Here is a 56,064-nt window from a genome sequence, read left to right on the forward strand (position 1 = left end):
AGATGAGGATCTGGCGAGCCTTGGCGAGCATGCGCTTCTCGCCCGCCGAGAGGCCACGATCCTGGTCGCGGCGCCACAGGTCGCGGACGACCTCGCTCACCTTGATGACGTCGCCGGAGGCGAGCTTCTCGAGGTTGGCCTTGTACCGGCGGGACCAGTTGGTGGGCTCCTCCGTGAACGGAGCGCGCAGCACCTCGAACACCTTGTCGAGGCCCTCCTTGCCGATGACGTCGCGCACGCCGACCAGGTCGACGTTGTCTGCCGGGACCTCGATCGTCAGGTCGCCCTGCGTGACGCGCAGCTTGAGGTAGATCTTCTCCTCGCCCTTGATCACTCGGGTCTTCACCTCGGAGATGGTGGCAGCTCCGTGGTGGGGGTAGACGACGGTTTCACCGACTTCGAAAAGCATGTAGGACGTCCTTCCAGCGGCGTCTAGTCTACCACAGCGGCCCCCAGGTAAGGGTCACCTAACAAGCTGGTCGGCACCCGGACGGTATGCTGAACGCACAGCGCCCTCACCCTGAAGGAGTCCTTGTGCGAAGCCGGTTCGCGTCCATCGCCGTGGTCGCCACGCTCGTCACCTTCGGCACCGCCGGATGCGCGTTCATCACGCCGCAGGCGACCGTCTACGAGGTCGAGACGTCCGATGGGGTGAACGCCAACGTCGGCGACATCTCCATCCGCAACGCCACCCTCATCAGCGACGACGAGGGGGAGCTGGCGAGCATGCTGGTCTCCTTCGTGAGCACCTCGCAGTCCGACGAGCTGCTGACCGTGCAGTACGAGGACGCGGCGACCGGGGAGCGCGTCTCGCAGAAGGTGTCGGTGGCCGGCAACCAGGCCATCTCGAGCTACGGCGGCAAGGGCGGCGACCAGATCCTCCTCGAGAACGTCTCCAAGCCCGGATCGCTGTTCCCCGTCTTCTTCCAGTACGGCAGCGAGGAGGGCCAGCAGGTCCTCGTGCCCGTGCTGAACGACTCCCTGCCGGAGTACTCGGGCCTGGCTCCGACCCCGAGCCCGACGCCGACCCCTCGCCCGACGGCTCCCGCCACGACGGTGCCCACCCCCGTTCCGACGAACCCCGACACCGACTCGAACTCGGGCGAGAGCGACTCGGGCGACTCGGCCGGCACCGAGGGCGGCTCGAGCTCCGGCAAGTGACGCTCGGCCCACGCTGACGACGAAGGCCCCGCATCCGAGTGATGCGGGGCCTTCGTCGTTCCCAGCTCGGACGTCGGTCCTCAGGCCTCGAAGCGGTAGCCCAATCCGCGCACGGTGACGAGCAGCTCCGGCTCCGACGGCGTCTTCTCGATCTTCGAGCGGATGCGCTTGATGTGCACGTCCAGGGTCTTGGTGTCGCCGAAGTAATCCGAGCCCCAGACCCGGTCGATGAGCTGCCCCCTGGTGAGCACGCGGCCGGCGTTGCGCAGCAGCAGCTCCAGGAGCTCGAACTCCTTCAGGGGCATGGCCACCTCGGTGCCGTTGACCGCGACGGTGTGGCGCTCCACGTCCATCGAGACCGGGCCCGCCGTGAGCAGCTGCTCCCCCTCGTCCTGCGCGTCGACCTGACGACGCAGCACGGCGCGGATGCGCGCGAGCAGCTCGCGGGTCGAGTAGGGCTTCGTCACGTAGTCGTCGGCGCCGAGCTCGAGGCCCACGACGATGTCGATCTCGGAGTCCTTCGCCGTCAGCATGATGATCGGCACCGACGACCTCGTGCGGATCTCCCGGCAGACCTCCGTGCCGGAGATGCCCGGGATCATCAGGTCGAGCAGGATGATGTCGACACCGCCGCGGTCGAACTCGCTGAGCGCGCTGGGACCGTCGGGTGCCACGGTGACCCCGTAGCCCTCCCGCCGCAGCAGATAGCTCAGCGGCTCGCTGAGGGCCGCCTCGTCCTCGACGAGAAGGATGTGCGTCATGCTTTGTCTCCTTGCGCTGCCGAGGCGTCGGTGTCCGCCTCGGGAAGTCTGATGGTGAAGGTCGAGCCCTTGCCGGGCTGGGACCAGGCCCGGATGTCGCCGCCGTGGTTCTGCACCACGTGCTTGACGATGCTCAGCCCGAGCCCGGTGCCGCCGGTGTTGCGGGACCGCGCCTGATCGACACGGAAGAAGCGCTCGAACACCCGCGGGAGATCGTCCTCGCCGATGCCGATCCCCTGGTCGGTGACGGCGATCTCGGCGACCCCCGCCTCGAGCCTCACCCCGATGCCGATGCGGCTGCCGTCGGGCGAGTACTGCACGGCGTTGGCGATCAGGTTGTGCACCGCGAGGGTGAGCAGGGCCTCGTCGCCGCGCACCGTGACCTTCTTCTTGCCGCCCACGGCGAGCTCCATCCCCCTCGCGTTCGCCGCCACGTGGTTCTGGTCGACCGCGGAGGAGATGACGTGGTCGAGCCGGACGTCCTCGGCGGTCGCGAGCGTGTCGACCGCCTGGAGCCGGGACAGCTCGATGATCTCGAGGGTGAGCCGAGACAGGCGGCCCGCCTCGCTCTCCATGCGCTCGGCGAAGCGCCGCACCTGGTCGGGGTCGTCCGCCGCCATCTCGAGCGCCTCCGACAGCAGGGTGATGGCCCCGATCGGCGTCTTGAGCTCGTGGCTGATGTTCGCGATGAAGTCGCGGCGCACCTCCTCGAGCCGGTGCGCCTCGGTACGGTCGTCGGCGAGCACGAGGATGAACCGCGTGCCGAGACGGGCGACCCTGACGTGCATCCAGATCTGGGCCTCGCTGAACGGCCCGCGCGCCAGCGCGAGGTCGTCGGTGATCGGCTCGCCCTCTTTGACGACCTGCACGAGGTGCGCCGCGATCTCCTCGTGGACGAGGCGGCCCTGGCGGATCAGGCCGTACTGGTCGGCCTTCGGCGTCGCCATGAGCACGTTGCCGGAGGGGTCGAGCACGATGCCGGCCGACTCGATCGCGTCGAGCGCCTGCTCCACCCCGTCGGGCACGGCCGCTGAGGTGATCGACGCCGCGAGCTCGCCCTTGCGTCTGGCCCACTCGACCACGAGCACGAAGCCCGAGCCGACCACGAGCCCCAATACCAAGGACGACAGCACCAACCAGCCTGTCTCCATGACGATTACACTAATTCGTCTGGCGAGGGCGCTTCCGCGCCTTTGCCTCGCCGGAGCCGTCCATTCGAAGAGTGTTCACCATAACCACACCCTTCGTTCACATGGCGTGGCGAGGATTGCCTGGCCGGCGCCCTGTGCGGCGCCTTCACCGTGCGCGCTGGGCGTGCGGTCGGACAGAAAGGTCCACACGCATGCGTGAGGTATTCCAGCAGGAGCTCCGAGAGGTCCAGGAGCGCCTGATCGAGATCTCGAAGCTCGTCGAGGTGGCCATCCAGAAGGCCACGAAGGCGTTCAACGACTCCGATGTCAGCATGGCGGAGTCGGTCATCGCCGACGACGCCAAGATCGACGCGCTCGCCGCCGGGCTCGACGAGCTCGCCATCGGCATCCTGGCGCTCCAGCAGCCGGTCGCCCGCGATCTGCGTGTCGTCGTGACCGCCCTCCGGGTCAGCGCCTCCCTCGAGCGCATGGGCGACATCGCGGAGCACATCGCGCAGCTCGCCCGCTACCGCTACCCCGACAAGGTCGTGAAGAAGGTCCTCCGGGCCACGTTCGCCGAGATGGGCGAGCTCGACGTCACCGTGGCGGCGAAGCTCACCGAGCTGCTCGCCACCGAGAACCTCGAGATCCTCGAGCAGATGCGCGACATCGACGACCGCATCGACGAGCTGCACGTGTCGGTCTTCGACGCCGTGCTCGGCGCCGCGTGGCAGGGCGAGGCCGTCGACACGGTCGACGTGACCCTGGCGAGCCGCTACCACGAGCGCTTCGCCGACCACGCGATCTCCATCGCGAAGAAGGTGCAGTACCTCGTCAACGGCGACTGGCCCGCACCCGGCGAGGGCTGACCGCTCCCCCGCCTCGAACAGCGAGAAGGCGCCCTTCCGGATCGACCGGGAGGGCGCCTTCTCGCTGTTCGGCGGGGTCTGCCGCGAGCGGACCCTACTTCGAGCCGGAGCCCTGCGCCGCGACGGCGGCGGCGCCGGCGGCGGCCGCCTCGGGGTCGAGGTACTCCCCGGGGGCGATGGGCGAGAAGGACTCGTCGAGCCGGTACACCAGCGGGATGCCGGTCGGGATGTTGAGCTCGGCGATGTCGTCGTCGGAGATGCCGTCGAGGTGCTTCACCAGGGCGCGGAGCGAGTTGCCGTGGGCGGTGACGAGGACCGTGCGGCCTGCCGCGAGGTCGCCGGTGATGTCGGAGTGCCAGTACGGCAGCATGCGCTCGATGACGTCCTTCAGGCACTCGGTGCGGGGCAGGTCGTCGCCGAGGTCGGCGTAGCGCGGGTCGCCGAACTGCGACCACTGGTCGTCGTCGGCGATGGGGGGCGGCGGCACGTCGAAGGAGCGGCGCCACACCTTGAACTGCTCGGGGCCGTACTCCTCGAGCGTCTGCGCCTTGTCCTTGCCCTGGAGCGCGCCGTAGTGGCGCTCGTTGAGCCTCCAGGAGCGCTTGACGTCGATCCACAGGCGGTCGGCCTCCGCGAGCGCGAGGTCCGCGGTCTGGATGGCCCTGGTGAGCCGGGACGTGTACAGCACGTCGGGCAGGAGGCCCGACTCGGCCAGCAGCTGACCGGCGCGCTTGGCCTCCCCGACGCCCTGCTCGCTGAGTCGCACGTCGACCCAGCCGGTGAACAGGTTCTTCTGGTTCCACTCGCTGTTGCCGTGGCGCAGGAGGATGAGGGTGTACGGCTCAGTAGGCATGCTCCAATCCTACGGTTCGGGGCGTGCTTGGATGGGGTCATGCCGATCGGCGAGATCACCCGGGGGACGACCGGCACGAACCGGCTGCGACGGGTCGACCGGTGGATCGCGCAGCTCGACGTCCTGCGCCGGACCGACGATCCGCTCGTGGTCGACCTCGGCTACGGCGCGAGCGGAGTCACCGCATTCGAGCTCCACGCCCGTCTGGCCCGCGTGCGGCAGGACGTGTCCGTGCTCGGGCTCGAGATCTCCCCCGAGCGTGTGGCCCGTGCCACGTCCCAGCTCGCCGACGTCCGCGACGGACGCAGCACCTTCGCCCGCGACGCGGCGGTGTCGTTCGCCGTGGGCGGGTTCGAGGTGCCGACGCCGGAGGGCCGGCGGCCCGCGGTGATCCGCGCCTTCAACGTGCTCCGTCAGTACGCCGAGGCGGACGTCGCCCCGGCGTGGGAGCGGATGACGTCGAGGCTGCAGCCGGAGGGCGTGCTCGTGGAGGGCACCTGCAACGAGGTCGGGAGGGTGTGCAGCTGGGTCTCCGTGACAGCGGACGGCCCTCGAACCTTCTCGCTGTCGCTGCGGCTGACGGATCTCGATCGACCCTCGGTCGTGGCCGAGCGGCTCCCCAAGGCGCTCATTCACCGCAACGTCCCGGGAGAGCGGATCCACGAGCTCCTCGTCGACCTCGACAGCGCCTGGCAGCACAACGCCGCCCTCGGCACCTACGGCCCCGTGCAGCGGTGGATCGCGAGCGCCGACGCGCTGCGAGCCGCCGGGTGGCCCGTGCTCAGCACGCGGCGACGCCTGCGTCTCGGCGAGCTCACCGTACCGTGGGAGGCGGTCGCACCCCGCTGACCGGGTGGGGCGGGCTCAGCGCCGGCGGCGCCCCAGCTTCGGAAGCGGGATCCGGCCCACGGCGGCACCGGCTTCCGGCGGGACGATGGTCTGCTGCACCGCAGCCACCTCGCCCTCGCCGGTGCGCACCACCAGGGGTGCGTCGACCGGGGTCGACCGGCGGAGCACCGCGAGCGCGATGGGTCCCCACTCGAAGTGCGTCGCGACGCTCGTGATGCGACCCACGGCGTCCGCGTCGGGCTCGGGAGGAGCCACCTCGTCGCCGGGTGCGGGGAGCACCGCATCGGCCCCGTCGAGGTGCAGCATGACGAGCCGGCGCGGCGGGTGGCCGAGGTTGTGGACCTTCGCCACGGTCTCCTGACCCCGGTAGCAGCCCTTGTCGAGGTGGACGGCCGACCGCATCCAGTCGAGCTCGTGCGGGATGGTGCGCTCGTCGACCTCGGTGGACCACCGGGGGCGCCAGGCGGCGACCCGCAGCGCCTCCGTCGCGAGGACGCCGGAGGCGTCGAGCCGACCGTCGGCGACCGCGGCCGCCAGCTCCGGCAGCCGCTCGCGCGCCACGAGGGTCTCCCGCCACGTCCAGGTCGCCGCCGGATGCTCGTCGGCCTGGGCGTACTGCACCCCTCCGGCGACGAGCTCCGACCACGGGTCGCGCCAGCTCAGGAGCAGGTCGCCCGTCGTCTCCGCGACGGCGGCGAGCTCGGCCGGGAGGTCGCCGTCCTGCGTCATCGACCCGATCGTCGCGAGGTCGGACGAGCGGTCGGACACCTCGACCCGCAGCATGAACCGCATCCGGTCGAGCCAGGCGGCGAGAGGCGCCGTCTCCGCGGTCTCGACCAGGAGCCACGCGGTGGCACCGTCGTCGATCAGCCGGATCGCGTGCTCGACGTGCCCCTGCGCATCCAGCAGCAGCGTCTCGGCGGACTCGCCGGGGGCCAGATCGCGGATGCTCTGGCTGGTCATCGAGTCGAGCCAGCTGAGCCGGTCGGGACCGGTCACCGACACGACCCCCCGGGTCGACAGGTCGACGATCGCACCCCGGTCGCTCGACAGACGGCGCTGCTCGATCAGCGGGTTGCCGTAGTGGGCCGGGACGCCCTCGTCGGCACCCTCGGAGCGCACCGCGCCGGGGAGGCCGAGGAACGGCGAGGTCACGTCAGTCGACCTTGGCCAGCCGGGCGGAGGCGTGCGTGCGGATGCTCTGCCCGAGGGCGGCGATGTCCCACGCCCAGAGCAGATGCCCCTCGACGAGCCCGTACATCCGCGTCGCGGCGGAGTACTCCTTCGCGGTCGCCGAGCGCAGCACGGCGTCGGTGGCGAGATCGATGCGCGGACCGGCGACGCGGCCCAGGTAGAGCTCGCTCACGCCCGTGGGATGGATGATCGAGGCCTCGACCTCGAAGTCGCCGCCCGACGTGCGGAGCGCCTCGACCGACTGCGCGGTCGTGAAGGGCCGGGCCCCGACCCCGGGGAGCATGCCCGGACCGGGGTCACCCTCCAGGGCGGTCCGGCTCAGCCGCCAGTAGCCCGACTCCGCCGTGAGGGGGGTCGTCTCGAGCGAGGCGGCGGCCTCGGAGGTGTCGCCCTCGGCGTCGCCGGCGTCGTCCGCCTTCGGCTGCGTGGGCAGCAGCCAGGCGAACGAGCTGTAGTTGAGGTAGGGGAGGCCGTCGTGGCTGAAGCTCACGCGCTGGCCGAACTCGTGGGTGACGTGCTCCTCACCGACGACGTAGTCGATGACTCCGGTGCCCTCCCAGACGCCGATGAGCCACGACAGCGGCACCAGCTCGGCGGGCAGCCCTGTGGGGATCTCGATCACGTGACGATCCCCTCGCGTCAGCGCTGGCCGCGGAAGAGCTTGTAGACGACCGTGCCGGAGACCCAGGCGATCGCGAGGCTCGCGAGTCCGAGGAGACCGACGAACAGGAGTTCGAGAGCGACGTACATGCCTCGATCCTATCCGCTGCGCCCCGGGGTCAGGCCGCGGGAAGGAGGAGGGCGATCGCGGTGGCCAGCAGGAGGAGCACCACCGCTCCCCCGACGCTCGCCGAGACGCGGTCGACGAACCCGCGCCGGACGGGGATGAGCAGCTGGACGGCGAACGTCACGACCAGCACCGCACCCAGGACGATCGGCATGAAGACGAGGTGATCCGCGCGCGGGACGAACACCAGGACGGCCGCTGCGCCGAGGAGCGTGACGGCCCACACGGGGAGGGCGCTCCTCAGCAGCAGATTCACGCTCCCATTCTGCCCGATAGGATGGGCGACAGTCTCATCGGGAGGATCGTTCGTGGCGCAGCTGTTGATCCTGACCTCGACGGTCGATCGCGAGGTGCTCCCCGCACTGTCGCTGCTCAGCCACCGCACGAGGCAGATCCCCGCCGAGCCGTCGCAGCTGGTCAACACGCCCAACTGCGACCTCATCTTCGTCGACGCCCGGCACGATCTCGCCAGCGCGCGGTCGCTGTGCAAGATCCTCAGCTCGACCGGCGTCGGCGTCCCCGTCGTGCTCGTGCTCACCGAGGGCGGGCTGACCGCGGTCAGCGCCGAGTGGGGTGCGTCCGACGTCGTGCTCGAGTCGGCCGGGCCCGCCGAGGTCGACACGCGCATCCGGCTCTCGATCGGCCGCCAGGTGCAGGACCAGTCGACGTCGAAGATCCAGGCCTCGGGCGTCGTCATCGACGAGGCGAGCTACTCCGCCCGCGTGCACGGCCGCCCGCTCGACCTCACCTTCAAGGAGTTCGAGCTGCTGCGCTTCTTCGCGATGCACCCCTCGCGCGTCTTCACGCGGGAGCAGCTGCTCAGCGAGGTGTGGGGCTACGACTACTTCGGCGGCACGCGCACGGTCGACGTCCACGTCCGGCGCCTCCGCGCGAAGCTCGGCGACCTCGAGTCGCTCATCGGCACCGTCCGCAACGTCGGCTACCGCTTCAACTTCTTCGAGGACGACGATGAGCGGCCGGCTCAGCCTCTCGCTCAGTGACCCCGCCCAGGGCGGCGAGGCTCTCGAGCACCTCGTCTCCCGGGCGCTCCTCGTCGACGGGCAGCCGCCGTTCAACGACCAGGCGCTCGTCGAGGTGATGACGGGCGAGCGGAGTCTGCTGCTCGCCGAGTCCGACGGCACCACCATCGGCGCGGCCGTCCTCTCGGCCGACGAGCTCGAGCTCGTCGTCGACCCCGAGTGGCGCCAGGAGGGGTTCGGCGCGCGTCTGGTCGAGCTGGTGCTGCAGAGCCGCCCCACCTCGACCCTGCTGGCGTGGGCGCACGGCGATCACCCGGCCGCCCGGCACCTCGCCGCCCGCTACCGCTTCGAGCCCGTCCGCACGCTCTACCAGCTCCGCCGGGAGCTCTCCGAGCCCGGCACCGGGGTCCCCGCCCCGGACGGCTACCGACTCACCGCGTTCGACCCTGCGGCCGACCTGACCGACTGGGTCGAGCTCAACGCCGTCGTCTTCAGGTCGCACCCGGAGCAGGGGCGCATCACCGCCGACGACGTCCGCGCCCGGATGCGCGAGGACTGGTTCGACGCCGGCGACTTCCTCCTCCTGCGGCAGGGCGACGACCTCGCCGGCTACATCTGGCTGAAGATCGAGCCCGGCGACGACGTCGGCGAGGTGTACGTGGTGGGCGTCTCCCCCGACCAGGCCGGGCGGGGGCTCGGACGCTTCCTCACGCGCGCCGGGCTGGCCCGGCTCGCCGAGCGGGGCATGCGGCACGCGGCCCTCTACGTCGACGGTGACAACACCGCGGCGATGGCCCTCTACCGCTCCCTCGGATTCACCGACCACACGGTCGACGTGCAGTACCGGCGCGACGCTCCGCGCGCATCCTGATCCGCCCGCGAACCGGGCCTCGGCGGGCCGCCGTCGGATGACATGATGGAGCCATGGACGACGACCAGATCTCGCTCGACGCCGGGATCGTGACCGACTTCGACGACGACTACGACGAGCTCGCCCTGGCCTCCGACGGCTCGCCGCTCCCCGATCAGCGCTACCTCGACCGGGAGCTGAGCTGGCTGGCGTTCAACCAGCGTGTGCTCGAGCTCGCCGAGGACCCGTCCGTCCCCGTCCTCGAACGCGCCAACTTCCTGGCCATCTTCGCCAGCAACCTCGACGAGTTCTTCATGGTGCGTGTGGCGGGCCTGAAGCGCCGGATCGCCACGGGGCTCGCCGTGCCCACCAACAACGGGCGCCGCCCGTCCGACGTGCTCGAGGACATCTCGATCACCGCCCACCGTCTGCAGGAGCGCCACGCCAGGGCCTACCAGGACCTCGTCAAGCCCGCCCTCGACGACGCGGGCGTGCACATCGTCGACTGGGCCTCCCTCGACGACGACGACCGCGCCCGCCTCCGCGACGTGTTCAGCCAGCAGATCTTCCCCGTGCTGATGCCGCTCGCGGTCGACCCGGCGCATCCGTTCCCCTACATCTCCGGACTCTCGCTCAACCTCTCCGTCCGGGTGCGCAACGCCAAGACCGGCAGGGAGGAGTTCGCCCGCGTCAAGGTGCCGCCGGTGCTCGGCCGCTTCATCCGCGTCGATCCCGCGGAGTCGGTGGGCGACGTGCGGTTCCTCCCGTTGGAGGACCTCATCGCGAACCACCTCGGCGACCTCTTCGCCGGCATGGAGGTCATCGAGCACCACGTGTTCCGCGTCACCCGCAACGAGGACGTCGAGGTCGAGGAGGACGAGACCGAGAACCTCATCCAGGCCCTCGAGAAGGAGCTCCTCCGGCGCCGCTTCGGGCCGCCCATCCGCCTCGAGATCACCGACGACATGGATGCGGTCACGCTCGACCTCATCGTGCGCGAGCTCGACATCACCGAGCAGGAGGTCTACCGCCTCCCTGCTCCCCTCGACCTCGGCGGACTCTTCGACCTCACCCGCATCGAGCGCCCGGACCTGAAGTACCCGAAGCACGTCCCGACCACGGCGGTGCAGCTGCTTCCCCCGGAGCCGAACACCAAGGCCGACGTCTTCAAGGCCATCTCCCGCGGTGACGTGCTCGTCCACCACCCGTACGAGTCGTTCGCGACCAGCGTGCAGGCGTTCCTGGAGCAGGCCGCCGCGGATCCCGACGTGCTGGCGATCAAGCAGACCCTCTACCGCACCTCCGGCGACAGCCCCATCGTGGAGGCGCTCATCGACGCGGCCGAGGCGGGCAAGCAGGTGCTCGCCCTCGTCGAGATCAAGGCGCGGTTCGACGAGCAGGCCAACATCACCTGGGCGCGCAAGCTCGAGAAGGCGGGCGTGCACGTCGTGTACGGCCTGGTCGGCCTCAAGACGCACTGCAAGCTCGCGCTCGTCGTGCGGCAGGAGAAGGGGCGCCTGCGCCACTACAGCCACATCGGCACGGGCAACTACAACCCGAAGACCTCGCGCATCTACGAGGACCTCGGTCTCCTCACCGCGGACGACCAGGTGGGCAAGGACCTCACCCGGCTGTTCAACGAGCTCTCCGGCTACGCGATCGAGAAGAAGTTCCGCCGCCTGCTGGTCGCGCCGCTCCACCTGCGCAAGGGGCTGCTCAAGCTGATCGCCAAGGAGGAGGCGAACGCCCTCGCCGGCAAGCCCTCCGGCATCCGGATCAAGGTCAACTCGATCGTCGACGAGGCCATCATCGACGGCCTGTACCGGGCGAGCCAGGCCGGCGTGCCCATCGACATCTGGGTCCGCGGCATCTGCGGCCTGAAGCCCGGACAGCCGGGCCTGTCCGAGACGATCCGGGTGCGCTCGATCCTCGGCCGCTACCTCGAGCACTCGCGCGTCTTCTCGTTCGTGAACGACGGCGATCCGCAGGTCTACATCGGCAGCGCCGACATGATGCACCGCAACCTCGACCGCCGTGTCGAGGCCCTCGTCCGCCTGGTCGACCCCGCGCACCTGCGCGAGATCGAGGGACTGTTCCAGCTCGCGATGAGCGATGGCACCGCCTCCTGGTCGCTCGACGCCGACGGGACGTGGACGCGGCGCGATCACGACGCCGACGGCGCCCCGCTCGTCGACATGCAGGACGAGCTGATGATCCAGATCAGCCGCCGCAAGCGACCGGGCACCACGCGGTGACGGTCTACGCCGCCGGGGCGGTGTGCTGGCGGATGGTCGACGGCGAGCTCATGGTCCTCGTCGTCCACCGCACGACCCACCGCGACGTCTCGCTGCCCAAGGGCAAGGTCGACCCGGGCGAGACCCTCCCGGTCACCGCGGTGCGCGAGGTCGCGGAGGAGACCGGGTTGGCGGTCCACCTCGGGGTGCCGCTCGGCGTGACGAACTACACCATGCCCAACGGCCGCGAGAAGGTCGTGCACTACTGGGCGGCCGAGGTCACCGACACCCAGGTGAAGGCGTCGCGCTTCAAGCCGAACGCCGAGATCGCGGGGCTCGAGTGGCTGCCCGTCGACAAGGCCATCGGCGCGCTGACCTACGACCGGGACGGCGAGATCGTCGCCCGGCTCCGGATGCTGGCCGAGCAGGGCGTGACGCGCACCTTCGCGATCATCGCGCTGCGCCACGCCAAGGCGGTCCCGGCGTGGGAGTTCTCCGGACCCGACGCCGACCGTCCGCTCACCGAGCGCGGACGGGGCGAGGCGAAGCGCATCGTCCCGACCCTCAGCACCTACGCGCCCAAGCGGCTGGTGAGCAGCACCGCGCGCCGGTGCAGGCAGACGATCGCCCCCGTCGCGAAGGCGCTCTCCCTCGAGGTGCGACTGACCGACGCCATCGCCCAGGACGCCTACGAGGACGGCTCCTCGGACGTGCGGGGCGAGATCGAGAAGCGGCTGCGCAAGAAGCGCACCGCCGTGCTGTGCAGTCACGGCCCCGTCCTGCCCGAGATCGTGCGCGAGATCGCCCTGGCCACCGGCACCGAGCGGGCCGCGACGGTGTCGCGCTCCGGCGACCTCCCGGTCGGCGGCTTCAGCGTGGTGCACCTGTCCGCCGATCAGCCCGGCGCGGGCATCATCACCATCGAGTCCCACTCGCCCCAGGACTGACCCTCCGATCGGAGATCTCCGTTTACCTGCCGTTCACCCGGAGGCAGGAGCCTGGTCAATGACCGGACCTAGTGTTCCAGACGGGTCAGCACCGACCCGAACCGTGCGCGCCCGTGGCCGCTGTTCCGGTGGACGCGAGCGGATACCCATCTCGAAAGGGAACACAGTGAAGTTCAAGAACGTCGCCGCCATGGGGGCCCTCGCCCTCGTCTCGGCTGTCGCCCTCAGCGCGTGCGCGTCCGACTCGTCCGGGACGCCGTCGACCTCGTCCGCCACCGCGACCACCCCCGCCGTCGACTACAGCTCGCTGTCCGGCACCATCACCGCCGGCGGCTCGAGCGCGCAGGCGAACGCCCAGGCCGCCTGGACGACCGCGTTCACCGCCCAGGCCAAGGGTGTCACCATCAACTACGACAAGTCGCAGGGCTCCGGCGGTGGCGTCACCAACTGGCTCGCCGGCTCGTACGACTTCGCGGGCTCCGACTCGCCCCTGAACGCCGACCAGACCACCCAGGCGCAGACGCTGTGCGGCCCCGACGGCGCCATCAACATCCCCGTCTACCTCGACGGCGTGGCGATCATCTACAACCTCCCCGGCACGACCGACCTGAAGCTCTCCTCGGCGACCCTGGCCAAGATCTTCGCGCTGCAGATCACCGACTGGAGCGACCCCGCGATCGCTGCCGACAACGGCGGCAAGGCCCTCCCGGCCGGCCCGATCACCACCGTGACCCGCTCCGACGGCTCGGGCACCACGACGACCTTCACGAACTACCTGTCGGCCGTGCAGCCCAGCATCTGGACCAACAAGCCCGGCAACAAGTGGCCGATCGAGGGCACCTCGGCCCAGCAGGGCGGTTCCGGCGTCGTGAACACCGTCAAGGCGGGCACCGGCACCATCGGCTACGCCGACCACTCCGCCATCGGCGACCTCTCGGCTGCGGCCATCCAGGTCGGCGACAGCAAGGACTTCTCCGAGTTCTCGGCCGACGGCGTGACCAACGCGTTCGCCGCGGGAGCGACCCCCGTCACCGGCGGCGCCAAGGGCGACCTCGCGCAGAAGATCGACTACACGAAGATCACCGGCGCGGATTCCTACCCGATCCCGCTGGTCTCGTACGACATCCTCTGCACCACCTTCAAGGACGCCACGCAGGCGGAGCTGACGAAGGCCTACATCGGCTTCATCACCTCCGACGCCGGCCAGAAGGTCGCCGCGAAGAACGCGGGCTCCGCTCCGCTGCCGGCCGACCTCCTCAGCCAGATCGCGACCAGCCTCGAGCTCGTCAAGTAGGTCCAGCACCACATCCCACCGGCGTCCGCTCGCCTAGAGCGACCCCCTCGAGAAAGAGAACCGTGAGCGAGAAGACAGCTGTCCGGAGCCTTCCGAATGGTGTCGCATCCAGCGAGCGGACGTCGTCCGGTGGATCCTCGCGTGGATCCGGATCCTCAGGGTCCGGATCCACGCGGGTCAAGGCGCGTCCCGCCGACCGCATCTTCAAGGGCCTGTCGACCGCATCCGCGGCCTCGATCATGGTCATCCTGGCGGGCGTGGCGATCTTCCTGATCGTGCAGGCGGTGCCCGCCATCTCCGCCGACTGGCAGAACAACCCCGACCTCAACTCGGGTCCGACCGGCGGATACGGCGACTTCTGGTCGTACGTCGGCCCGCTGATCTGGGGAACCATCTGGGCGTCGTTCCTCGCCCTCATCATGGGTGCGCCGGTCGCGATCGGCATCGCCCTCTTCATCTCGCACTACGCCCCTCGCCGCGTCGCCGGCGTGCTGGGCTACCTGGTCGACCTGCTCGCCGCCGTGCCGTCGATCGTGTTCGGCCTCTGGGGCATCATCGTGATCCGCCCCTTCCTGCTCCCGCTGTCGGACTGGCTCAACACCTACCTCGGCTGGATCCCGCTCTTCGGTGGCCAGGTGTCCACCACCGGATCGACCATCTTCGCCGGGGCGATCGTCCTCGCCGTCATGATCCTGCCGATCATCACCTCGATCTCGCGCGAGATCTTCCTGCAGACCCCTCGTCTCCACGAGGAGGCGGCGCTCGCCCTGGGCGCCACCAAGTGGGAGATGATCCGACTCGCGGTCTTCCCCTACGCCCGCTCCGGCATCGTCAGCGCCACGCTGCTCGGCCTCGGCCGTGCGCTCGGCGAGACGATGGCCATCGCGCTCATCATCTCCCCCGCGATCCTGGTGTCGGTGCGGATGCTCACCGAGGGTGAGAACTCGCAGACCATCGCCGCCAACATCGCCCTCAACTTCCCGATCGCGACCACGCTCCAGCGTGAGGCCCTCATCGCGACCGGTCTCCTGCTCTTCGTCATCTCGCTCGCGGTCAACATGATCGCCCGCTGGATCACCGCACGGTCGGCTCCCGGCACGGTCAGCAAGAGGAAGAAGCGGCGGATCACGCAGCTCCCTCCGTCGGACTCGGCCACGGTGCTGGCCGCCGACGCCGCGAAGGGCCCCGTGGCCCACCGCGACGCCGATGCCGCCGCCGAGGACGAGGTGATCGGCGACTCGGACGAGGTCGACATCGAACGCGATCGCAACCCGGAAGGACGCGACCAGTGACCGCCATCAGCCCGCGGCGCCCCAGCGGCCCGATCACGAACACCCTGACGACGGGCCAGCTGCCCCGCTTCGTCGAGTGGTACACGCTCGCCGGCGCAGCTGCCGTGAGCGCCGTCATCCAGCTGCTGGCCGGGTTCAGCATCACCGGATGGCTCGTCCTCACCGCCGTGCTCTACCTCGTCGCCCTCGCCATCCTCTCGAGCGTGGTCGAGAACCGCCGCAAGGCGCTGGACCGCGTGGTGCGCGGGCTCGTCACCGTCGCGTTCCTCCTGGCGCTCATCCCCCTCGTCTCGACGGTCCTCACCGTGGTCACGAACGGCATCGGCGTCATCAACTGGGACTTCATCACGCAGACCACGGGGTCGGTCTTCGATCCGGACACGCTGGAGGTGACCACGCAGGTCGGCGCCCTCCAGGCGATCGTCGGCACGCTGATCATCACCGGCATCGCCGCTCTCATGTCGATCCCGATCGGCATCCTCACCGCGATCTACCTCGTCGAGTACGCCCAGCCGAAGCACTGGATGGCGCGGACCGTCACCTTCCTCGTCGACGTCATGACGGGCATCCCGTCGATCGTGGCCGGCCTGTTCGCGTTCTCGCTGTTCTCGCTCATCGTCGGCCCGAAGGCCTTCTCCGGGTTCTCCGCCTCCGTCGCCCTCTCCGTCCTGATGATCCCGATCGTCGTGCGCTCCTGCGAGGAGATGCTGCGCCTGGTGTCGAACGAGCTCCGCGAGGCGTCCTACGCGCTCGGCGTCTCGAAGTTCCTCACCATCGTGAAGGTCGTCCTCCCCACCGCGATCGCGGGCATCATCACCGGTGTCATGCTCTCGATCGCCCGCGTCATCGGCGAGACCGCGCCGATCTTCATGGCGGCGAGCTTCACCGACAACTTCAACGCGAACCCGTTCGAGGGCCCGATGCAGACGCTCCCCGTCATGGCGTACGTCGGCTACAAGTTCCCCAGCCAGGACATCGACGCCTCCAACGCCTCGGCGTGGGGAGCCGCCCTGCTCCTGGTGATCCTCGTGATCATCCTCAACCTCATCGCCCGCATCGTCGCGAAGGTCTTCGCGCCCAAGGGCGCCCGCTAGCACCCGATCGCATACAGAGAGAGCACACTGCATTGTCGAAGCGAATCGAAGTCAACGACCTCAACGTCTACTACGGTGACTTCCTCGCCGTCGAGGGCGTCTCGATGCAGATCGAGCCCCGCACGGTGACCGCGTTCATCGGCCCCTCCGGCTGTGGGAAGTCCACCTTCCTCCGCACCCTGAACCGGATGCACGAGGTGATCCCGGGCGCCCACGTCAAGGGTGAGGTGCTCGTGGACGGCAACGACCTGTACGCGGCAGGCGTCGACCCCGTGCTGGTCCGCCGCCAGGTGGGCATGGTGTTCCAGCGCCCGAACCCGTTCCCGACCATGTCGATCCGTGAGAACGTCCTCGCCGGGGTGCGCCTGAACAACAAGCGCATCTCGAAGTCGGATGCCGACGACCTCGTGGAGCGCTCGCTCCGCGGCGCCAACCTCTGGAACGAGGTGAAGGACCGCCTCGCGCTCCCCGGCTCGGGTCTCTCGGGCGGCCAGCAGCAGCGTCTCTGCATCGCCCGCGCCATCGCGGTCTCCCCCGACGTGCTTCTCATGGACGAGCCCTGCTCGGCGCTCGACCCCATCTCGACCCTCGCGATCGAGGACCTCATCGAGGAGCTCAAGCAGGACTACACGATCGTCATCGTGACCCACAACATGCAGCAGGCGTCACGCGTCTCGGACCGCACCGCCTTCTTCAACATCGCGGGCACCGGCAAGCCCGGCAAGCTCATCGAGTACGACGTCACCTCGACGATCTTCTCGAACCCGGGCGTCCAGGCGACGGAGGACTACGTCTCCGGCCGCTTCGGATGAACCGCAGCCGCTGAACGACGAAGGCCCCGCATCCGTGCTGGATGCGGGGCCTTCGTCTGAAGTCGAGAGCCGGGCCGCAGAACGCCTCTCGGCGAAAGGCCGCTCGAAGCGGCTGAAATTGGAGCCCGGGGTTACTGCGACCCGACCGCCCTCTACCCTACCGTCACTCCAGCGAGCCGCCACGCCAGAGCCTGGCAGAACCCGCAAGATCCCCTGCGTACTCCTCGAACCGAGCGGCGCGAGTGGTGAGCTCGCTCCCGCGCTGCGGGTCGAGCACCTCGGCGTCGTCGGCGAGCGACGCCCAGCCCTGAGCCATGATCCGGCAGAACGCGGCGGCGCGGTCGAGGGCGACGGCGAAGTCGCCGGTGAACACGCCCCGCAGGATCCGGTCGGCGAGGTCCGTGACCTCCTTCGGGCCCGTCGGCGTCTCGGCGCCCGCCACGACCGGGTCGATCGTGCGGAGCAGGTCGGTCCCGCGGGTGAACGTGAAGCTGGTCTGCTCCGGGTCCTGACGGATGAGCGCCCGCAGCAGGTAGAGCCGCCACAGGCTCCCGGGCAGGCTCCGGGGCGCCGAGCGCGACCACAGCTCGGCGATCGCATCGATGCCGTGCTCGTCGGTGAAGGCGACGAGCCGCTGGACGATCTGCTCGTCGGGCGCCTCGCGCACGCGGTTGATCAGGGCGTTGGCGGTCTCGTGGGCCACCCGCGAGATCTGCGCCGGGTCGTCGCCGCCCTGGAAGGACTCGAACGCGCTCGAGCCGAACAGCACGGGCTTGCGGAAGTCGTCTGTCACCCGCCCAAGGCTAGGCCCTCCCCGCCCGCCCCGCTCCCGATCACGCTCCCCGCGAACCCCCTTGCCGCCGCCCGTGCGCTCCTCGATCGTGCTCGCCGCGGCTCGTGCTGGCGGCGCGGGTGGATCTGACACGCGTGGCGCCCTCCCCGCCCGGGAGCCCACCACGACCGTCAAATCCGCGCAGCATCTGACCGCGCGCCGCCCGACGCTCGACCGTCCCGCCGCGCTGGTGCCCCTGGCGCGGGCGAATCTGACACTCATGGCGCCCTCCTCGCTCGAAAGCCCATGACAACCGTCAAATCCGCGCAGCATCCGACCGCGCGCCACCCGACGCTCGAACCTCACGCCGCGCTCGAGCCCGTGCCACGGGTGGATCTGGCACTCGTGGCGGCCTCGCAGGCTGGAACCCACCACGACCGTCAAATCCGCACGTCCGGCCGTCCTCGCTCCGCACCATGTGAGCTCCGCCCCACGCTCCCACTCCGGGCCCTGGCGGACCTGACACTCGTGGCGACCTCGTCGGACAGGAGCCCACCACGACTGCCACATCCGCGTGACTGCCGACGCGCGCCGGCCGTCCTCCCTCCGCCCAGTGCGTGCGCTTTGCCGCACGCTCCCTCTCCGGGCGCGAGCGGATGTGACGCTCGTGGCGACCTCCGCGTGTGGGAGCCCACCAGGACTGTCAGATCCGCGCGGCGGGCGACCGCCGCTCGGGTACTCTGGACCCATCGGGCCTGTAGCTCAGTTGGCAGAGCATCGGACTTTTAATCCGCGGGTCGTGGGTTCGAGCCCCACCGGGCCCACCCGTCGCCGCCGCCCGCGCGAGCCTCCGGGCCACCTCGCGCGTTCAGACGCGGGCCGCGCGGCCCCAGCCCCGACCCGCCCGATGCCGTCGATGGCGCTCTAGGCTGCTCGGCATGAGCGACGTCTACCCGCACACGTTCCGCACCTCCGTCCAGGCGATCGACGCGAGTCACCCCCTCCAGACGCCCTGGCACTACGACGTCTCGATCACGGGCCCGCGCCTCGACCGCCTCGAGGCCAAGGCCGCCTTCTACGCCGACTACATCGAGTATCTCGAGCGGCGGATCGCCGCCCTCGAGGCCCGCCTCCCCGCCTGAGCGACTCCCGCGGAGCACGGGAACCCTTCGGGTCACACCCGGTCCAGTGGTACGATATCTCGTACAAGACAGGAGGAGAGCATGGCCATCACGGCGAGCGAGGCGCGCAGCGACCTCTTTGGTCTCATCGAGCGCGTGAACCTCGACCAGACGGAGATCGAGATCACGTCCAAGCGCGGATCGGCGGTGCTCATGTCGAAGGACGAATACGACGCGCTGGTCGAGACGACCTACCTCCTCCGGTCGCCCAAGAACGCTCGACGTCTTCTCGAGGCCATGGACAGCGCACGTTCCGGCGACGTCGTGGAGCACGACCTGACCCGTGAGTGAGCGCAAGCTCGCTTGGACGGCCGGTGCCTGGCAGGACTACCTCTACTGGCAGAACCAAGACCGACGTACGCTCCGCCGCATCAACCTGCTGATCGACGACGTCCTGCGGGACGATCCGTTCGACGGCATCGGCAAGCCGGAACCCCTGAAGCACGCCCTCGCCGGGGCATGGTCGCGGCGGATCGACGAGGCCAACCGTCTCGTCTACCTCGTCGACGGAGACCTCGTGGTCATCCTGCAGGCGCGGTACCACTACTGATCGCGCCCCGGCGGATGGCAGGATCGTTCGCATGAGCGAGGAGGAGACGGTCGAGCTGTGGCGGCCCACCGGTCCCGAGGAGATCGAGCTGGTCCGTGCTTCGGGCTCGCGACGGTGGCCTCCGCGGCTGCCCGACCAGCCGATCTTCTACCCCGTCCTCAACGAGGACTACGCGACGCGCATCGCCCGTGAGTGGAACGTGAAGGCCTCCGGGGTCGGCTACGTCACGCGCTTCCACGTCCGCACGGCCTTCCTCGACCGCTACGACGTGCAGCAGGTCGGCGGCGAGACCATCCTCGAGTACTGGATCCCCGCGGAGGACCTCGAGGAGATGAACGACAACATCGTCGGCCTCATCGAGGAGGTCGCGCGCTTCGACTAGGCCGCGGAGGGGTCGGGGGCGGGCTCGGGGGTGACGGTGAGGTCGCCGGCGTTGGCGCGAGAGAGCAGGTCCTGGAGCCAGGTGCGGTTGATCGGGACGGGCCGCGCGTCGTCGAAGCGGAAGCGCATCGGGATCGAGGGATGCACCCACAGCGTCTCGCGGCCGCTGCCGCGACTGGTGTCGATCGACCAGGAGAGCGAGAAGGGCTCGCGGTTGCGGATCTTCGTGACGATGACGATGCGCAGGTGCGCGAGCAGCCGATCGTCGAACTCGATCTCCGTCGCCGACGGTCCGTAGATGAGGGTGCCCAACGCTCGAGTGTGCCGCTTCCTGATCAGGAGAGGCGAGGAGACCTCTCAGGATCGGAGCCTACAAAAGGGTACTCAGCCCAGAAAATCGAGATGAGGGGCTTGACAGAAGCTAGTCCGACCCTCCGCGTCAGGTGAAGTCGCCGAGCGGGTTCGCGATCGGATCGCCGGGCATCGGCTCGGGGACGAGGCGCATGTCGCCCTTGTTCGCCGTCCTGGTGAGGGCGTCGATCCACGCCCGGTTGAGCTGCGGGGGCCGGCCGCCGAAGAAGCGGAAACGGAGCGCGATCGACGGGTCGAGCCAGATCGTCTCCCGACCGCTCCCCTGCGCGTGTTCGAGCTCCCAGGAGAGCGTGAACGACTCCCGGCGCCGGAGCTTGCCGACGATGACCACCTTCAGATGCGCGAGCAGACGATCGTCGAACTCGAGCTCGGAGCCGTCCGCCCCGTAGTACAGCACGCCCATGGACCGCCTTCCGTCCCTTCGATCCTACGCGCGCCGCCCGCCGTCACACGGCGGATCCAGGGGATCCCGGGGGATCCCAGCACGTCGGCAGGGGGCGGGCACGGTCACCGGCCGCGGATGCCCCACGACAGCGTCCACGACTCCCCCGGCGCGAGCCAGCGCAGGCCCTCCCCGGAGTTGAAGGCGTCGGCCGGCGCGGTCATCGGCTCGAGCGCGACCGCCCGGCGGCCGCCCGAGGTGGGCGGGAAGGAGCGCGGCGTGAACACCTGGACGTACCCGAAGTCGGGATCCGCCCACAGCTCGGTGACACGCCCGTCGGGCGCGGTCAGCGTCTGCACGAAGCGGCCGTCGTTCTCCGCCAGACCCGCGTAGGCGTGGTTCACGTCGAGATCGGCCACACGACGCCCGCCGGACAGGTCGGCGTCCGTTCCCGCCACACCCTCGCTGCCCGTCGGGATCTGGGCCGCGTCGACCACCAGGCGACGCTCCGCCCGCACCGTCAGCGTGCAGTCGTCGAGCGGGGTGTCACCGACCCGCAGGTACGGATGCGCGCCCACGGCGACCGGCGCCTCCGTCTCCCCGCGGTTCACGAGCGTGTGGGTGACCGTCATGCCGTCGGAGGTGAGGGCGTGCTCGACGAAGGTCTCCAGGTGGAACGGGTAGCCGTGCTGCGGGAACACGGACGCCGTCTGCAGCGAGCGATGCGCCTCCTGCTCCACGAGCCGGTACCCCGTGTTGCGGAGCAGCCCGTGGCTGGCGTTGCCGAGCGCGGGCTCCGTGATGTCGAGCTGCTGCACGGCCCCACGGTAGGTCCACCGCCCGCCGGCGATGCGGTTGGGCCACGGCACGAGGACGATCCCCGCGGCCTGCGGAGCGATCTCGTCCTCCCCGTAGTGCTCGACGAGGGCGTGCCCGTCCCGCTCCAGCATGCGGATGCCGGCGGCCAGCTCGGTGACGATCGCCCGCACCGAGTGCCCGTCGGCGTCGAGGGTCAGCAGGTACTGGGAACCGGTCGCAGCGCTCACGCGCCCCAGCCTAGCCCCGGGCTCGTCTCAGCCCGGGGCCAGCGCTCGGCCGTGGTCAGACGAGCGAGCGCTCGGCCGCGGCGACCACGTTGGCGAGGAGCATCGCCCGCGTCATCGGCCCGACGCCGCCCGGGTTCGGCGAGAGGAAACCCGCCACCTCGGCTACGGCGGGGTCGATGTCGCCCGCCAGCTTGGCCTTGCCCGACTCGGTGACGCCGACACGGGTCACGCCGACGTCGAGCACGGCCGCGCCCGGCTTCACCCAATCGGGCTTCACCAGGTGGGGCACGCCGACGGCCGCGACCACCACGTCCGCCCGCCGCACCTCGGCCGCGAGGTCGGGCGTGCGGGAGTGGGTGAGGGTGACCGTCGCATCCACGCCCTTGCGGGTGAGGAGGAGGCCGAGGGGCCGACCGACGGTGAGCCCGCGTCCGATCACCACGACGTGCTTGCCGGGGAGGGTGACCCCGTTGCGCTCGAGGAGCTGGACGATGCCCGCCGGGGTGCACGGCAGCGGCGTCTGCAGCTCGCCCTCGACCCCGAGCACCAGCTCGCCGAGGTTGGTCGGATGCAGGCCGTCGGCGTCCTTCGCGGGGTCGATGCGCAGCAGGGCGGCGTGCTCGTCGATGCCCCGGGGCAGCGGCAGCTGCACCAGGTACCCGGTGACCGCCGGATCGGCGTTCAGGGCGTCGATCGCGGCGAACACCTCGTCCTGCGTGGCGGTGGCCGGCAGGTCGACGCGGATCGACTCGATGCCGACCTCGGCCGAGTCGCGGTGCTTCCCGCCGACGTAGCTGACCGACCCCGGGTCCTCGCCGACCAGGAGGGTGCCGAGGCCCGGCACGATCCCCTGCTCGCGCAGACGGGCGACCCGCTCGGCCACCTCCGCCTTGATCGCCGCCGCGGTGGCGATCCCGTCGAGGCGAGCCGCTACCACTGCTCGAGACCGGGGTAGAGCGGGAACGCCTCCGTCAGGTTCTCGACGCGCTGGCGCAGCGCGGCGACATCCGGGTTCGGCGTCAGGGCCGCGGCGATGATGTCGGCGACCTGCGTGAACTCCTCGTCGCCGAAGCCGCGGGTGGCCAGGGCGGGCGTGCCGATGCGCAGGCCCGACGTCACCATGGGAGGACGGGGGTCGAACGGCACGGAGTTGCGGTTGACCGTGATGCCGACCTCGTGCAGCAGATCCTCGGCCTGCTTGCCGTCGAGCTCCGACTCGCGGAGGTCGGCGAGCACGAGGTGCACGTCGGTGCCACCGGTGAGCACGTCGACGCCCGCAGCGCGGGTGTCGTCGGCGGTGAGGCGCTCGGCCAGGATCTGCGCACCACGGAGGGTGCGCTCCTGGCGGTCGACGAACTCCGGCTCCGCGGCGAGCTTGAACGCCGTCGCCTTGGCGGCGATCACGTGCATGAGCGGGCCGCCCTGCTGGCCGGGGAAGACGTTGCTGTTGAGCTTCTTCGCGATGTCGGCGTCGTTGGAGAGGATGAAGCCCGACCGCGGGCCGCCGATGGTCTTGTGCACGGTCGAGGAGGTGACGTCGGCGAAGGGCACGGGAGACGGGTGCAGTCCCGCGGCCACGAGACCGGCGAAGTGGGCCATGTCGACCCAGAGCCTCGCGCCCACCTCGTCGGCGATGGCACGGAACGCGGCGAAGTCGAGCCGACGCGGGTACGCCGACCAGCCCGCGATGAGCACCTGCGGACGGTGCTCGAGCGCCTTCTCGCGCACGACGTCCATGTCGACCCGGAAGGTCTCGGGGTCGACCCCGTAGGCGACGGCGTTGTAGAGCTTGCCCGAGAAGTTCAGCTTCATGCCGTGCGTGAGGTGGCCGCCATGAGCGAGCTCGAGGCCGAGGATCGTGTCGCCGGGGTTGGCGATCGCGGAGAGCACGGCCGCGTTCGCGGAGGCGCCGGAGTGGGGCTGCACGTTGGCGAAGCCCGCACCGAAGAGGGCCTTCGCGCGGTCGATCGCCAGCTGCTCGGCGACGTCGACGTACTCGCAGCCGCCGTAGTAGCGGCGGCCGGGGTAGCCCTCGGCGTACTTGTTCGTGAGCACCGAGCCCTGGGCCTCGAGCACCGCACGGGGGACGAAGTTCTCGCTCGCGATCATCTCGAGCGTGGAGCGCTGGCGGCCGAGCTCGAGCTCGAGCACACGGGCGATCTCGGGATCGACCGACGACAGCGGATCGGTGAAGGTCGAGGGCAGGCGGTCGGACAAGGCTGGCTCCTTCGTGACAAGACGGACTTGAGTGAAGTCGGATTCCGTATCGACCCAGGCGCGCGGCCGAATCCCTGTCATCGCTCCCCGATGGTGACCATCTGAGCGCCAGTTGCGACGGTCCGAGCCTACCGCACGCTCCTGCGCTGAGACCAGGCGGTGAGCGCGGGACTGACGAAGAGCAGCCCGAACGAGACGGCGAGGCAGCCGAGGAACACCCAGGCGAGGCTGCCGAGCCCGGCGGCGTCGAGCACGATCGCGCCGACGATGGCGCCTCCGCCGATGCCCGTGTTGAACGCGGTCGAGTAGAACGCGCTGGCCTGGTCGCGGATGCCCGGGGAGGCCACATGCATGAGCTGCGTCGCGAGCAGGGTCGGCACCATCCCGAACACGACGCCCCAGAGGGTGAACGCCGCGAGCGCCGGCACGGGATCCGACGGGAACAGCGCGAGGACCGCGATCGACAGCGCCGTGAGACCGAGGCCGAGGAAGAGCCCTCGCCGCGGTCGCTTGCCGAACACCCATCCGCAGAGCAGCACGCCGACCGCACCGCCCGCGCCGTAGACGAACAGCAGCGTCCCGATCTGCGCGGTGGGCACGCCCACCATGTCGGTGAGGAAGGGCACGATGTAGGTGTAGAAGGTGTAGTTGCCGATCATCGTCACCGCGGCGAGCACGCAGACGAGCGCGATGCCCGGGATGCTGGGGTCGAACCGGTGGGTCCGCTCCGAGCGCTTCACGGGATCGGGGCGGGTGACGCGCGGCAGCAGCCACCAGATCAGCACCGCGCCGAGGAGCGCCAGCACGCCGATCCCGACGAACGGGACCCGCCATCCGAAGGCGAGGCCGACGGCGCTCGAGAGCGGTACGCCGAGCACGAAGGCGAGCGTGCCGCCGGCCGTGGTGATCGACACCGCGCGTCCCAGCTGCTCCTTCGGCACCAGGTAGGCGGAGTAGGCGCCGACCACCGACCAGAACACGCCGTGCGCCATGCCCGAGAACACGCGGACGACGAACAGCACCTCGAACGTCGGCGCGAGCGCCGCCGCGACGCTCAGGACGCCGATCGCGATGATGACGCCGACGGTCAGGGTGTGCCGCCTCACCCGGCGGAACACGAAGCTGAGCGGGACGCTCGTGACCACGACCGCGAAGGCGAACGCGCTGACCAGGAGCCCGGTCTGCGACTGGCTCACGCCGAGGTCGCTGCTCATCTCGGGCAGGAGCCCGGTGGGGATCATCTCGGCCGTCACCGAGAGGAACACCGCGGAGGCGAGCACGAGCAGGCCGCCCCAGGGGAAGGCCGGGGTCTTGGTCACGGTCGGGATGGACATCGTCCTCGTCATCGGCGCACCACGTAGTGATCTCGTGAACGGCGGACAGAGGATGCCTGGATCGGCTGCCTGGCGACCCGACGTCGCCGGCCGCGGATCGCGAGCCGACCACACGCCCTCGCACATGCCCGGGGCCGAACGGGATGGTCCGGCCACTCGATATCCTATCGGGGTGCCCTGGACGGGCAAGACGAGGAAGAGGAGCCGCGTGACGACACCGCACAACCACTGGGTTCTCACCTTCGTGTGCGCCGACCAGCCCGGCATCGTGCACGCCGTCAGCGGGGCCGTCGTCGCCTCGGGCGGCAACATCACCGAGAGCCAGCAGTTCTCCTCGGCCGACACGGGGCGCTTCTTCATGCGCCTCCAGGTGGAGACGCCCGCGACCCGGGCCGAGCTCGAGGCGGCGTTCGCTCCGGTGGTCGAGCGCTACGACCTCGACTTCCGGCTCGACGTGGTCGGGCGTCCGCTGCGCACGCTGGTGCTCGTGTCGACCGCGGCGCACTGCCTCAACGACATGCTCTTCCGCCAGCGCGCCGGCCAGCTGCCGGTCGAGATCCCCCTCGTGATGTCGAACCACGGGGTGCTCCGCGATCTCGCCGGGTTCTACGACGTTCCGTTCGAGGCGCATCCGGTGACCGACCCGGCGTCGAAGGCGGCGTTCGAGGACCGCGTGATGCGGGTCGTCGAGGAGCACGACATCGAGCTGGTGGTGCTCGCCCGGTACATGCAGATCATCTCGCCCGAGCTGTGCGAGCGCCTCGCCGGCCGCCTGATCAACATCCACCATTCATTCCTGCCCGGCTTCAAGGGCGCGAACCCGTACAAGCAGGCTCACGCGCGCGGCGTGAAGCTCATCGGCGCCACGGCCCACTTCGTCACCAGCGACCTCGACGAGGGACCGATCATCGAGCAGAACGTGGTGCGCGTCGACCACACGCGCACGCCCGCCGAGCTCGTCTCGATCGGGCAGGACGAGGAGAGCCGCACCCTCTCGACCGCCGTGAAGTGGTTCGCGGAGGACCGCGTGCTGCTCGACGGTGCGCGCACGATCATCTTCCGCTGATGGGCGTCCTCGAACCGCTGCTCCCGGAGCGCGTGGCCGCGCGGCTGCGCGCGATCACGCTCATCTCGTTCGTCTGGGACGTCGTGCGCTTCCTGGGGATCACGCTCATCACGGGATCGGCGGCGGTCGGTGTGCGTGCGACGGACGGCTCCCTCCCGCCCGTGCTGGTCACGGTGGTCGCGCTCGTCGTGGTGGCGGCCCTCTACGCGTGGGTGTTCGTGGGGCTGCACCGCCGTCGACGCTGGGCCCGCGTCGTCGGCACCGTGTTCGCCGGTGTGTCGCTCATCGCGTCGGCGATCCAGGTGGCCGACCTCGTCACCGGCGACCCCCTCTACGGCGCCACCGCGATCGTCACCCTTCTCATCGACATCGCCTTCCTCCTCACCGCCTGGCTCCCGCCCCGCCCGCCCCGCCCCTCCGCCTGAGCCCCGCCTCCGCCGCATTCGCGCCCTGAGCCCCGCCGCCGCTTTCGCGCCCTGAGCCCGCCACCGCTTTCGCGCCCTGATTGGCGTCTCGCGGGGTCAGTGGGCACGCGAAAGGTCAAAGAGGCAGCGAAACGGATGGCCTGAGCGGCGCGCTTCACCCGTCGACGACGCCGGCCACGGCTGTCTCCAGCGTTCGAGCGTCGAGCCGACCCACGATCCGGCACGCGATGCGTCCCTCCCGATCCAGCACGAGAGTCGTCGGCACCCCACCCAGTACGGTCCGTTCGGCCAGGTCGACCTGGATGCGCCCGTCATCGTCGAGCACCACCGGATAGTCGACCCCGAACCGTTCGACGAAGCCGTCGACGCCCGCGGCGGTGTCCCGAACGGCCACGCCGATGACGTCGATCCCCTCGTCGGCCAGGCGTCGAGCCGCGTCTCCGACCTCCGTCGCCTCGGCGCGGCAGGGAGCACACCATGAACCCCATAACAGGATGACGGTCCCGACCGATCCGCTCGGCGCCGTGACCTCCCGTCCGTCGACAGCGACAGCCGAGAACTCGACGGGCGAGCCGCGCTCCCCGGCCTCGAAGGTGGTCATGCTCGCTTCACCCACGACCGACGATCGCCCGGTCGCGATCTCCGCTCTTTCCGAGCACCCCGTGGCCCAGGAGGACGCCACACCGAAGGCCAGGCAGAGAATCGCGGTCACTCGCTTTCGGGATACTGACACATCCTCACTCTAGACTCAGTCGTCGGCGAGGAGGCCCTCGGAGAGGGCGCGGGCGCGGAGGGCCATCTTGCTGCTGACGTCGATGCCCGCGCGGCGGTGCTTGTCGCGGATGCGCTTCAGGTGCGAGCGCACCGTCTCGCTGCTGACGTGCAGGGCCGAGGCGACCTGCTCGACCGACCGCCCGGACCCGTAGAGGGCCATGACGCGCCGCTCCTGGTCCGAGAGCACGAGGTCGGATGCCGTCGACGCCTCGAGCGCGGCGGTCAACCGCGGCGAGAGGAACGAGCCGCCGGCGGCGGCCGTCCGGACGGCCTCGACGATCGTGCTCGCGTCCTCGCTCTTGAGCAGGTACCCCAGGGCGCCGGAGGCGAGGGCGTCCCGCACGATCGCGGGCTCCGAGTACGTGCTCATGACCACGACCGCGACGCCGGCGGTGTGCAGCGCACGGAGCTTGACCACCACCGGAAGCCCGTCGCGGAGGTCGAGGTCGAGCAGCGCGACGTCGACCGGGAAGGCCGGGTGGGCGAGCAGGTCCGGCCAGCTGGCGACCGCCGCCACGACCTCCACGTCCTCGGCCGAGGATCGCACCCATTCGCTGAGGGCGGCCAGCAGCATCCGATGATCGTCGATGATCGCGAGGCGGAGGGGTGCAGGCATCGAGGTCGACAGTAGCAACGCGCGGGCGCGCGAGGGCGGATCCGACCCGATCGGGGGGTGAGCACGATCGCACAGGCGGGTGCGCGGTCGTTATGGTCGGGATGTGGGCAACACGGACGAGGACGGCGCATCCGGTCCCCGGCCTCGGATCGGCGACATCATCGATGACGGTCAGGCCGACCGCGTAGGCATCGTCTGCGCGCAGCGGCTGGGCTTGGTGTTCGCGTCGGCCGCCGCGGCGACCGTCCTGGTGCCCGCGGTGGAGCAGCCCTCGAGGTACCTCGCCACGCTCATCGGGTTGGCCGTGATGCTCGTCGGCTTCGCCCTGCTCACCAGCAGAGCCACCTGGTGGGTCGCACTCGGGACGTATCTGGCCGGGCTGGCCACCCTCATCTCCCTCGCCTCCTTCCCCGCCTACGACTTCACCGCCGTGGCGACGGTCACGGCGGTGTCGTCGTTCGTGATCCCCTCTCTGCTGCTCGCCATTCCCGAGACCCGTCTGCTCCTCAGAGCCGCCCTCCCCGCCGCCGTGCCCGTGACCGCCACCGCGGTCATCGCCAGCGCCGGCTCGGGCCGGGCGGTCTTCGTCGCGATCGCGATCGTCGGTGGGTGGGTCGCGTGCGCCTGCGCGGGCACCTGGGTGCACCGCAGCGAGCGTCAGGCCGTCGTCGGCGTGGAGCAGCTCCGCCGCGCCTACGCCGCCGAGCGACGGTCGGTCGAGGCGGAGGCGGAGCTCCGCCACGAGGCGAGGACGATGCACGACACCGTCCTGGCTACGCTGACGCTGATCGCCCACGGCGGTCGCGGGGTACCGGCGGAGACCCTCCGCGCGCAGGCCGCCGCCGACAGCGAGCTCCTGCGTCAGCTCCGCACCTCGGGGTCGGCAGGACCGACGACCCGCGAGCCTCCGCCCGAGCCGACGGCGGAACCATCGAGGACCGGCGACGGTGCGGCACAGCCTGCCCCTCCCTCGGAGGACGGGGATGCCGCTCCCCGCTGGGTGACGCTCGCGCAGAGACACGAGGCGCTGGGGCTCGTCGTCCGGTGGCACGGCACCGGACGCCTCAACGACACCGCCGCCCACCTCGGTGATCTCGCCGCCGCGGTGTCGGAATGCCTCGAGAACGTCCGGCGGCACTCGGGGCAGCGTGACGCTGAGGTGACGTTGAGCCAGGACGACGATCACTCCAGGGCGGTCGTCACGGACCTCGGCCGTGGTTTCCTGCCCGAGGAGGTCCCCGCAGGCAGGCTGGGGCTGGCCGAGTCGGTCCGCGCCCGTCTCGACGCCGTCGACGGGACGGCTCGCGTCTTCTCCTCACCGGGTCGGGGCACGACGGTGCTGTTGGAGGTCCCCCGTTGATGAGCACCGCTAGGACGGACGCCCCGCGGGGCCCCCTCAGCAGCCACCTCGAGGTCACCCGCGCCGGGCCCACCGCGATCGGCTGGCAGCGGGCGCGCTTCCGCCTGGACCGCAGCCTCAGCGCCGGATATCTCGGCGTCGGCTTCGTGATCCTGGGGTCCCTGCTCATGGTCCGCGGACTCGCCTCGCTCGGCTGGTCGTGGTCCGACTCTCCCTGGCGAGCCCTCTCGATCGTGTCCTGGGCGATCCTCGCCGTCGTCCTGGTCGTGGTGGTGGTGTCGTCGCGCCGTCGGGCGGGGCTCGTCTCACCGACGGTGTCCGTCCTCGTCGACACGGCCGGGGTGGCCGCCGTGCTCCTCGATCTCACCGCGCTCCTCCTCGACTCCGCCTCGGGCGACAGCAGCGCGACCTTCTACCCGACCGCGACCGTGGGGTTCGGCGCGTGCCTTCTCGCCTGCCTCCCGGCTCAGCCGCTGAGCCGCTCGGCGCTCGGCGGCGTCCTCCTCGTGATCGTCGGCGCCGCCGGGGCCGCGGTGGGCTGGTTCGTCGAGCCCCTGAGCGTCCCGGTGAGCGTGAACAACCTGGTCATCGGCGCCGCGCCGGTCTTCGCCTTCATGCTGATGCTCAGCGCGACGGACGCGCGGCTCGGCGTGCTGATCGACCAGGCCGTCGCCGACAGCCTGATCCCCGCGCCGCCCACCGGGCACGGTGTGTCGGCCGCCTCCCATCTCCGCACGCTCGACGATGAAGCAGAGCGACTTCTCGACCGGGTGGCGAGCACGCCGACCGGGACGGAGATCGACCCTGCGACCGCTGCTCTCGCAGGCGAGCTCGGCGACGAGCTCCGCGCCGCGCTCAGAGCGGACCACGAGCTGAGCTGGCTGCAGATCGCGATCTCCGAGTCGGAGCGGCTCAGCGGCGCAGTCGTCCTCGACGACGAGACCGGCGCCGTGAAGCGCCTCGCGCCCGATCAGCGCAGCACGCTGCTCGCGCTGGTGTGGCTGCTGTCCGCACTCCGGTCGGCGGCGCCCTCGCCTGCGTCGTCCACAGCCCTCGGCGTTCGGGTCGAACCCGCCGCGCCGGACGACGACACCGCGCTGATCATCACGCTGTGGAGACCTGGCACACGTGCTCACTCGGTCGACAACGCCGCGTGGCCGCTCTTCACCCGGCTCGGGCGCTACACCATCGACGTGAGCGCCGATCGTGTCGCCGTCGCGGTGCACGTGCTGCTCCCCCGCCCGGCAGGCACCGCAGCCGCGTGAGGCGATGTGCCCCCGGCCCGAGCGGAGCGGTCAGAGGATGGTCCGCTGCCAGAGCGGCTTGTGCGCGTAGGCGTAGCGGTAGTAGTCCGCGTTGACCAGGCGCGACGCGGCCTCCTCGTCGACGACCACGGTCGCCTGCGGATGCAGCTGGATCGCCGAGCCGGGGATCGAGGCGCTGAGCGGGCCCTCCACCGCATCCGCCACGGCCCTGGCCTTGCCCGCGCCGAAGGCGAGCAGCACCAGACGCCGGGCGCGGAGGATGGTGCCGAGCCCCTGGGTGATGCAGTGCAGAGGCACCTCCGACGGGGAGGCGAAGAAGCGGGCGTTGTCGGCTCGCGTCTGCTCGGTCAGCGTCTTGACCCGGGTGAGGGACCCGAAGGACGAGCCGGGCTCGTTGAACCCGATGTGCCCGTCCGTGCCGATGCCGAGCAGCTGCAGGTCGATCCCGCCCGCCGCCTCTATGGCGGCCTCGTAGCGCTCGCCCGCCGTCTCGATGCCGATGGGTCGCCCGTCGGGGACGTGGACGGCCTTCGGGTCGAGCCCGAGAGGCCTGACCACCTCACGCGTGATCACCGACGCGTAGCTCTCGGGATGCGAGGCCGGCAGCCCGACGTACTCGTCCAGCGCGAACGCGCGCAACCGCCCGAGGTCGAGACCCGATCGCACCCGCTCGGCCAGCGCCCGGTACACCGGCAGCGGGGTGGATCCCGTCGCCACGCCGAGGACGGACGAGGGGTTCGAGCCGACCATCCGCTCGATGGCCTCGGCCACGAGAGCGCCCGCGACCTCGGGTGTCGGGACGATGATCACTTCAGCCACGAGACAACCCTCTCATCGCGCTGCTCTCCGAGGCTGACGACGGGATGGGAGGTCCCGGCGCCCACCAGCGCCGCCCCCACCGCGGCGGCGGGGAAGCCCGCCGGCACGACGCGCACGCGGTCGGAGAGGCCGAGCGAGGCCAGGAACGCCGAGTCGGCCGCCCAGCGTCCGAGCACCTCGCGGACGCTGTCGAGCAGCCAGTCCCCGAGAGCGCTCAGCCCGCCGCCGATCGTGACCGTGTCGACGTCGAGCGTCAGCACCAGCACGCGCACGGCGGCGGCGACGTTGTCGACGAACGAGTCCCGGATGCGCTGCGCCGCACCGTCGCCGGCCTCGGCTGCGGCGAGCAGGGAGCGGATGGGGATGGGATCGTCGGACGGCCACTGGCGGGCGATCGCCGAGCCGGAGGCCACCGTCTCGAGGCACCCACGCTGCCCGCACGGGCAGAGGACCCCCTGCGGGTCGACCGGGATGTGCCCGATCTCCCCCGCGGCACCGCGAGCGCCGCGCCACAGCCGCCCGTCGATCACGAGCCCGGCCGCCAACCCGGTGCCCAGGTTGAGGTAGGCCATCGAGCGCTCCTGCTGCCTCCCGGGGAGGAGGTGGTACGCGCCGAGGGCGGCCGCCTTGACGTCGTTCTCCACCGAGACCGGCACCCCGATGCGCTCGCTCACCCTTCCGCCGAAGTCGAGCTCGTCGACGCCCAGGTTCACCGCATGCCAGACGTGCCCCGTCGCGGTGTCGACCTGCCCGGGGATCCCCACCCCGATCGAGTCGAACGACGCGGGCTCCAGTCCCGCCTCGCTGGCGATGCGCTCGATGAGCGTGACGGCGGTGGCGACGACGGCGTCGGCGCCGAGCCCGGTCGCCGCTCGCAGACGGTGCGCGAGGGCCCCGCCGTCGTCGAGCACGACGGCGTCGGTCTTGGTGCCGCCGATGTCCAGCCCGAGCCTCATGAGTCCGTCCTCCGGTCCGAGCCGCCCATCGCGGCGACCAGGAACCCCGCCAGAGCCTCGCCGACGGCGGCCGACCCGCCGAAGGTCGCGATCTGGGCGGAGTCGTCCTCCGCCGGCCAGCCCATGTCGATGGCGACCACGGCCGGATGCTCCGCCCTGAGCCGCGCGAGCATGTCCCGGGCCTCGGGGCGACGGGCGTTGTCGCGGCCGATGAAGAGCACTCCCGCTCGAGCGTCGAGCTCGATCTCCCCCGTCGACCACGCCGCGGCGTCGACCGGGGCCAGTCGTGGATCGGCCGCCGCGAGCGCGTCGAACGGCCCCCACGGTACGTCCCCGACGGCCACGTTGGGGATCGCCTCGTGACGCACCACGACCCAGTCGTCGTGCGCCGCCAGCGTCTCCCGCAGGTCCGGAGGCAGCCGGAACGCGGCGGTGAGCGCCTCCGGGGCGAGACCGCCCGGTGCGCGCTCGTGGTCGAGCACCGCGTCCGTCGCCGCCGTCGTCGCGCGCGCGTCCGTCGCGCGGCGCAGCGCCGCGACCCGGTCGGCGGCGTCCGTCACGCGGATCGCCTCCAGCCGCCCGGTGGAGACCGCCTCGCCGATCGTGCGCGCCACCGCCCGCATCTGCTCCTCGGAGTTGCGGGTGCCGATGCAGAGCAGGTCGCACCCCGCGGCGAGCGCCCTCACCGCCGCGTCGGGGATGCCGATGTCGCCACTGGCCCCGGCCATGTCGAGCGCGTCGCTGACCACGACCCCGCGGAAGCCGAGCTCGACGCGCAGGATGCCCTGCAGGATCGGCACGGAGAAGGTCGCGGGCACACCGTCGTCGACCGAGGAGACGACGATGTGGCTCGACATCACCGCCGCCGCGCCGGCGTCGATGGAGGCCGCGAAGGGCAGGAGCTCGCGGGTGCGCAGGAGCTCGGTGCTCGCGGTGATCGTCGGCAGGGCGAGGTGCGAGTCCTGCGCGGTGTCGCCGTGCCCCGGGAAGTGCTTCACGCACGCGGCCACGCCCTGCGACTGGAGGCCCTGCACCCAGGCGACGGAGTGCCGCGCCACCAGCTCCGGGTCGGCGCCGAAGCTGCGGATCCCGATGACCGGGTTGAGCGCGTTGGAGTTGACGTCGACGTCCGGGGCGAGATCGAGGTCGATCCCGACGGCGGCCAGCTCCGCGCCGACCGACGCCCCGACGGCCCACGTCGCCTCCACGTCGTCGAGCCGGCCGAGCACCGCGTTGCCGGGGAACGGCGCCCCGCGGTCGTAGTAGAGGCGGGTGACGTCGCCGCCCTCCTCGTCGATCGCGATGACCGCCGCCGGGTTCGCGGCCCGGATCGACCTGGTGAGGGTCCGCAGCTGCTCGGGCGAGACGATGTTCTCCCCGAACAGGCACACGCCGGCGAGTCCCTCGCGGAGCATCCGCTCGACCCAGTCGGGCAGCACGCTGCCCTCGAAGCCGGGCAGGAGGGTGCCCAGCACGGTGCGCTCGTTCATCCCTTCACCGCCCCGCTGACGAGGCCGGAGGTCATGCGCCCCTGCACGATGAGGAAGAACACGATGACCGGGATGGCCATGAGCGTCGAACCGGCCATGATGGCGGCCCAGTTCGTGGTCCCGGTCTCGACCTGGAAGGTGCGCAGCCACACCGGGAGCGTCATCATCTCGGGCCGCGACATCACGACGAGCGCGAGCAGGAACTCGTTCCAGGCCTGGATGAACCCGAACACACCGGTCGCGATGAGACCCGGGGCGAGCAGCGGGAACGTGATCCGCCAGAACGCCGACGTGCGGCTGCATCCGTCGATCATGGCGGCCTCCTCCAGCTCGACGGGGACGCCGTTGACGAACCCGCGGAGCGTCCAGATCGTGAAGGGCAGGACCGTCGCGACGTAGACCAGGGTGAGCCCCGCGATGGTGTTGAGGAGGTTCCAGCCGTCGAGCACCCGGTACGTCGACACGATCATCGCCTCGGCGGGGATCATCTGGATGATCAGGATGGCCACGATGAAGCCCCGGCGGCTCCGGAAGCGGTAGCGCGTCACCGCGAGAGAGGCCAGGAAGGCGAAGACCAGCGCGATCACCACCGTCGCGACGGTGACGAGCAGCGAGTTGCCGAGCGCGGGCAGGAACGGCGCGCGCGACGGGTCGAAGAGCACGGTGCGGAAGTTCTCGAGCGTGAAGTGCACCGGGAAGAAGTTCGGGACGCTCCCGCGGATCTCGTCGTTCGGCTGGAACGCCGAGATGAGCATCCAGTAGACCGGGAAGACGGAGCACAGGAAGACCACGACGGCGACGGCCGAGAGCGCGATCGAGGTGGCACGGCGGCGGGTCACAGCTCCTCCTCCTTGAGCGTGCGGCGGACGTAGTAGAGCGAGATCGCCATCATGAGGATGACCATGATCACGGCCATCGCGCCTCCCGCCCCGTAGTCCCCCGAGCCGACGGAGGTCTGGTAGATGTACACGCCGAGCGTCGAGGTCTGCTCGCGCACCCCGCCGATCCCCTGCAGCGCGAAGATCTGCGTGAAGACGCGGAGGTCCCAGATCACCTGCAGCACCGTCACCACGATGAAGATCGACCGCAGGTAGGGGAACACCACGAGGCGGAACCGCTGCCATCCGCCCGCGCCGTCGAGCTGCGCGGCCTCGAGCACCTCGTCGGGCACCTGGGTGAGGCCGGCATAGACGGTGAACGCGACGAACGGGACCGCACCCCAGACGACGATCACGGTGGCGACGGCGAAGAAGCTGAGGGGCTCGATGAGCCAGGAGTGGCCGCCCCAGTCCGATCCGGAGAGCTGACCGACCACGTAGTTGACCACGCCGTACTGCGTGTCGAACATCCACCCCCAGACGATCACCGCGGTGAGCGCCGGCATCGCCCAGGCGAGCAGGAGTCCCACGGACACGAGGAGACGGAAGAACCGGTTCAGCCTCGTCATGAGCAGCGCGATCAGCGTGCCGAGCACCATCGTCACGGCGACGTTGACGGCGCAGAACGCGATGCTGCGGGCGAGCACCGCCCAGAACTGCGGGTCGGTGAGGATGCGCACGTAGTTCTCGAACCCGACGAACGGCGCGGGGGCGCCGAACACCTGGGCGCGGCCGAACTCCTGGAACGACATGATGAAGAGCTGGATGAGCGGCCAGCCGATCACCACGGCGAGGACGATGCAGGCGGGGACGAGCAGCGCGGCGGGGGTGAGACCCCCGGCACGGCGCCGCCGACGCGGCCGGCGGCCGGATCCGGGCAGGGTCTGCGGGACCTGCTGGACCCCTCCGGACTCGTGCTCCCGCACCAGTGTCACGGATGTGGACATGACGGACGGCTCCTCGCGTGATCCGACGAATACGATGGGATGTGCCTTCACCTCCTAGGGCGATGGCATCTGGGCCGGTGGGGGCGGTGCTGCAACACCGCCCCCACCGCGTGTGCTCTCCGGCGTCAGCCGTTCAGGATCGAGTCGATCTTCTCGTCGAGCGCCTTGGCGAGGGTGGGCACGTCGCCGCCCTGAGCGATCTGCACGAAGAAGTCCTGCAGCGCCCCCGAGGCCTCGACATCGGCCCACTTGGGCGACGCCGGGGTGAGCTTCGCGTTCGCCGCCGCGGCGGTGATCGCCTGCGCGACCTCGTCGGTCCCGATGGTGTCGGCGAGCGAGATCTTGGCGGGGACGAGTCCGTTCTCACCGAGGATGGTCTGGTACTCGTCGCTCAGCATGATCTCGAGTGCGGACTTCGCCAGGTCCGGATGGGCCGATTTCGCGGCCACGGCCACGTTCGACCCGCCGGCGAACACCTGCGCGGCGCCGCCGTCCTTCCCGGGAAGCGCGAAGACGCCGAGGTTCGACTCCTGGTCGGCGCAGCCGGGGGTCTTCGAGTCGGCCGGCGCGAGGATCGACCCCTTGATCCAGCTCGGAGCCGAGAGCATCGCGATCGAGCCCTCGCAGTACGGGATCTGGGCGTCCGCCTCGTTGCCGTCCTTCGGAGCGACCGAGGCGGTGATCATGACCTGCTGCACCTGCTCGAGGCCCTTGATCGACTCGGGGCTGGAGAAGCTGGACTTCCAGGTGTCGCCGTCCTGGACCGCGATCTCGCCGCCGTTCTCCCAGATGTAGGGAAGCGCGTTGTACCAGTCCTGACCGGGGAAGTAGATCCCCGAGACGCCGGGGTTGGCCGCCGCGAGCGTCGCTCCGTCGGCGACGTACTCGTCGAGGGTGGTCGGCGGCTGCAGGCCGGCGTTCGCGAGGAGGTCCTTCTTGTAGAAGACCACGCGCGACCCCGAGTAGTAGGGAGCGGCGTAGAAGGTGCCGTCGTAGGTCCCCGCCTCGACGAAGCCGGGGAGCAGGTCGTCCCCGCCCAGGGCGTCGTACTCGTCGTCGAGCGGCAGGAACGCGCCGGCCGACGTGAAGGCGGCGGCCTGGGTGTTGCCCACCTCGACCACGTCCGGGCTGTCCGACCCGGACAGGCTCGTCGTGAGCTTGTCGACGAGGCCCGTCCAGGACTGCTCCTCGATGGTGAGGGTCGAGCCCGGGTGCTCCGACTCGAACGTGGTCTTCAGGTAGTCGCGCGCTTCGTCCGGGGTGTCGGTGCCGACGAGCCAGACGCGGATGTTCGCGCCCTCCGCGTCGGACGATCCCGATCCCGAGCTGCTTGCGCAGCCCGCGAGCGCCAGCGCCGCCGAGACGCCGATGGCGGCGACGGCGAGTGCCTTCTTCCTCATGGTGTTCACCTTTCCTAGGGCGATGGATGTGTCGTGATGCGTGCCAGCTGGGATCTGGCGCTCGGTGCGAGGGTCGCCGTCAGGAGACCCCGAGTTGCCCGGAGAGCACCATGACCGCGGCCCCGCGCAGGACGATGTCCTGACCCAGGGTCGACATCCGCAGCGACAGATCGCCGTGGAACTCCGACATGGTGCGACTCCGGATGGTCTCGAGCGCGGCCGCGGCGAGCGGCCCGTCGAGAAGTCCGGTGGGACCGGCGAGGATGACCTCGCCGAGGTCGAGGGCGCCGACGACGGGGGCCAGCGCGATGCCGAGCCGCTCCCCCGCCTGCTCGAGGATGCGGTCGCGGGCCTCCGCGGGAGCGCCGGTCAGCGCCCGCTCGAGACGCGGGATGCTGAGCCACGTCTCGAGGCAGCCCCGCTTGCCGCAGGCGCACACGTCGCCTCCGTCGGTGCCGACGACGACGTGGCCGATCTCCCCCGCGGCGAACCGGCTGCCGTACATCGGGCGGCCGTCGAGGAGCAGGCCCGCGCCCACGCCGTGGCCGATCTTGATCAGCATGGCGTCGGCCGAGGCGCCGCCGAACCCGTGCTCGGCGAGGATGGCCGCGTTCGCGTCGTTGGCGACGACGACGGGCACGCCGAAGCGGTCGTGGAGGGTCTCCTGCAGGGGCACCCCGGTCCAGCCGAGGTTGGGGGCGGACAGGACGACTCCCCCGAGGTCGACGACACCCGGCGATCCGACGCCGAGGCCCAGGATCGGCGTCGGTCCGGCGTGCTCGACGAGACGGGCGACGAGGGTGAGGACCCGCTCGATCGCCGCGTCTCCCGTGCTGCCTTCCAGCGCGACCTCCTCCCGGGCCAGGAGGCGGCCGTCGAGGTCGAGCACCGCCCCCGAGAAGCCCGAGTGCTCGGAGAGGTCGAGCCCGAGGATGACGAAGGCGTCGCGTCGGAGGTCGAGCAGAGTCGCCGGCTTGCCGGGACGCGACTCCTCGCGCTGGCCGAGCTCCTCGAGCAGCCCGTCCGCGATGAGCTCCGCGACGAGGTCGGAGACGGTCACCCGGGTCAGTCCGGTCGTCCGGGCGATGTCGGCGCGGCTGCACGGACCCGACCGGTACAGCGTCTGCAGCACCAGCGACCGGTTGTGGCCCCGCGCATGCTCCGGGAGCAGCTTGGCCTTCGGCCTCAGGGCCCTGGTGGGTGCGAAGCTCCTGGCCGACGTCGACGCGACGTCCATGCGGGAAGGGCTTCGCTGCACTTCCGATGCAGACATGTTTGTTAGTGAAGCTTACGAACAATCGTCCGTCAAGACTTCGGGCCGATTTGGTTCGCACCCTTTACAAACCCGTAACAATGATCTGCGGCCTCGTCCCGGCCGCCGCCAGCCACGACCTCGAGCACCTAGAGTTGTAGGGTGTCCACGCAGTCTCCTGCCCACCCGAGGGTCCGCGCCAATGATGTGGTGCGGTTGCTCGTCGAGCTCTTCGCCCTCTTCTCGTTCGGCTTCTGGGGCTTCGTGGCCTGGCCCCTGCCGTGGAACATCGTGTTCGGCATCGCCACCCCGCTCTTCGCCCTCCTCGTATGGGCGCTCTTCCGTTCACCGAAGGCGGTCGTGAGGCTCGACGCCTTCGGCAAGGGCCTGGTCGAGATCGCGATCATGGGCGCAGCCGCGCTGGTGTGGCTGACGATGGGCCAGTGGATCATCGCCCTCGTGTTCGGCGTCGTGGCGACGGTCAGCGGAGTGATCCAGGGGCGCCGGGAGCTCGAGTGAGCCTCCTCGTCCACGGCGCACGCAAGCTCGATGCCGACGGCGTCGTGGACGGGTTCTGGCTGCTCGGCGGGCCCGAGGGCATCCTCGAGGTCGGGACCGGTGAGGGCTGGCGAGCGCGGTCCGCCGAGGTCGACACCGTCGCCGACGCGCAGGGCGCCTGGCTGACACCGGGCTTCCTCGACCTCCACTGCCACGGCGCAGGCGGCTCGTCGTTCGACGACGGCGCGGACGCGATCCGGTCCGGCCTCGCCGTACATCGGGCGCACGGCACCACGCGATCGGTCGTCTCTCTGGTGAGCGCGCCCCTGCCGACCCTCGCCGACTCGCTCTCGACCGTGGCGGACCTGTGCGGCGCCGATCCGCTCGTGATCGGGGCGCATCTCGAGGGTCCGTTCCTCTCGCCCGATCGGCGGGGAGCGCACGATCCGGCGGCTCTGCGATCCCCGACGCCGCTCGCCGTCGCCGAGTTGCTGGAGGCCGCCGACGGCCACCTCACCCAGATCACGATCGCACCCGAGCTGCCCGGCGCTCCGACCGCCATCGAGGCGTTCGCCGCGGAGGGTGTGATCGTCGCCGTGGGGCACACCGATGCCGATCTGCGCGCGACCCGAGACGCCTTCGATCGCGGTGCCAGGCTGGTGACCCACGCCTTCAACGCGATGCCCGGGATCCACCACCGCTCCCCCGGCCCGCTGCCCGCCGCCTTCGACGACGAGCGGGTCGTGCTCGAGCTCATCGTCGACGGGCTGCACGTCGATCCCGCGGTGGTGCAGCTCGCCTTCCGCGCGGCGCCCGGCCGGGTCGCGATGGTGACGGATGCGATGGCGGCGGCAGGCGCCTCCGACGGCCACTACCACCTGGGCTCGCGAGACGTCGACGTCCGCGAGGGCCGCGCCGTGCTCGAGGGCACCGACACCCTCGCGGGATCGACGCTCACGCAGGACGCCGCGCTGCGCATCGCGGTCACCGAGTGCGGCATCGAGCCCGTCGAGGCGATCCGCGCCCTCACCCGGACTCCGGCGACGGTGCTCCGCCGTCACGACCTCGGCCTCCTCCGGCCCGGATGCGCGGCCGACGTCGTGCTCCTCAGCCCCGGATTCGAGGTGCGCGGGGTGGCGGCGGACGGCGTCTGGCTCACTCCTCCCACCCAGGGAATTTCTGGCACTCTCCAACGTTGACTGCTAACATCTGAAGCATTGAGTCAAGGTGACTCAACTATCAGAAGGGAGTCAGTGATCATGGCCATGAACTTCGACCCGTTCCGCGAGCTCGACCGCGTCGCATCCGGCCTCTTCGAGAGCCGGCAGGGACCGCGCGTCATGCCGATGGACCTCTACCGCCAGGGTGAGACCTACGTCCTCACCGCCGACCTCCCGGGCATCGACCCGGGCTCGATCGACGTCGACGTCGACGGGCAGCTGCTGACCATCCGGGCCGAGCGCACCCTCCGGGGCGCCGAGGGTGTGAAGTGGATCACCCGCGAGCGCAGCGGCGGCTCGTTCCTCCGCCAGCTCAGCCTGGGCGACGGCCTCGACGTCGAGCGCATCAGCGCGTCGTACGAGAACGGCGTCCTCTCGGTCGTGATCCCGGTGTCCGAGCGCGCGAAGCCGCGCAAGATCGCCGTGGAGCACGTCACCACCGACGGCGCCTCCGAGGGCCAGCAGCTCTCCGCATCCGCGAGCTGATCGCAGCGGGCGGGCGCTCTGCGCGCCTGCCCGACGATCGCCGAACAGCGAGAAGGCGCCCCTCCGAACGGATCGGAGGGGCGCCTTCTCGCTGTTCGAGACGACCGCTGAGGGTCAGCCCTCGATGCGGGTCTTGAGGTTCTCGGCCAGCGTCGCGAGGAACTCCTCGGTGGTCTGGTACTCCTGCTCGGGGCCAACGAGGAGGGCGAGGTCCTTCGTCATCTTCCCGCTCTCGACCGTCTTGATGACGACGTCCTCGAGGGTCGACGCGAAGTCGATGAGCTCCTGGTTTCCGTCGAGCTTGCCACGGTGCTGCAGACCGCGGGTCCAGGCGAAGATCGAGGCGATCGGGTTGGTCGACGTGGGCTTGCCCGCCTGGTGCTGACGGTAGTGGCGGGTGACGGTGCCGTGAGCAGCCTCGGCCTCGACGATGGAGCCGTCGGGGGTGGTGAGCACGGAGGTCATGAGACCGAGCGAGCCGAACCCCTGCGCCACGGTGTCGCTCTGGACGTCGCCGTCGTAGTTCTTGCACGCCCAGACGTAGCCGCCCTCCCACTTGAGCGAGGACGCGACCATGTCGTCGATGAGCCGGTGCTCGTAGGTCAGGCCGCGGGCCTCGAACTCGGCGCGGAACTCGTCCTCGAAGACCTCGGCGAAGAGGTCCTTGAACCGGCCGTCGTAGGCCTTGAGGATGGTGTTCTTCGTCGACAGGTAGACCGGGTAGTTGCGGGCGAGGCCGTAGTTGAGCGACGCGCGGGCGAAGTCGCGGATCGACTCGTCGAGGTTGTACATGCCCATCGCGACACCGCTGCCGGGCGACTCGAACACCTCGAACGACTGGGGCTCGGAGCCGTCCTTCGGCGTGAACGTCAGGGTCAGCGTGCCCTCGCCCTCGAAGCGGAAGTCGGTGGCGCGGTACTGGTCGCCGAACGCGTGACGACCGACGATGATCGGCTTGTTCCAGCCCGGCACCAGACGCGGGATGTTGGAGATGATGATCGGCTCGCGGAAGATGACGCCGCCCAGGATGTTGCGGATGGTGCCGTTCGGCGAGCGCCACATCTTCTTGAGACCGAACTCCTCGACGCGCGCCTCGTCGGGCGTGATCGTCGCGCACTTGACGCCGACGCCGTGCTTCTTGATCGCGTTCGCGGCGTCGATGGTGATCTGGTCGTCGGTCTCGTCGCGCTTCTCGATGCCGAGGTCGTAGTACTCGAGGTTCACGTCGAGGTACGGGTGGATCAGAGTGTCCTTGATGGACTGCCAGATGATTCGCGTCATCTCGTCGCCGTCGAGCTCGACGACGGTGCCCTCAACCTTGATCTTCGACAATTCAGCTCCTCTAGCACGCGCGGAAAACAGCGTTCTCCAGTGTACTCGCCCTGGCAGATGTCTCGACGTCGAGAGACCTCCTCGCCAGCGGGCACCCCCTGGCACTAGCCTGTCCTCATGAGTGAACTCGTGCTCGAGGAGCTGTCAGCCACGAACATCGTCGCCGCGAACACGCTCACCCTGAAGCCCGGCCAGGAGCAGTTCGTCGCTCCCGTCTCGCACTCGATCGCCGAGGCCTACGTCAACCCGAACAGCGCCTGGCCCCGTGTGGTGCGCGACGGGGAGGATGTCGTGGGCTTCATCATGGCCAACTTCGACGCTGAGAGCCCTCAGGAGGAGTTCCGCTGCTGCATCTGGCGGCTGAACATCGCGGCCTCGGCCCAGGGGCACGGTGTCGGCCGCTTCGCCGTCGAGTCCGTCGCCGACGAGGCCCGGCGCCGCGGCTTCGAGCGCCTCACCGTCATCTTCGAGCCCGGCGAGTCCGGGCCCGAGCGGTTCTTCTACCACGTGGGCTTCACGTCCGTCGGCGAGACCGAGTACGGCGAGACGATCGCCGCGCTGGCCCTCTGAACGAGTCGGCGGGCGACGCCCTCTCCGACCCCGACTCCTTCGTCGGGGCGGTGCTCGAGGTCGTCGACTCCATCCCGCCGGGTCGTGTGCTCGCCTACGGCGACGTCGCCGCACTGCTCGGCAGCCGCGCCGCGCGTGCCGTCGGATCGATCATGCGGATGTACGGCGAGGGCCACCCGTGGTGGCGCGTCGTGCGGTCCGGCGGCCTGCCGCCGACCGGGCACGAGAGCAGCGCCCGCGAGCACTACGAGCGCGAGGGCACACCGCTCCGAGCGCTCTCGCGGGAACCGTGGTACTCGATCGACTACGCTTCTGCCAGGTGGCAGCCGGTGCACCCCGAGTCGTCGCCTGGATCATGAGAGGACCTACGCAGCGCATGCAGTCGAAGAGGTCGCGCGTCGCCGCGGCAGCGTTCATCGCGGCCGGAGTCGCCGTCGTCGTCAACGGATGCACGCTCCTCGAGGCCGTCGATCCTCCCATCAAGTCCGCCATCTACGGCACGGCGGCGGAGGGCAAGGCCTCCGGCGCCTCCATCGCGGTGCCGGGCTGGGTCCCGGATGACGCGACGATGGTGCGGATGAAGGCGAACGACGACACCGGCGCCGAGCTCATGCAGTTCTCGACGACGTCGCCGAACCCCATCGGCGCGCCGTGCTCGGTGCCTGCGTCGCAGAAGCCGCCGTCGCTCGACGACACCTGGTGGGTCGAGACCCTCCCCGCCGACGAGTACGTCGTGTGCCAGGACGACTGGTACCTCTTCACCCCGAACAGCGGGGCCACCTACTACGCCTGGGTGCCGGCCCGCTCCTGAGCCCTCCGACGTCCGCCCTCCGACGTCCGCCCGGGGCCGGTCTGCCCGGGGCAGGCGACCCGGGCAGACCGGCCGGACGCGGGCTCAGACGAGGGACTCCCGCCACGACGCGTGGAGGTGGGCGAACCTCCCCTCCCCCGCGATCAGCTCGGCGGGAGTGCCGTCCTCCACGATGCGTCCGCGATCCATCACGAGCACGCGGTCGGCGATCGCCACGGTCGACAGACGGTGCGCGATGATGACCGCCGTCCTGTCGGCGAGGAGGGTCTGCAGCGCATCCTGCACCGCTCGCTCGCTCGGGATGTCGAGCGACGCCGTGGCCTCGTCGAGGATGAGGACGGCGGGATCGGCGAGGAACGCCCTCGCGAACGAGATCAGCTGCCGCTGGCCCGCGGAGACCCTCCCGCCGCGCTTGTTGACGTCGGTGTCGTAGCCGTCGGGCAGGCCACGGATGAACGCGTCGGCGCCCACCGCACGGGCGGCGGCCTCGATCTCCTCGGGCGTGGCGTCCGGGCGTCCGATGGCGATGTTGTCGGCGACGGTGCCCGAGAACAGGTACGCCTCCTGGGTGACCATCACGATCGCCCGTCGGAGGTCCTTCGGGTGGAGGTCGCGCAGGTCGACGCCGTCGAGCGTGACGCTCCCCTCGGTCGGATCGTAGAAGCGGGAGAGAAGCTTCGCCAGGGTCGACTTGCCGGCCCCGGTCGAGCCGACGAGCGCGATCGTCTGCCCTGCGGGGATGTCGAGGTCGAGACGCGGGATGATCGGGCGATCGGGCGTGTAGGAGAACTCGACCCCGGAGAACCTCACCTCGCCGCGCGAGGTCCACAGGTCGACCGGATGCTCGGGGTCGGCCACGCCCGGACGCTCCTCCAGCACACCGGAGATCTTCTCGAGGGCCGCGGCTGCGCTCTGGTACGAGTTGTAGAACATCGCCATGTCCTCCATGGGGTCGAAGAACCGACGCGTGTAGAGCACGGCCGCGAGCAGGACACCGACCTCGATCCCACCGTCGAGCACCCTCAGCCCGCCGAAGACCAGCACCGTCGCGACCGCGACGTTGCCGATCAGCACGAGCCCGGGGTCGTAGACGCCGAAGAGCCGGATGACGCGCGCGTTCGACTCCCGGTAGTCGTCGACGAGCTCGCCGAACTCCACCTCGTTGCGCGCCTCCTTGCGGAAGGCCTTCACGGCGCGGATGCCCGTCATGGTCTCGACGAAGTGCACGATCAGACGCGCCGACGTCACCCGGGTGCGGCGGAAGAGCCGCTGCGAGCGCACCTGGAACCAGCGTGTCAGCACCGCGAGGGGCACGAGCGCCACCAGCAGGACCAGACCGCTCCACGCATCCAGCAGCACGAGCGCGACCGCGGTGAACGCCATGTAGAGCAGTCCCTGCACGAGGGCGTTGATGCCCGAGTCGAGCAGCTCGCGGATGGCATCGAGGTCGCTGGTCTGACGCGAGATGATCCGGCCGGAGGTGTACGACTCGTGGAACTCCAGGCTCAGCCGCTGCGTGTGGAGGAAGACCCTCCTGCGCAGGTCGAAGAGGATGCTCTGGCTGATGCGCGCTGCCAGCACGGTGAACCAGGCGATGAGCCCGGCGCCGAGCACACCGCTGAGCAGGTACGCGACGCCCGCGAGGGCCACCGGCATCCAGTCCTGCTGCAGGAGGGCGGGCAGACCGCTGTCGATGCCGAACGCGATGATCGCGGGGCCGGCCACCTGCGCGGCGGTGCTGACGACGACGGCGGCGATGGCGAGCGCCAGTCGGCCCCGCATCGGCGCGATGAGCGATCGGAGCAGAGCCGACGAGCGACGGCGGATCTGACGGCTCTCGTCCGTCGTGAGGTCGTCGCGCTCCTCGCCCCTGACCCCGATCACGGTGGTGGTGCTCATCGCACGACCTCCTTCGGAACGGTGGGCTCGTCATCGAGGCTCGAGATGACGAAACGGTAGTGGTCGCTGGTCGCCAGCAGCTCGGAGTGGGTGCCGACCGCGGTCACGCGACCGTCCTGCAGCAGGGCGACGCGATCGGCCAGCGCCACGGTCGAGGGCCTGTGCGCCACGATGAGCGCCGTGGTGCTCTGGAGCACGCGCCGGAGCTCGGCCTCGACCCGCGCCTCCGTCTCGACGTCGAGCGCGGACAGCGGGTCGTCGAGCACCAGGATCTCGGGGCGGGCCGCGATCGCGCGAGCCAGGGCGAGCCGCTGACGCTGGCCGCCGGAGAGGCTGAGCCCCTCCTCGCCGACCTTCGTGTCGAGGCCGTCGGGCAGCTCGTCGACGAACTCCGCCTGCGCGATGCGCAGCGCCTCGCGCAGCTCGTCGTCGCTCGCGTCCGGGCGGCCGAGGAGCACGTTCTCGCGCACGGTCTGGCTGAACAGGGTCGCCTCCTCGAACGCCATCCCGACCCGCGCCCGAAGATCGGACCGCGTGAGGTCGCGCACGTCGACGCCGTCGACCCTGACCGAGCCGGCCGTCACGTCGTACAGGCGGGCGGCGAGCGAGGTGAGGGTGGACTTCCCCGATCCGGTGAGGCCGACGAGCGCCATCGTCTCGCCCGGCTCGATGGAGAGGTCGACGCCGTCGAGCAGGTCGGGGACTCCCGCGGGGGCGTCGTCGTACCTGAAGTGCACGTCGACGAACTCCAGTCGGCCGCGAGGATCGGTGACGGTCGCCGGATGCTCGGGATCGGTGATCGACACCGGCGCGTCCATCACCTCGTAGAACCTCGTCGTCGCGGTGGTGGCGTCGAGGGTCATGGCCAGGAAGTAGCCCATCGACCAGATGGGGAACAGCAGGACCGTCCCGGTGGCGAAGAACGCCACGAGCCCGCCCACGGTCGCCGCGTTGACCGAGACGAGCCACACCCCGAGCACGAGACAGACCCCGAAGGCGAGGTCGGGGATGAGCGTGAGGTAGAGCCAGATGCCGGCGACCGTCCGTGCCTTCTCGATCTCCGTCGCGCGCAGGCGATCGGCCTGGCTCTCGAACCGCTTCAGCGCGTACCGCCCGCGGCCGAAGGCCTTGAGGACGCGGATGCCGTGCACCGACTCCTCGACGCTCGTCGCCAGGTCGCCCGCCTGGTCCTGTGACCGCCGCGCGACCTCGGAGTACCGGCGCTCGAAGCTGAAGCTGTAGAGGATGACCGGGATGGCGGCGGCGAGGAACACCAGGCCCAGCACCCAGTTCATGGCCAGGAGGATGACGGCCCCGCCGATGATCGTGAGGACGTTGACCACCAGGAGGACGAGCCCGAACGACAGCCACCGGCGGATGAGGTTGAGGTCGCTGACGCTCCGGGAGAGCAGCTGACCGCTCGGCCATCGGTCGTGGAACGCGACAGGGAGGTCCTGGAGCTTGGCGTAGAGCGCGTTGCGCATGCGCGCCTCGACACGGGTGTTCGGCACGAGCACGAGCACCCGCCGAGCCGCGATCAGGGCCGCCTCGGCCACGCCCAGGCCCAGCACCAGGGCGCCGGCGATCCAGATCTGGGCCTCGTCCCCGCTCGAGAGCGGCCCGTCGACCACCCACTCGAGCACCTGCGGGATGATCAGCGCGACCGCGCTGGCCCCGAGCGACGCCACCATGCCCAGCACGATCCGCGGCATCGCCGGCCGAGCGAACGGGTAGAGCCGGAGGAGGGTACGGACGACCCCGGCTCCGCGTCGGCTGGTCGTGTCGCTCACGTCGTGCATCCTCATCCTGCGCCGCGCCCACCGGTCGGTGCGCGCGCTGCCGATCCCCTCCGACCGCATCGTGGGCAGCCGGACGACCCCGGTTCACGGGGGCTCGGTGGGAAGGCAGCCTTACAGGATAGACGCACCGCTCCTGGCGGTGCAAGCAGCGATCGGAGCGACCGGTGGATGCCGTCTCAGCGGATGCGCACGGAGAGACAGGTGACGCAGCCCTCGAGCTTCTCGAACTCGGAGATGTCGACCGAGATGACCCGGTAGCCGAGACCCTCGATGATGCGGGCCGACTCCGGCGCCGACGACGCCATGAGCACGGTGTCGTCGGAGAGGATCACGACGTGCGCGCCGCCCTCCTCGGGCATCTCGAGGAACCGGTCGAACACGAACGGGTCGTCGACGACCGGCCGGTAGCCGATCACCGTGCCGTCGGGGAGCGCGGTGACGGCGCTCTTCAGATGCAGCGCCTTGGTCATCGGGACCGCCACCACCGAGTAGCCGCGAGGGGCGAGGATCTTGCGGAGCTGCCTGATGCCGTCGGCGTTGGTCCGGCCTCCCCGGCCGACGAAGACCGTGCGGCCGATCTTCAGGACGTCCCCGCCGTCGAGGGTCCCGGGCGCCTCGATCCGCGCGGTCTCCAGCGAGAGACCGAGCACAGTCTGCTCCACGGCGTCGACCTCGGCCGTCCGGCTCTCGGTGCCGGGGTTGGTGAGGACAGCGAGCGGACCGAACATCACGACCGTGTCCTCGACGAACACGGAGTCCGGCAGGTCGTCGTCGGGGTCGACCTCGACGGGCTCCCAGCCCGCCCCGGTGAGAGCCGCCACGTAGGCCTCCCACTGTCGGCCCGCGAGCTCGACGTCGACGGGCGTGCGCTCGATGTGGGTGACGACACCCTGGTCGAGGCTGGCCGCGGGCCGCCGCACGAGGGCGTACTGCCGACGCAGCACCTCCTCGGTCTCGGTGATGGCGAGCGCACCGTGGATGCGCCGCCCGAGCGCGACCGTCGCCAGCACCACCGCGAGGGCGAACACGAGCTCGAGCGCCACCTGCCTCGAGGCGTACTGCGCGAGCACGTCGCTCGTGAACTGCGCGCCGATCAGCGGGAGCCCGGCGCTGATCAGGACGGCGAGCACGGCCGCGGCCAGGCCGCCGATCAGCGCGGTGTACCAGCGGGCGTAGACGCCCACCAGGCCCAGGATCGCCAAGACGACGAAGACCACGAGCGCGGGCACGGCGTAGTAGGAGGCCGCCGGTCCGATGATCTCCAGCTGCTGCCCGTTGGCGAGGAAGAGCGCCAGGGTGCCCGCCGCGAGGGCGGTCACCGCGATGACGACGGCGGCGAGGAGCGACGCACCGAGCGTGCGGAGCCGGAACGAGGACATGACTAGCACCTTAGGCTGTCGCGGCTGGGTGCTCTCTGCCTGCACCGCCGCGGGGACGGATGGATGGGCGGTCAGTGGAAGAAGTGGCGTTCGCCGGTCAGGTACATCGTGACCCCGGCCTTCGCGGCGGCCTCGATCACCTCGGCATCGCGCACGGACCCGCCCGGCTGGACGACGGCGCGCACCCCGGCCTCGAGCAGCACCTCGAGTCCGTCCGCGAACGGGAAGAAGGCATCCGAGGCGGCCACGGAACCGGCCGCCCGGTCGCCCGCCCTCGTGACGGCGAGGTGGCAGGAGTCGACCCGGTTGACCTGCCCCATCCCGACCCCCACGGATGCTCCGCCCGAGGCGAGCAGGATCGCGTTCGACTTCACCGCGCGGCAGGCCTTCCAGGCGAACTCGAGGTCGTCGAGGGTGGCGTCGTCGGCGGCCTCCCCCGCGACCAGCTGCCACGTCGAGCGGTCGAGGTGAGCGAAGCCGTCGGGGGTCTGCGCGAGGATCCCCCCGCTGATCTGGCGGAGCTCCACGGGCTCGCGACGGTACCCCTCGGGGAGGGTGAGGATGCGCAGGTTCTTCTTCCCCGCCAGCACCTCGAGCGCCTCCGGCTCGAAGGCGGGCGCGACCAGCACCTCGGTGAAGACGTCCTTCAGCCCCTCCGCCATCGCGCGGGTCACCGGCCGGTTGGCGGCGACGACGCCGCCGAAGGCCGAGACCGGGTCGCAGGCGTGGGCCTTGGCGTGTGCGGAGGCGATCGGATCGGCAGCGTCAGGATCGGCGACGGCGATGCCGCACGGGTTGGCGTGCTTGATGATGGCGACCGCGGGCTCGCTGAAGTCGTAGGCCGCCCGCACCGCCGCATCCGCGTCGACGTAGTTGTTGTACGACATCTCCTTGCCCTGCAGCTGCGTGGCCTGGGCGAGGCCCGTGCCGCCGTCGACGACGTACAGCGCCGCCTGCTGGTGGGAGTTCTCGCCGTAGCGGAGCGTGGCCTCGAGGGATCCCTCGACGACGAGGGGGTCACCGAACGGAGACGCGGCTCCCGGCTCGGGGGTCGCCTCGGCCAGCTGCTCCGCGAACCAGGCGGAGACCGCTCCGTCGTAGGAGGCCGTGTGCGCGAACGCCTCCGCCGCCAGCCGCCGACGCTGGGCGAGGTCGGTCCCGCCGGAGGCGAGGGCCTCGATCAGCTCCGGGTAGCGCGCGGGAGACACGACGATCGCCACGTTGGCGAAGTTCTTGGCGGACGCGCGGACGAGCGCGGGGCCGCCGATGTCGATCTGTTCGATCACGGCGTCGGCCGCAGCACCCGAGGCGACCGTCTCGCGGAAGGGGTACAGGTTGACGATCACGAGGTCGAAGGGCTCGATGCCGAGCTCGCCGAGCTGCTCGCGGTGCGACTCCAGGCGGAGGTCGGCGAGGATGCCGGCGTGCACACCGGGGTGCAGGGTCTTCACGCGCCCGTCGAGCGACTCGGGGAACCCGGTCACGGACGAGACCTCGGTGACCGTCCCTCCCGCCTCGACGATGGCCTTGGCGGTCGAGCCGGTGGAGACGATGGCGACTCCGGCGGCGGTGAGCGCCTGCACGAGCTCGGGGAGGCCCGTCTTGTCGCTCACCGACACCAGGGCGCGGGTGACCGGGACGCGATCGCGCGGGGTGTAGAGGCTCGGGTCGTGGGTGGGTCCGCTCATCGTGCTGCCAGTTCCTCCAGATCGACGGTCTGCTCGGCGATGTCTCGAACGGCGGCCACCAGCAGCTCGCGTTCGACGGTCTTGATGCGCTCGTGGAGCTCGTGCTCGGTGTCGCCCGGGTGCACGGGCACCGCCCGCTGGACGATGACCGGGCCCGTGTCGACGCCCTCGTCGATCACGTGCACCGTCACGCCGGTGGTGTCGACCCCGGCCGCGAGCGCGTCGCGCACCGCATGGGCCCCGGGGAAGGCGGGCAGCAGCGCGGGGTGGGTGTTGATGAGGCGCGGCGACAGCGCCCGCACGACGTTCGGCGGCAGGATGCGCATGAACCCCGCGCACACGACCAGATCGGGCGACCAGCGCAGGATCTGCTCGAGGAGCTCCTCACCCCAGGCCTCGCGCGACTCGAAGGTCGACGGCACCACGGTGAAGGACGGGATGGACCACGCCTCGGCGTGACCGAGCCCCTCGGCCTCGTTGTCGGCGCCGACGGCGACCACACGTGCGGGAAAGGCGGACTCGCTCGTCGCCTCGAGCAGCGCTCGGAGGTTCGACCCGCCTCCCGAGATGAGGACCACGAGCGACAGCACCGTCACAGTGTATCGGCCCGGCCGGTCGCCTTCGATCGCGCTGCGGCGGCGGGACCACGGCCATCCCTGCCGCCGTTCCGTGTGCCCGGGCGGCGGACGCTGGCCCCGGCCAGGAGGCCGAGCGCCGCGGGGACGGCGAACTCGACGAACGACCACAGGAACACGGCGGACGGGTCCGGCCCGACGTCCGCGAGACGCCCCGGCCCGGCCGCACCCCCCGACCAGATCGCGACGAGCGCCATGAGGACGGCGCCGACGAGGCCGAGGGCGATCGACACGGCCGCGAACCGGAGCCATCGACCGCGTCCGCGTGTCCCTTCGACGGCGGCGTCGAACGCCGGCTTCAGCACCACGCCGACGCCGAACGCGAGGAGGACGGGGACGAGCAGCCCGGCGAACCCGAGGGGCACGTCACCCTGCGGCAGCGCGCCGAACACCGGCACCGAGGGCAGGAGCCCCAGCTGCGTGCCGAGCGGGGACACCGACGACCCGGACCCGAGGGCGAACCCCGGGCCGAGGAACCAGCTCGCCATCCAGACGACGAGGTTGGGCAGCAGCGCGAGCTGACCCACCGTCAGGGCGATGCCGCCGACGACCTGCGCGTGGAGCCCCTCGTAGAGACCGACGATCGACGAGAACCCCGCCACCAGTGCGATCGCGAGTGCGACCGCCGCGACGGTGATCACTCCGAACGCCGCCATGGCCCCGCCGCGGAGGGCGAGACCCACCAGGGCGCGGTCACCGGCGTCCACGGCGTCGAGACGAGTCCGCCAGACGAGGGCGAACCGGGACTGCGGCGCCTTCGGGCCGGCGGCGCCGCGCCTGCGCCAGGCCAGCCCGATCAGCACCCCGAGGAGGTACACACCCGCGGGGAACAGGGCGCTCTGCAGCAGCGAGGGCACCACCTCGGAGGATCGAGCACTCGACGACACGGCGGTCGCGATGAGCCCGAAGGCGACCACCCCGGCGATCGATCCGGCCACCGGGTCGTCGGCTGCGCGCATCCGCCTGCCCGATCGAGCGCCGAGCAGGACGGTGAGGAGGGCGAAGCCCAGCAGGGCGATCCCGACCTCGAAGGGCGCTCCTGCCCCGTCCAGCCCCGTCGCCAGGGCGACGTCGCTGGGGAGCGTGATCAGGAGGTCGACGCCGTGTCCCGCGAGCCAGACGTCGGCCGACGCGCGCCAGAAGGCCGTCCAGTCGAGCGCCAGCCCGAACTGCACGGCCCAGAGGAGCGTCGCGGGGACCACGAGGATGCCGAGGCCGATCGCCGCCGCGACGAGGGCGTCGAGGGCGGCGAGGACGATGGTGGAGAGGCGGTTCATGCGTCCGTTCAGTGCAGGATCAGCTCGAGAGCGATGACGAGGAGGCCGACGCCCGAGGTGAGCAGGCCTCCGAGGAGACAGGCGTACCAGCGGCGACCGCGCTCGGCCAGCGCGAGCGCACCGAGCACGAAGAGGATGACGAGGCTGCTCACCTCGGCCGCCGTGTAGGCCGACTCGTCGTCGAGGATGCCGAGCGGCGCCAGCCCCAGGAGGAGCAGTGGGATCAGCGGCCCCGTGAGGAAGCCGGTCGAGTGGAAGATCGCCTCCCGGACCGCCGTGGCGAGCGGGACCTCCTTGCCCCTCTTGACCCCGTGGCGGGCCACCGTGTGGGCGAAGACATGGGCGAGCCAGAAGACGAACGCCGTCAGGGCCGAGACGAGCAGGCCGACGTCTGCCGTGCTCTCCTCCTCCTGGACCGCGATGATGACCGTGATCAGGACGGTGCCGTAGATGGCCTCGGGCGTGACGAACTCGTGCCGCAGGAGACGGAGAGCGCTCCGGCCCGGCGAGGGGTCGGTGTGCGGGGTGCCTGCGGTCATGGCTTCGATTCTCTCCCAGGGAGTCGGCGTGGCCCGTCAGGCGCGTGGGGTTCGGCGGAACGACGACGACGCCGTCGCGCACGACACCGGGGCATCGTGCGACGACGGCGTCGTCGAGAGCGCGTCAGAGCGCGGCGTAGACCTCGCGGAGGAGTGCGGCGGTCTCGCTCGGCGTCTTGCCGACCTTGACGCCGGCGGCCTCGAGGGCCACCTTCTTGGCCTCCGCGGTGCCCGCGCTGCCCGACACGATGGCGCCCGCGTGGCCCATCGTCTTGCCCTCGGGCGCGGTGAAGCCCGCGACGTAGCCGACGACCGGCTTTGTCACGTTGGCCTTGATGAAGTCGGCGGCACGCTCCTCGGCGTCACCGCCGATCTCGCCGATCATGACGATGGCCTTGGTCTCCGGGTCGGCCTCGAACGCCGCGAGGGCGTCGATGTGGGTGGTGCCGATGATCGGGTCGCCGCCGATGCCGATGGCGGTGGAGAAGCCCAGGTCGCGCAGCTCGTACATCATCTGGTAGGTCAGCGTGCCCGACTTCGACACGAGCCCGATCGGTCCCTTGCCGGTGATGTTGGCGGGGGTGATCCCGACGAGCGACTCGCCCGGCGTGATGATGCCGGGGCAGTTCGGGCCGATGATCCGGGTCTTGTTGCCCTTCTGCTTCGCGTAGGCCCACGCCTCGGCAGAGTCCTGCACCGGGATGCCCTCGGTGATGACGACGAGGAGCGGGATCTCGGCGTCGATGGCCTCGATCATCGCGTCCTTGGCGAAGGCCGGGGGCACGAACGCGATCGAGACGTCGGCGCCGGTCTCGGCGATGGCCTCCTTGACGGTGCCGAACACCGGGAGCGTCACGCCGCCCTCGTGCTCGACGGTGGTGCCGGCCTTGCGGGCGTTGACGCCGCCGACGATCTGCGTGCCCGCCTTGAGCATGAGCGCGGTGTGCTTGGTGCCCTCGCCGCCGGTGATGCCCTGGACGATGACCTTGGAGTCCTTGTTGAGGAAGATCGACATGTCTCTACCCGTCCTTACTTCGCCGCTGCCGCGAGCTCTGCGGCCTTGTCTGCACCGTCGTCCATGGTCGCCGCGAGGGTGACCAGCGGATGCGCGGCCTCCTCGAGGATGCGGCGGCCTTCCTCCACGCGGTTGCCGTCGAGACGGACCACGAGCGGCTTCGTGGCGGTGTCGCCCAGGATGCCGAGGGCGGCGACGATGCCGTTGGCCACGGCGTCGCAGGCGGTGATGCCTCCGAAGACGTTGACGAAGACGCTCTTGACCTGCTCGTCGCCGAGGATCACGTCGAGACCGTTCGCCATCACCTGGGCGGACGCGCCGCCGCCGATGTCGAGGAAGTTGGCGGGCTTGACCCCGCCGTGGCGCTCGCCGGCGTAGGCGACGACGTCGAGCGTCGACATGACGAGGCCCGCGCCGTTGCCGATGATGCCGACCTCGCCGTCGAGCTTGACGTAGTTGAGGTCGTTCGCCTTGGCCTTGGCCTCCAGCGGGTCGGCCGCGTCCTTGTCCTCGAGCGCCTCGTGGTTCGGGTGACGGAAGGAGGCGTTCTCGTCGAGGCTGACCTTGCCGTCGAGGGCGATGATGTCGCCCTCCTCGGTGAGCACGAGCGGATTGACCTCCACGAGGGTCGCGTCCTCGCCCTTGTAGACCTCCCACAGCTTCACGAAGACGGGGGCGACCTTCTCGACGAGCTCCTCGGGGAACTTCGCCTGCACGGCGATCGCCTTCGCCGTCTCGAGGTCGATGCCGGCCAGGGGGTCGACCTCGATGCGCGCCAGCGCCTCCGGACGCTCGACCGCGAGCTGCTCGATCTCCATGCCGCCCTCGTAGCTGGTCAGCGAGAGGTACGAGCGGTTGGCCCGGTCGAGGAGCACCGAGAAGTAGAACTCCTGCGCGATGCGGGCGCCACCGGCCACCATCACGCGGTGCACCGTGTGTCCCTTGATGTCGAGACCGAGGATCGCCTTCGCGGCCTCCTCGGCGGCGGCCGGGTCCTTGGCGACCTTGACGCCTCCGGCCTTGCCGCGGCCTCCCACCTTGACCTGCGCCTTGACCACGGTCACGCCGCCGAGCTTCTCGGCGGCGGCCTTCACCTCTTCAGGCGTGTCGGCGACGATGCCGGGCAGTACGGGGACACCGTAGCTCTCGAAGAGGTCCCGGGCCTGGTACTCGAATAGATCCACTCTGGCTTCCAATCCGCGTGACGAGATCGTCCCCGGACCGTTCCCGGGGCACGACGACATGGCGCGGAACAGGGGTCGTTCCCTCGCTCCGCTCCGAACACCACGTTGAACTCTACTCTTCACCGGCCCGCGCCCCCGCCGTCGCGTTCCATCCTGGCGGCTCCCCCACAGTCATCACCCGGCGGGCCGCCCTCCACAGATCCGCCGACGCACCTGGAACCGACTCGACGTCGCCGCGATCCTCGACGACATGCCTCGAACACTCACCGCTCTGCTCCTGCTCCTCGCCGTGTCGCTCGGCATCGTGATCCCTGCAGCGTCGGCCTCGGCCGCCGTCGTGACGGGTCACGGCGTGGGCTTCCTCTCGAAGACCGACCGCTCGTGGATCGGCAGCTATCTCTCCACCGACGGGACCACCGGGCTCTGTCTCGACGTCTCCCGCCCGTCCGCGCTCGGCTCGACGTTCACCTACGAGGAGACGACGGAGTACGCCGACCTGTCCCTCGACGACCTCGCCCGGGTGGCCTACATCGGCCGGGTCTGGGCCTCGACCTACGAGCTGGTGACCGCGGCGGCGGCGCAGCTCGCGATCTGGCGCATCACCGGCCTGGACGGCCACGACGCCGCGTACTACGCGCAGCGCGCGAACGAGCATGCCGCGGTGGTGCTCTCGACGTCCGACTCCTTCCTCGCGCAGGCGTCGCGCGCGGCCAGCAGGTCTGTGACGGCGACGCTCGGGATCGACCTCGCCTCCCACACCGTCACGTCGCAGCTCGTCGTCGACCTCGTGGGGTCGGGCCCCACCGTGCTCGCCCCCGGCGTGCACGACGGTGTCATCACCCTCCAGGGCGCGACCTTCGGAGATGGGAGCACCACACGCCGGGCCGCGAACGGCGTCGCTCAGGCGATCATCCCCGATCCCGGCCGCGCCATCGAGGAGGTGTCGGCGTCCGTGGGGTTCACCGATCTCCCCTATGGCGCGACGTTCACCGTCGGGCGGTCCCTCAACGGCCGCCAGGACCTGCTCCAGGCCGCACCGGTGAGGGCTCAGGCGACCGCAGAGGCTCGAGCCTCAGGTCCGTCGCCCCTCCCGTTCTCCCCCGAGGTCGTCACACGCACGAGCTCGGGCTCGATCGCCGCCG

The 56,064-nt window shown here is 70.6% G+C and carries 59 protein-coding genes, 1 tRNA gene and 1 riboswitch (2 of these 61 running past the window's edge); of the genes, 27 read left to right on the forward strand and 33 right to left on the reverse strand.

Going from position 1 to position 56,064, the window contains the following annotated elements; all coding sequences use genetic code 11:
* Positions 1–409 carry the 5' portion of a CarD family transcriptional regulator gene (locus IEX69_RS18470; RefSeq protein ID WP_085018851.1) on the reverse strand. The gene continues 74 nt to the left of window position 1, outside the view, so the window shows 409 of its 483 coding nt (coding positions 1–409); it begins with the start codon at positions 407–409; the stop codon falls past the left edge of the window.
* Between the two features lie 125 nt (positions 410–534).
* Between IEX69_RS18470 and IEX69_RS18475 the strand changes: the two genes are divergently transcribed.
* Positions 535–1,161 (forward strand): hypothetical protein, encoded by a 627-nt coding sequence (locus IEX69_RS18475; protein ID WP_085018850.1) that lies wholly within the window; start codon positions 535–537, stop codon positions 1,159–1,161.
* An 80-nt stretch (positions 1,162–1,241) separates the two neighbouring features.
* Here IEX69_RS18475 and IEX69_RS18480 read toward each other — a convergent pair whose 3' ends face one another.
* Together IEX69_RS18480 and IEX69_RS18485 are read right to left on the reverse strand one after the other, a co-directional pair.
* Positions 1,242–1,922: a winged helix-turn-helix domain-containing protein gene (locus tag IEX69_RS18480; RefSeq protein ID WP_085018849.1), complete on the reverse strand. Its 681-nt coding sequence runs from the start codon at positions 1,920–1,922 to the stop codon at positions 1,242–1,244.
* Positions 1,919–3,073: a sensor histidine kinase gene (locus IEX69_RS18485; RefSeq protein ID WP_085018848.1), complete on the reverse strand. Its 1,155-nt coding sequence runs from the start codon at positions 3,071–3,073 to the stop codon at positions 1,919–1,921. The genes IEX69_RS18480 and IEX69_RS18485 overlap by 4 nt, the downstream gene beginning before the upstream one ends.
* Positions 3,074–3,264: 191 nt before the next feature.
* On the opposite strand from IEX69_RS18485, the gene phoU reads away from it, so the two are divergent.
* Positions 3,265–3,921 (forward strand): phosphate signaling complex protein PhoU, encoded by a 657-nt coding sequence (gene phoU, locus IEX69_RS18490; protein WP_085018847.1) that lies wholly within the window; start codon positions 3,265–3,267, stop codon positions 3,919–3,921.
* A 94-nt stretch (positions 3,922–4,015) separates the two neighbouring features.
* Here the strand turns inward: phoU and IEX69_RS18495 are convergent, their stop codons facing one another.
* On the reverse strand, positions 4,016–4,774 hold the full coding sequence (locus IEX69_RS18495; protein ID WP_085018846.1) for a phosphoglyceromutase: 759 nt from the start codon (positions 4,772–4,774) through the stop codon (positions 4,016–4,018).
* Positions 4,775–4,813: 39 nt separating this feature from the next.
* Between IEX69_RS18495 and IEX69_RS18500 the strand changes: the two genes are divergently transcribed.
* Complete coding sequence (locus IEX69_RS18500) at positions 4,814–5,623, forward strand: class I SAM-dependent methyltransferase (protein WP_085018845.1); 810 nt, start codon at positions 4,814–4,816, stop codon at positions 5,621–5,623.
* Between the two features lie 15 nt (positions 5,624–5,638).
* Here IEX69_RS18500 and ygfZ read toward each other — a convergent pair whose 3' ends face one another.
* From ygfZ to IEX69_RS18515, 3 genes are all read right to left on the reverse strand, one after another.
* Complete coding sequence (gene ygfZ / locus IEX69_RS18505; protein WP_085018844.1) at positions 5,639–6,778, reverse strand: CAF17-like 4Fe-4S cluster assembly/insertion protein YgfZ; 1,140 nt, start codon at positions 6,776–6,778, stop codon at positions 5,639–5,641.
* A gap of 1 nt (position 6,779) precedes the next feature.
* Positions 6,780–7,439 (reverse strand): nitrobindin family protein, encoded by a 660-nt coding sequence (locus tag IEX69_RS18510; RefSeq protein WP_085018843.1) that lies wholly within the window; start codon positions 7,437–7,439, stop codon positions 6,780–6,782.
* Positions 7,440–7,596: 157 nt separating this feature from the next.
* Positions 7,597–7,860, reverse strand: a complete 264-nt coding sequence (locus IEX69_RS18515) for a hypothetical protein (protein ID WP_157127103.1) — start codon at positions 7,858–7,860, stop codon at positions 7,597–7,599.
* 52 nt (positions 7,861–7,912) lie between these two features.
* Between IEX69_RS18515 and IEX69_RS18520 the strand changes: the two genes are divergently transcribed.
* The 8 genes from IEX69_RS18520 to pstB all read left to right on the forward strand — a co-directional run bounded on the left by IEX69_RS18520 (position 7,913) and on the right by pstB (position 17,107).
* Positions 7,913–8,605 (forward strand): winged helix-turn-helix domain-containing protein, encoded by a 693-nt coding sequence (locus IEX69_RS18520; protein WP_085018841.1) that lies wholly within the window; start codon positions 7,913–7,915, stop codon positions 8,603–8,605.
* Positions 8,574–9,455, forward strand: a complete 882-nt coding sequence (mshD, locus tag IEX69_RS18525) for a mycothiol synthase (protein WP_085018840.1) — start codon at positions 8,574–8,576, stop codon at positions 9,453–9,455. The genes IEX69_RS18520 and mshD overlap by 32 nt, the downstream gene beginning before the upstream one ends.
* Positions 9,456–9,508: 53 nt before the next feature.
* Positions 9,509–11,689 (forward strand): RNA degradosome polyphosphate kinase, encoded by a 2,181-nt coding sequence (locus IEX69_RS18530; protein WP_085018839.1) that lies wholly within the window; start codon positions 9,509–9,511, stop codon positions 11,687–11,689.
* Complete coding sequence (locus IEX69_RS18535; protein ID WP_229756457.1) at positions 11,686–12,615, forward strand: NUDIX hydrolase; 930 nt, start codon at positions 11,686–11,688, stop codon at positions 12,613–12,615. Before IEX69_RS18530 ends, IEX69_RS18535 begins: the two co-directional genes overlap by 4 nt.
* A 166-nt stretch (positions 12,616–12,781) precedes the next feature.
* Positions 12,782–13,909, forward strand: coding sequence for a phosphate ABC transporter substrate-binding protein PstS (locus IEX69_RS18540; protein ID WP_085018838.1), 1,128 nt, complete (start codon positions 12,782–12,784; stop codon positions 13,907–13,909).
* A gap of 200 nt (positions 13,910–14,109) precedes the next feature.
* Positions 14,110–15,201 (forward strand): phosphate ABC transporter permease subunit PstC, encoded by a 1,092-nt coding sequence (gene pstC / locus IEX69_RS18545; protein ID WP_229756467.1) that lies wholly within the window; start codon positions 14,110–14,112, stop codon positions 15,199–15,201.
* The gene (pstA, locus tag IEX69_RS18550) at positions 15,198–16,295 is read left to right on the forward strand and encodes a phosphate ABC transporter permease PstA (protein WP_085018837.1); all 1,098 of its coding nucleotides are present in this window, start codon (positions 15,198–15,200) and stop codon (positions 16,293–16,295) included. Before pstC ends, pstA begins: the two co-directional genes overlap by 4 nt.
* A gap of 32 nt (positions 16,296–16,327) precedes the next feature.
* A complete protein-coding gene (pstB, locus tag IEX69_RS18555; protein ID WP_085018836.1) occupies positions 16,328–17,107 on the forward strand; it encodes a phosphate ABC transporter ATP-binding protein PstB in 780 nt (259 codons plus the stop codon).
* Between the two features lie 163 nt (positions 17,108–17,270).
* Here pstB and IEX69_RS18560 read toward each other — a convergent pair whose 3' ends face one another.
* Positions 17,271–17,900 (reverse strand): DNA-directed RNA polymerase subunit beta, encoded by a 630-nt coding sequence (locus IEX69_RS18560; protein ID WP_085018835.1) that lies wholly within the window; start codon positions 17,898–17,900, stop codon positions 17,271–17,273.
* A 730-nt stretch (positions 17,901–18,630) separates the two neighbouring features.
* Between IEX69_RS18560 and IEX69_RS18565 the strand changes: the two genes are divergently transcribed.
* The 5 genes from IEX69_RS18565 to IEX69_RS18585 all read left to right on the forward strand — a co-directional run bounded on the left by IEX69_RS18565 (position 18,631) and on the right by IEX69_RS18585 (position 19,992).
* Positions 18,631–18,703, forward strand: a tRNA-Lys gene (locus tag IEX69_RS18565).
* A 114-nt stretch (positions 18,704–18,817) separates the two neighbouring features.
* On the forward strand, positions 18,818–19,021 hold the full coding sequence (locus IEX69_RS18570; RefSeq protein WP_085018834.1) for a hypothetical protein: 204 nt from the start codon (positions 18,818–18,820) through the stop codon (positions 19,019–19,021).
* 81 nt (positions 19,022–19,102) lie between these two features.
* Positions 19,103–19,351 carry a type II toxin-antitoxin system Phd/YefM family antitoxin gene (locus tag IEX69_RS18575; protein WP_085018833.1) on the forward strand — a complete coding sequence of 83 codons (249 nt, stop codon included), beginning with the start codon at positions 19,103–19,105 and terminating at the stop codon, positions 19,349–19,351.
* Complete coding sequence (locus IEX69_RS18580; RefSeq protein WP_085018832.1) at positions 19,344–19,610, forward strand: Txe/YoeB family addiction module toxin; 267 nt, start codon at positions 19,344–19,346, stop codon at positions 19,608–19,610. Before IEX69_RS18575 ends, IEX69_RS18580 begins: the two co-directional genes overlap by 8 nt.
* A gap of 31 nt (positions 19,611–19,641) precedes the next feature.
* On the forward strand, positions 19,642–19,992 hold the full coding sequence (locus tag IEX69_RS18585; RefSeq protein WP_085018831.1) for a hypothetical protein: 351 nt from the start codon (positions 19,642–19,644) through the stop codon (positions 19,990–19,992).
* Here IEX69_RS18585 and IEX69_RS18590 read toward each other — a convergent pair.
* The 6 genes from IEX69_RS18590 to IEX69_RS18615 all read right to left on the reverse strand — a co-directional run bounded on the left by IEX69_RS18590 (position 19,989) and on the right by IEX69_RS18615 (position 25,342).
* Complete coding sequence (locus tag IEX69_RS18590; RefSeq protein WP_085018830.1) at positions 19,989–20,303, reverse strand: DUF7882 family protein; 315 nt, start codon at positions 20,301–20,303, stop codon at positions 19,989–19,991. The two genes, IEX69_RS18585 and IEX69_RS18590, sit on opposite strands and share 4 nt — an antisense overlap.
* A 127-nt stretch (positions 20,304–20,430) precedes the next feature.
* Positions 20,431–20,766, reverse strand: coding sequence for a DUF7882 family protein (locus IEX69_RS18595; RefSeq protein WP_085018829.1), 336 nt, complete (start codon positions 20,764–20,766; stop codon positions 20,431–20,433).
* Positions 20,767–20,870: 104 nt separating this feature from the next.
* Positions 20,871–21,791, reverse strand: a complete 921-nt coding sequence (locus IEX69_RS18600; protein WP_229756458.1) for an aldose 1-epimerase family protein — start codon at positions 21,789–21,791, stop codon at positions 20,871–20,873.
* A gap of 55 nt (positions 21,792–21,846) precedes the next feature.
* Positions 21,847–22,728 carry a bifunctional methylenetetrahydrofolate dehydrogenase/methenyltetrahydrofolate cyclohydrolase gene (locus tag IEX69_RS18605; RefSeq protein WP_085018828.1) on the reverse strand — a complete coding sequence of 294 codons (882 nt, stop codon included), beginning with the start codon at positions 22,726–22,728 and terminating at the stop codon, positions 21,847–21,849.
* Positions 22,722–24,008 (reverse strand): serine hydroxymethyltransferase, encoded by a 1,287-nt coding sequence (gene glyA, locus IEX69_RS18610; protein ID WP_276328903.1) that lies wholly within the window; start codon positions 24,006–24,008, stop codon positions 22,722–22,724. The genes IEX69_RS18605 and glyA overlap by 7 nt, the downstream gene beginning before the upstream one ends.
* 45 nt (positions 24,009–24,053) lie before the next feature.
* Positions 24,054–24,134, reverse strand: a riboswitch (ZMP/ZTP riboswitch).
* A 2-nt stretch (positions 24,135–24,136) separates the two neighbouring features.
* Positions 24,137–25,342 carry an MFS transporter gene (locus IEX69_RS18615; protein ID WP_157127102.1) on the reverse strand — a complete coding sequence of 402 codons (1,206 nt, stop codon included), beginning with the start codon at positions 25,340–25,342 and terminating at the stop codon, positions 24,137–24,139.
* A gap of 208 nt (positions 25,343–25,550) precedes the next feature.
* On the opposite strand from IEX69_RS18615, the gene purU reads away from it, so the two are divergent.
* Positions 25,551–26,408, forward strand: a complete 858-nt coding sequence (gene purU, locus IEX69_RS18620) for a formyltetrahydrofolate deformylase (RefSeq protein ID WP_229756459.1) — start codon at positions 25,551–25,553, stop codon at positions 26,406–26,408.
* Complete coding sequence (locus IEX69_RS18625) at positions 26,408–26,833, forward strand: hypothetical protein (RefSeq protein WP_085018825.1); 426 nt, start codon at positions 26,408–26,410, stop codon at positions 26,831–26,833. Before purU ends, IEX69_RS18625 begins: the two co-directional genes overlap by 1 nt.
* Before the next feature lie 154 nt (positions 26,834–26,987).
* On the opposite strand, the gene IEX69_RS18630 is transcribed toward IEX69_RS18625, so the two are convergent.
* Positions 26,988–27,434, reverse strand: coding sequence for a TlpA family protein disulfide reductase (locus IEX69_RS18630; RefSeq protein ID WP_157127101.1), 447 nt, complete (start codon positions 27,432–27,434; stop codon positions 26,988–26,990).
* Positions 27,435–27,581: 147 nt separating this feature from the next.
* Entirely contained in the window at positions 27,582–28,223 is a 642-nt protein-coding gene (locus IEX69_RS18635; protein WP_085018823.1) for a response regulator transcription factor, read from the reverse strand.
* 103 nt (positions 28,224–28,326) lie between these two features.
* Between IEX69_RS18635 and IEX69_RS18640 the strand changes: the two genes are divergently transcribed.
* Together IEX69_RS18640 and IEX69_RS18645 are read left to right on the forward strand one after the other, a co-directional pair.
* Positions 28,327–29,583, forward strand: coding sequence for a sensor histidine kinase (locus IEX69_RS18640; RefSeq protein WP_085018822.1), 1,257 nt, complete (start codon positions 28,327–28,329; stop codon positions 29,581–29,583).
* Positions 29,583–30,848: a hypothetical protein gene (locus IEX69_RS18645; RefSeq protein ID WP_085018821.1), complete on the forward strand. Its 1,266-nt coding sequence runs from the start codon at positions 29,583–29,585 to the stop codon at positions 30,846–30,848. The genes IEX69_RS18640 and IEX69_RS18645 overlap by 1 nt, the downstream gene beginning before the upstream one ends.
* Positions 30,849–30,878: 30 nt before the next feature.
* Here IEX69_RS18645 and IEX69_RS18650 read toward each other — a convergent pair whose 3' ends face one another.
* The 7 genes from IEX69_RS18650 to IEX69_RS18680 all read right to left on the reverse strand — a co-directional run bounded on the left by IEX69_RS18650 (position 30,879) and on the right by IEX69_RS18680 (position 38,611).
* Positions 30,879–31,667, reverse strand: coding sequence for a glucosamine-6-phosphate deaminase (locus IEX69_RS18650; RefSeq protein WP_085018820.1), 789 nt, complete (start codon positions 31,665–31,667; stop codon positions 30,879–30,881).
* Entirely contained in the window at positions 31,655–32,623 is a 969-nt protein-coding gene (locus tag IEX69_RS18655; RefSeq protein ID WP_085018819.1) for an ROK family protein, read from the reverse strand. Before IEX69_RS18655 ends, IEX69_RS18650 begins: the two co-directional genes overlap by 13 nt.
* Positions 32,620–34,113, reverse strand: a complete 1,494-nt coding sequence (gene nagZ, locus IEX69_RS18660) for a beta-N-acetylhexosaminidase (protein WP_085018818.1) — start codon at positions 34,111–34,113, stop codon at positions 32,620–32,622. Before nagZ ends, IEX69_RS18655 begins: the two co-directional genes overlap by 4 nt.
* A complete protein-coding gene (locus IEX69_RS18665) occupies positions 34,110–34,952 on the reverse strand; it encodes a carbohydrate ABC transporter permease (protein ID WP_229756460.1) in 843 nt (280 codons plus the stop codon). Before IEX69_RS18665 ends, nagZ begins: the two co-directional genes overlap by 4 nt.
* A complete protein-coding gene (locus IEX69_RS18670) occupies positions 34,949–35,938 on the reverse strand; it encodes a carbohydrate ABC transporter permease (RefSeq protein ID WP_085018817.1) in 990 nt (329 codons plus the stop codon). Before IEX69_RS18670 ends, IEX69_RS18665 begins: the two co-directional genes overlap by 4 nt.
* A 125-nt stretch (positions 35,939–36,063) precedes the next feature.
* A complete protein-coding gene (locus tag IEX69_RS18675; protein ID WP_085021352.1) occupies positions 36,064–37,338 on the reverse strand; it encodes an extracellular solute-binding protein in 1,275 nt (424 codons plus the stop codon).
* Positions 37,339–37,417: 79 nt separating this feature from the next.
* Positions 37,418–38,611 carry an ROK family transcriptional regulator gene (locus tag IEX69_RS18680; RefSeq protein WP_085018816.1) on the reverse strand — a complete coding sequence of 398 codons (1,194 nt, stop codon included), beginning with the start codon at positions 38,609–38,611 and terminating at the stop codon, positions 37,418–37,420.
* A gap of 141 nt (positions 38,612–38,752) precedes the next feature.
* On the opposite strand from IEX69_RS18680, the gene IEX69_RS18685 reads away from it, so the two are divergent.
* The 3 genes from IEX69_RS18685 to IEX69_RS18695 are packed head-to-tail and all read left to right on the forward strand — an operon-like array spanning position 38,753 to position 40,794.
* Entirely contained in the window at positions 38,753–39,109 is a 357-nt protein-coding gene (locus IEX69_RS18685) for a YrdB family protein (protein ID WP_085018815.1), read from the forward strand.
* Positions 39,106–40,287, forward strand: coding sequence for an N-acetylglucosamine-6-phosphate deacetylase (nagA, locus tag IEX69_RS18690; protein ID WP_085018814.1), 1,182 nt, complete (start codon positions 39,106–39,108; stop codon positions 40,285–40,287). Before IEX69_RS18685 ends, nagA begins: the two co-directional genes overlap by 4 nt.
* Positions 40,288–40,347: 60 nt before the next feature.
* Positions 40,348–40,794, forward strand: coding sequence for an Hsp20/alpha crystallin family protein (locus IEX69_RS18695; protein WP_085021351.1), 447 nt, complete (start codon positions 40,348–40,350; stop codon positions 40,792–40,794).
* A gap of 114 nt (positions 40,795–40,908) precedes the next feature.
* On the opposite strand, the gene IEX69_RS18700 is transcribed toward IEX69_RS18695, so the two are convergent.
* On the reverse strand, positions 40,909–42,126 hold the full coding sequence (locus tag IEX69_RS18700; protein ID WP_085018813.1) for an NADP-dependent isocitrate dehydrogenase: 1,218 nt from the start codon (positions 42,124–42,126) through the stop codon (positions 40,909–40,911).
* Between the two features lie 117 nt (positions 42,127–42,243).
* On the opposite strand from IEX69_RS18700, the gene IEX69_RS18705 reads away from it, so the two are divergent.
* Genes IEX69_RS18705 through IEX69_RS18715 form a run of 3 tightly spaced genes read left to right on the forward strand, consistent with a single transcriptional unit; the run spans position 42,244 to position 43,507 of the window.
* Entirely contained in the window at positions 42,244–42,696 is a 453-nt protein-coding gene (locus IEX69_RS18705) for a GNAT family N-acetyltransferase (protein WP_085018812.1), read from the forward strand.
* Positions 42,697–42,746: 50 nt separating this feature from the next.
* Positions 42,747–43,055: an MGMT family protein gene (locus tag IEX69_RS18710; RefSeq protein ID WP_229756461.1), complete on the forward strand. Its 309-nt coding sequence runs from the start codon at positions 42,747–42,749 to the stop codon at positions 43,053–43,055.
* 17 nt (positions 43,056–43,072) lie between these two features.
* Positions 43,073–43,507: a hypothetical protein gene (locus IEX69_RS18715; RefSeq protein WP_085018810.1), complete on the forward strand. Its 435-nt coding sequence runs from the start codon at positions 43,073–43,075 to the stop codon at positions 43,505–43,507.
* A gap of 84 nt (positions 43,508–43,591) precedes the next feature.
* On the opposite strand, the gene IEX69_RS18720 is transcribed toward IEX69_RS18715, so the two are convergent.
* From IEX69_RS18720 to sucC, 9 genes are all read right to left on the reverse strand, one after another.
* Positions 43,592–45,406: an ABC transporter ATP-binding protein gene (locus tag IEX69_RS18720; RefSeq protein WP_085018809.1), complete on the reverse strand. Its 1,815-nt coding sequence runs from the start codon at positions 45,404–45,406 to the stop codon at positions 43,592–43,594.
* Positions 45,403–47,118: an ABC transporter ATP-binding protein gene (locus tag IEX69_RS18725; RefSeq protein WP_229756470.1), complete on the reverse strand. Its 1,716-nt coding sequence runs from the start codon at positions 47,116–47,118 to the stop codon at positions 45,403–45,405. Before IEX69_RS18725 ends, IEX69_RS18720 begins: the two co-directional genes overlap by 4 nt.
* A 263-nt stretch (positions 47,119–47,381) precedes the next feature.
* Positions 47,382–48,584: a dimethylargininase gene (gene ddaH, locus IEX69_RS21155; RefSeq protein ID WP_085018808.1), complete on the reverse strand. Its 1,203-nt coding sequence runs from the start codon at positions 48,582–48,584 to the stop codon at positions 47,382–47,384.
* Positions 48,585–48,655: 71 nt separating this feature from the next.
* Positions 48,656–50,272, reverse strand: coding sequence for a bifunctional phosphoribosylaminoimidazolecarboxamide formyltransferase/IMP cyclohydrolase (gene purH / locus IEX69_RS18735; protein ID WP_085018807.1), 1,617 nt, complete (start codon positions 50,270–50,272; stop codon positions 48,656–48,658).
* Complete coding sequence (gene purN, locus IEX69_RS18740; RefSeq protein ID WP_085021349.1) at positions 50,269–50,862, reverse strand: phosphoribosylglycinamide formyltransferase; 594 nt, start codon at positions 50,860–50,862, stop codon at positions 50,269–50,271. Before purN ends, purH begins: the two co-directional genes overlap by 4 nt.
* 2 nt (positions 50,863–50,864) lie before the next feature.
* Positions 50,865–52,184, reverse strand: a complete 1,320-nt coding sequence (locus IEX69_RS18745; protein WP_085018806.1) for a cell division protein PerM — start codon at positions 52,182–52,184, stop codon at positions 50,865–50,867.
* Between the two features lie 8 nt (positions 52,185–52,192).
* A complete protein-coding gene (locus IEX69_RS18750; RefSeq protein ID WP_085018805.1) occupies positions 52,193–52,723 on the reverse strand; it encodes a hypothetical protein in 531 nt (176 codons plus the stop codon).
* A 124-nt stretch (positions 52,724–52,847) separates the two neighbouring features.
* Complete coding sequence (sucD, locus tag IEX69_RS18755; protein ID WP_085018804.1) at positions 52,848–53,738, reverse strand: succinate--CoA ligase subunit alpha; 891 nt, start codon at positions 53,736–53,738, stop codon at positions 52,848–52,850.
* A 14-nt stretch (positions 53,739–53,752) separates the two neighbouring features.
* The gene (sucC, locus tag IEX69_RS18760; protein WP_085018803.1) at positions 53,753–54,922 is read right to left on the reverse strand and encodes an ADP-forming succinate--CoA ligase subunit beta; all 1,170 of its coding nucleotides are present in this window, start codon (positions 54,920–54,922) and stop codon (positions 53,753–53,755) included.
* A 250-nt stretch (positions 54,923–55,172) separates the two neighbouring features.
* Here sucC and IEX69_RS18765 point away from each other — a divergent pair, with 250 nt between their 5' ends.
* On the forward strand, positions 55,173–56,064 hold the 5' end (the start) of the coding sequence (locus tag IEX69_RS18765) for a hypothetical protein (protein ID WP_085018802.1). Its footprint extends 911 nt past the window's final position; the window shows 892 of its 1,803 coding nt (coding positions 1–892); it begins with the start codon at positions 55,173–55,175; the stop codon falls past the right edge of the window.

This window comes from Cnuibacter physcomitrellae, assembly GCF_014640535.1.
In the GTDB taxonomy this organism is placed as follows: domain Bacteria; phylum Actinomycetota; class Actinomycetes; order Actinomycetales; family Microbacteriaceae; genus Cnuibacter; species Cnuibacter physcomitrellae.

Coding starts and splice junctions, on each gene's coding strand:
- IEX69_RS18680 (WP_085018816.1), bottom strand. CDS start 38,611: ATGTCTGCATCGGAAGTGCAGCGAAGCCCTTCCCGCATGGACGTCGCG.
- IEX69_RS18635 (WP_085018823.1), bottom strand. CDS start 28,223: ATGCCTGCACCCCTCCGCCTCGCGATCATCGACGATCATCGGATGCTG.
- IEX69_RS18615 (WP_157127102.1), bottom strand. CDS start 25,342: ATGTCCATCCCGACCGTGACCAAGACCCCGGCCTTCCCCTGGGGCGGC.
- purH (WP_085018807.1), bottom strand. CDS start 50,272: ATGAGCGGACCCACCCACGACCCGAGCCTCTACACCCCGCGCGATCGC.
- IEX69_RS18695 (WP_085021351.1), top strand. CDS start 40,348: ATGGCCATGAACTTCGACCCGTTCCGCGAGCTCGACCGCGTCGCATCC.
- IEX69_RS18530 (WP_085018839.1), top strand. CDS start 9,509: ATGGACGACGACCAGATCTCGCTCGACGCCGGGATCGTGACCGACTTC.
- IEX69_RS18670 (WP_085018817.1), bottom strand. CDS start 35,938: ATGTCCACATCCGTGACACTGGTGCGGGAGCACGAGTCCGGAGGGGTC.
- IEX69_RS18500 (WP_085018845.1), top strand. CDS start 4,814: ATGCCGATCGGCGAGATCACCCGGGGGACGACCGGCACGAACCGGCTG.
- nagZ (WP_085018818.1), bottom strand. CDS start 34,113: ATGAACGAGCGCACCGTGCTGGGCACCCTCCTGCCCGGCTTCGAGGGC.
- IEX69_RS18575 (WP_085018833.1), top strand. CDS start 19,103: ATGGCCATCACGGCGAGCGAGGCGCGCAGCGACCTCTTTGGTCTCATC.
- mshD (WP_085018840.1), top strand. CDS start 8,574: ATGAGCGGCCGGCTCAGCCTCTCGCTCAGTGACCCCGCCCAGGGCGGC.
- IEX69_RS18625 (WP_085018825.1), top strand. CDS start 26,408: ATGGGCGTCCTCGAACCGCTGCTCCCGGAGCGCGTGGCCGCGCGGCTG.
- IEX69_RS18480 (WP_085018849.1), bottom strand. CDS start 1,922: ATGACGCACATCCTTCTCGTCGAGGACGAGGCGGCCCTCAGCGAGCCG.
- IEX69_RS18595 (WP_085018829.1), bottom strand. CDS start 20,766: ATGGGCGTGCTGTACTACGGGGCGGACGGCTCCGAGCTCGAGTTCGAC.
- IEX69_RS18585 (WP_085018831.1), top strand. CDS start 19,642: ATGAGCGAGGAGGAGACGGTCGAGCTGTGGCGGCCCACCGGTCCCGAG.
- IEX69_RS18485 (WP_085018848.1), bottom strand. CDS start 3,073: ATGGAGACAGGCTGGTTGGTGCTGTCGTCCTTGGTATTGGGGCTCGTG.
- IEX69_RS18495 (WP_085018846.1), bottom strand. CDS start 4,774: ATGCCTACTGAGCCGTACACCCTCATCCTCCTGCGCCACGGCAACAGC.
- IEX69_RS18745 (WP_085018806.1), bottom strand. CDS start 52,184: ATGAACCGCCTCTCCACCATCGTCCTCGCCGCCCTCGACGCCCTCGTC.
- IEX69_RS18655 (WP_085018819.1), bottom strand. CDS start 32,623: ATGAGGCTCGGGCTGGACATCGGCGGCACCAAGACCGACGCCGTCGTG.
- IEX69_RS18750 (WP_085018805.1), bottom strand. CDS start 52,723: ATGACCGCAGGCACCCCGCACACCGACCCCTCGCCGGGCCGGAGCGCT.
- IEX69_RS18705 (WP_085018812.1), top strand. CDS start 42,244: ATGAGTGAACTCGTGCTCGAGGAGCTGTCAGCCACGAACATCGTCGCC.
- ddaH (WP_085018808.1), bottom strand. CDS start 48,584: ATGTCCTCGTTCCGGCTCCGCACGCTCGGTGCGTCGCTCCTCGCCGCC.
- IEX69_RS18645 (WP_085018821.1), top strand. CDS start 29,583: ATGAGCACCGCTAGGACGGACGCCCCGCGGGGCCCCCTCAGCAGCCAC.
- IEX69_RS18570 (WP_085018834.1), top strand. CDS start 18,818: ATGAGCGACGTCTACCCGCACACGTTCCGCACCTCCGTCCAGGCGATC.
- sucD (WP_085018804.1), bottom strand. CDS start 53,738: ATGTCGATCTTCCTCAACAAGGACTCCAAGGTCATCGTCCAGGGCATC.
- IEX69_RS18725 (WP_229756470.1), bottom strand. CDS start 47,118: ATGCCGCGGATCGTGCTGGGCATGGTGGCGTCGCTCGGGGCCAGCGCG.
- phoU (WP_085018847.1), top strand. CDS start 3,265: ATGCGTGAGGTATTCCAGCAGGAGCTCCGAGAGGTCCAGGAGCGCCTG.
- IEX69_RS18675 (WP_085021352.1), bottom strand. CDS start 37,338: ATGAGGAAGAAGGCACTCGCCGTCGCCGCCATCGGCGTCTCGGCGGCG.
- IEX69_RS18630 (WP_157127101.1), bottom strand. CDS start 27,434: ATGACCACCTTCGAGGCCGGGGAGCGCGGCTCGCCCGTCGAGTTCTCG.
- IEX69_RS18720 (WP_085018809.1), bottom strand. CDS start 45,406: ATGAGCACCACCACCGTGATCGGGGTCAGGGGCGAGGAGCGCGACGAC.
- IEX69_RS18715 (WP_085018810.1), top strand. CDS start 43,073: ATGCAGTCGAAGAGGTCGCGCGTCGCCGCGGCAGCGTTCATCGCGGCC.